Origin of the sequence: Allgaiera indica (assembly GCF_900106675.1) — a bacterium.
Taxonomy (GTDB): domain Bacteria; phylum Pseudomonadota; class Alphaproteobacteria; order Rhodobacterales; family Rhodobacteraceae; genus Acidimangrovimonas; species Acidimangrovimonas indica.
In genome coordinates this window covers 1-56,439 of record NZ_FNOB01000024.1, presented here as the reverse complement: position 1 = coordinate 56,439, position 56,439 = coordinate 1, and the positions used below count along the sequence as shown (strand labels likewise).

Here is a 56,439-nt window from a genome sequence, read left to right as displayed (position 1 = left end):
CTTGGTGTTCATGCCGCCCTTTGTCCGGCCAATCAGGCGTCCACGCCCCCCTTTTTCACGCCCATGCTGGTCGCTGTTCGGTGTGCCTTCAGGTAAGTGGCGTCGATCATCACAGTCTTCTTTTCGCCATGCTCGGCGGCCAGACCGGCCATCATCCGGGCGAAGATGCCCTTGTCACTCCACCGTTTCCAACGGTTGTACAGCGTCTTGTGCGGCCCATAGGCAGCAGGGGCATCGCGCCACCGTAAACCATTGCGATTGATAAAAATAATTCCACTCAACACGCGCCGATCATCAACGCGGGGTTTGCCGTGTGACTTGGGGAAGAAGGGCTCAAGACGCGCCATCTGCGCATCCGTCAGCCAGAAGAGATCAGACATGTTCACCGCTCGTTTTTCGAACTGTGAATCACGCGGCCAACCGGAAATCAATGGGTCCTGACCCTAGGAAGGCAGTGGCCCAAGAGCCGTCACCGGCGCTGCTGCGCGGGCTGATCTTCACCGAAACCGGCGTAGCCATGACCCCGCACCACACCAAGAAGGGTACGCGGCGTTATCGCTACTACGTCTCGATGGACGTGATCAAGAAACGACCCAAGGCCGAGCTGCGCGGACCGCAGCGGCTGCCGGGTGGCATGGTCGAGGATGCCGTTGTCGGCGAAATCCGTCGCCTGCTGCGAACCCCGGAGGTTGCCGCGCGAGTGTCGCGCACCCTCCGCAAGGATCGGCCGGACCTTGGCGAGGCGGACATCAGCGCATCGCTCTCCCAGTTTGACGAGATGTGGAACGCGCTGATCCCGGCCGAACAGGCGCGCGTGGTCCGGCTCTTGGTGGCGCGGGTCACCGCCAGCGAGGCCGGATTGGCGGTCGACCTCCGACATGAGGGCTTGGGCGCGATTGCAGCACTCATGGCCCCGTCCAATCCGGAGGTGGCGTGATGGCAGAGCAAGAAACCCTGCGCGTCCACATCCCGCTCACCTTGCGCAATCGCGGCGGCAGACCCCGCATCCTGCCGCCCAAGGAAATCGAGGTGGCCATGGATCGCGGCCAGGATGCCCGGCTACTGCGCGCCATCGGTCGCGCGTGGGCATGGCGGCACAGGCTGGAGCAAGGTGATGTGAACACCATTGCTGATCTTGCCAGAGAGGAAGGTATCTCTGACCGCTATGTCAGCCGCGTGATCCGACTGGCATGGCTATCGCCATCGGTGCTGGAACGGCTGGTGCTGCGGCGCGAGCCGACGGTGCTGTCGATCTTCGACCTCTGCGGCGTATCGGAACTGCCGTGGGCCGAGCAACCGGGTCGGGTGTTTGATTGAGGGTCAGTGAAAGCTGGCCTGAAAGCTCGTGGCGGTCAGCGACACGTGGGCGTCCAGCGGCGGGCGCAGTTCGAACGCCTTCGGTTCCCGTGAAAAGTGATAGAGCCGCATAAGGCACCAGTCCGCCCGCCGTTCGTCGGCAACAGCCAGCTCATTCCGCGAAATATGGAAAGGTGTGCGTTCCCAGCCGTTGGTCGTCTTCACTTCGATCAGACGGGGCCGACCATCCGGCGCATAGCTGGCGATATCATACCCCGCGCCATCGCCATCCTCCTCCGAGACCCATCGCACCTTTGACGCAAGATCAGAGCGCCCGGAGCCAGCCAGCACCGCTTTCTCATGCGCCAGCGCGCGTTCCTCTCCCGCCCGGCCAAGCGCGCGGTTGCGCTCGTCACGCTCCGCTACATCGAATTTGCGGGCGGTGGCGATGGTTTGCTCAAGTTCAGCCGGAGGCGGTTGGTTGCTGAGCGTCGGGGGCGGTCCAATCCAAAGTTGAGCCGCCTCGCGGAGGCCCATCGCGGGCCGGTCCGGAATGCGGGACAGCCAGCCGGGGTTGAGTTCCAACCAACGCGCCACCGCCTCTTCTAGTGTGCCCTGGTAGTTTTGCGCGGGCTTGTAGCCGGGGATCCAGTCCTCTCCGAGTGCCCGGAGAACCGCGCTGATGTTCTGGTGCTTGAACTCAATCGAACTGCGGTTGCGGTCGATCTGGGCCTGAAGATCGCGATTGTGCGCGGCCTTGTTATAGGACTGACCAGCGAAGTCCGCAGCCAGCATCGCGAAGTAATCCGCGACGATCAGGTCATTCTCTGCATCTGTCCAAGGCCCGTTCGACATGCGGCCAGGCTAGACGCGGGAAAATCATTTGTCATCAGCGGTTTCGGTTGGGGGAATGGGATGCAAACCTACCCTAGCAATCCGCCAATCTACGCTGGCATCCCGAGCAACGCGCCTACCGCGTGTTCTGGCTATGTTGCTATCGATGTCGTTCGGAACGCACGTTTAGGTTTTGGCGGGGTTCAGGGGCAGGGCATTGAAAGGTAACGAGAAAACGAGACCGAACCGAAACGGGTGAGGTTCGCCCAAACTGAGACTGAGGGTCATTCTGAGCCCAGCTTCGGCTAGGCGGCGCGTCTATGAGGTTCGGTCGGTTTCCGCAATCCCCTTTGATAACACGGAAAAATCCGTGCCCGTCAGGGCGGTGTCACTGGTTCGCAATGGGGGTAATGGCGGAGGAGCCAGTCTGGAGCTATCCCGTCTCTGCAAAATTCCCTGCAAACAGGGAAAATAACAGGGTAATTCCGCTGTTTTCGGGCATTTGACGGCAATATCGACGAAAATCCCCGAGAGTATTCAATGAGTTATTGGGAATTTCCCTACCGAAAAGAACAGGGAACTTTTTCGGGCTGAACAAGGTAATTTTCAAATCGAGCAGGGAACCTGGTCCCCGCCAGTATCTCGGTGGCAGCTTCCAGCCGATGCAGACTTCCGGTGCCACTTGAACCGCGCCGCGCAAAGAAGAATCTGGTATCGTTTAAAGGACTCTTAGCTTGATAAATGACCGTACCCGGACCTCTGCGACGCCGGCGAAGGATGCTTTTGTCCTGTCGCAGGTGGAGGTCGAATTCGGTGGCGGATCCAGAGTTTTCAGACCGAGCGCGCGATGGCCCACCCCTTGTCCGGGCGGCAGAGTATGTGCGCATGTCAACGGATCACCAGCGCTACTCGACCGAAAACCAGGCGGCGGCAATCCAAGCCTATGCCGCAAGGCGCGGCATGGAGATCGTCCGCACCTACGCCGATGAAGGAAAGAGCGGGCTGAGGATCGAAGGCCGGGACGCCCTGAAACAGTTGATTGAGACCGTCACTTCTGGAAGCGCGGATTTCGACGTCATCCTTGTCTACGACATTAGCCGTTGGGGCCGTTTTCAGGACGCAGATGAGAGTGCCTACTACGAATATATCTGCCGGCGCGCCGGGATTGACGTGCACTATTGCGCCGAACAATTCGAAAACGACGGCAGCCCTATGGCCACGATGTTCAAGGGCTTCAAACGCGCCATGGCTGGCGAATACAGCCGGGAACTGTCCAGCAAAGTCTTTGCCGGGCAATGTCGCCTGATCGAGAAAGGCTTCCGCCAGGGTGGCCCGGCAGGATTTGGTTTGCGCCGCCTACTTATCGATCAGAACGGCGTCCCCAAGGCAACGCTTGCCCAAGGCGAGCACAAGAGCCTGCAAACTGATCGAGTCATACTCGTGCCGGGCCCCGAGGATGAAGTAGCCATCGTCCGACAGATCTACCGCGCCTTTGTTTCCGACGGTCAGAACGAAGCGCAGATCGCCGAAAGGCTGAACGAAAGCGGCATTCTGACGGACCTTGGCCGGCCGTGGACGCGGGCCACCGTTCACCAAATTCTGATCAACGAAAAGTACATCGGCACCAACGTCTGGAACCGCATGTCCTTCAAGCTCAAGAAAAAGCGCGTCCGCAACGAACCCGACACTTGGATCCGGGCGCCAAACAGCTTTCCGGCAATCGTGGATCCCGCACTCTATGAAGCTGCCAACCAGATCATTTCCGCCCGTTCGGCCCGCATGTCTGATGAGGAAATGCTCGCTGCTCTACGTGCAGTTCTGGAGCACCAGGGTGCGCTTTCGGGCCTTATCATCGATGAAGCCGACGAAACCCCTTCGAGCAGCGCTTACAGCCACAGGTTCGGCAGTTTGCTCAGGGCCTATCGTCTCGTCGGCTTCCGGCCGCGACGTGACTACCGCTATATCGAGATCAACCGAGAACTCCGCCTTATCCATCCCGAGGTCATTGAAGAGGTCTTGAACGGGATCACCGCCGCGGGTGGCGCAGCATCACGCGACCCAAAGACAGATATCGTGACCGTCAATCGCGAGTTCACCCTGTCTTTGGTCATCGTCCGTTGTACTCGGACTCCAGCCGGCTCGCTGCGTTGGCGGGTTCGGTTCGATACCGGGCTTGTGCCAGACATCTCGGTCGTCATTCGAATGGACGAGCTCAACCGAAAGCCCTTCGATTACTTCCTTTTTCCACTCCTCGACATTGGCACCCGCAGACTTCGTCTCGCCGAAGAAAACGGCCTGGCCCTCGATGGATACAGGTTTGACACCCTTGATCCGCTCTACGCACTTGCCGAGCGCAAAACTCTCCGGGAGGTAGCATGACTGACCAGCCCCGCCCCCAGCATCTTCAAATGATCCCGATCGACCAGATCGAAGTTCTGAATCCCCGTGCCCGAAACAAGCGCCTGCATAGGGAAATCGTGGACAACATCGATGCCGTCGGGCTCAAGCGACCGGTGACCGTTCGCAGACACCCTGACGACCCCGAGTGCTACGACCTGGTTTGCGGCGAGGGCCGGCTGGAAGCCTTTCGACTGCTTGGGCAGGAGAAGATTCCGGCAGTCGTCATTGAGGCGGAGGAAGCGGACTGCATGGTGATGAGCCTGGTGGAGAACATCGCAAGGCGCCAGCATCGTCCGATCGATCTGATGCTCGAGATCGGCAACCTGCACCAGCGTGGCTACACCGATGTCGACATCGCCGAAAAGATCGGCTGCACACAGAGCTGGGTGAACATGATCGTCACCCTCCTCGAGCGCGGCGAGGAACGGCTTGTGGCGGCGGTCGAAACCGGCCTCATCCCTGTCAGCCTCGCCGTCGACATCGCCCGTGCGAAAGGCGACGACGTGCAGACTCTCCTGATGGACGCCTATGAGGCTGGCCAGATCAAGGGCAAAAAGCTCGGCAAGATCCGACGTCTGCTGGACCAGCGGCTCTCGCAGAAGAAGACTGTGCCGGATAGTGGCTTGGGTCGGCGAGGTGGAAGCCGCAAGCTCACCCAGGCCGATCTGATGAAGCTCTACCAGCGAGAAGCCGACAAGCAGCGCATCCTGGTCCGGAAATCCGATGTTACCCAGGCCCGGCTGATCTTCATCGTCGAAGCTCTACGGGATCTGCTTTCTCAGGGGGAGTTTCCGGAGCTTCTCCGCGATGAAGGCCTCATCGACATGCCCAGAGCTCTGGCCGACCGTCTGATGCCGGAGCCAGTCCGATGAGCGTCGATCGCCGTGGCATCAATGCCGTCAAACTTGCCTTCGAGCCCGACACCATCGACCTCGCAATCGAACAGCTTGTTCCTCTGAAGGTGCTGCGCCCGGGCGCCAAGGAGAGCAAGAAATACGCGCAGATCCGAGGCTCGATTAAGGCGATCGGGCTGGTGGAGGCTCCGGTCGTGGCGCGCAACCTTGATGACGCAGCGAAGTTTTTCCTGCTCGACGGCCACATGCGGATCGAGGCCCTGAAAGACCTCGGCATCCAGCGTGTCGAGTGCCTCGTCTCCACCGATGACGAAACCTACACCTACAACAAACGGATCAACCGGCTGGCGGCGGTGCAGGAGCACAGCATGATCAAGCGCGCGATCGCACGTGGTGTGCCAGAAGCAGCAATCGCCGAGGCACTCGGACTCAATATTGAAACGATCTTTCGGAGAACCCGGCTCCTCAATGGGATCTGCCCGGAAGCCGTGGAGGTGTTGAAGGACACGTCCGCGCCCATGGCGGTATTCGACATCCTGCGACGCATGGGTCCGATCCGGCAGGTGGAAGCGGCCGAGCTCATGGCGGGTCAGAACAACTACTCGGTTCAGTTCGCCAAGGCGCTTCTGGCGGCGACGCCGGACGCAGCACTTGCTGTTCCGCGCCGAAAGCCACCGAAGCGAGAGGGTCAGGTTTCGACCGAACAGATGGCGAAGATGGAGCGCGAACTGGCGAGTCTGCAGACCCAGGTGAAATCCTTCGAAGAGACCTACGGTGTCGACACGCTGCACCTCACGGTAGCGCGAGGCTATATCCGAAAACTGCTCGGCAATCCGAAGGTGGTGTCCTGGCTGGGGCAGCACCGCGGTGAATATCTTGGCGAATTCCGTTCGCTCACAGACTCCGAAGGTGAAGGCTCCGATCGAACGATCGGCTGAAGGCGATGGGGACCCGGACCCGACAAGCGCGGGGACCACAGGAGACGCCGCACGGTGGGGCGGATCGAGTGTGGTGATGGGGAGGACGGCGAACCCGTCGGGGCCCATCGAGCCGGCCCAGATGGCCGGCGGCGTGCTGGCATGCCTGCCGGCGCGTGGATGATAGACTGGGGAGGCCGCGAAGCGCGGCGTGGCCTCCCGCATTTTCCGCGGCGATAGGCGCAATGCTTGCGGGCCGCCGAAATCCAGCCAATTCAATTTGCGAGATCATCTACTCGGATCAGCACGCGCACACCGACTGATTTTTTTCGCGGTTAGGCAAGCAAGGCCTTCATTGCGTCAGCCTCGTTGACCAAGATCAGGCTTCGCAGTCGACCAAGCATGTCCTTACCGTTCGCCACATCAATGCTTGCCGTTTCGAGAATAGTGTCGTGGCCAGTGATACGGTTCCGAGCGAGAACGAGCTCTCGGCTACCCAGGCCCGAATGATGAGGATAAAGGAGGGTTAGACGTGGCGCGCCATAGAGCTGCGCATAGGCCATCATCTGATAGACGTCGCCCTGTGAAACCCCTTGCTTCGGATCATCGATCCGGGAGGATATCCGCTTCCACTTGGTGTCGATCACATGGACCACGGCACCCCCACGTCGGATCAGAATATCTGGTTTAGTCTGGAAAAGACCGCGCTCCGTCATTTCAGCCGACAAGCAGAAGATACGCCCGCCCTGCAGAGAGACAGTCATGTCCGTCCCAGCCAACGCGCGCGCAATCAGGCGTCCAACATACTCCTCGAACAATGTGTTCATCTCGAAGAGCAGTGCGGTGCCACGGCCAGCACCGCCTGTTGTTGTCTGATACCGGCCCTCCAAGAAAAGCCGCGCCATACTCAGCAGCTCCTGCCAGCGGCGATTGGTTCTGTCGATTACCACGTCATCCCATCGCAACGCTGCGGGATCGATGTCTGCGATGTCTGCGTAGACGAAAGCCAGTTCGCGAAGGCGCTGCTGATTTGTCGTACTCCGTGAGGTACGAGACAAAGACCTAACTGCAGCCTTCATGATCCGATTTAACGCCATGTCCTCCGAAAGGAGATCAAATCGGCATGCGAGACGAGACGCATTCACAGCATTGCGTGTAAATTGCCGAACGACGTCCAACGTGCCCCGCAGCGCGGGTAGATCGTCCTCGTGCTCGATGTAGCGACGTGGCATTCCTTTCCGGACGGCTTCGGTGAGCTTGTCGCAAAAGATACGGATCAAGATTTCGAGCAGGGTCTCCCGTTGCCAGGCCAAGTCTGTTACGGACCCGAGATCCAGCTTAAGATTCAAGGCAACGGCAAGCATGTGAATTAGCCGTTTCCGGATTGCCGCATTCCGGTTTTCGACTGACTCGTCGGGCGCGACTTCGATCTTGGGCAGGATCTCCAGGCTGCAGTCCCCGGCCGCCAAGATACCGACGACCCCCCGCGCCCGCAGGGCATGCCGGCCATGCTCTAGCACGCCGTTGCCACCTCTCCCCGAAAACGGCGACTGTTGTGCCAAGGCCGCCAGCCGATCCGCCAAATGTCCAGGAATCTGCCCGTCACCGTCACCATATGTGAGCTTGTCCCATTCACGGACGGTATAGGGTTTCATCAGGCTTCGAACTCCGAGAAGTCAAATTCAGCCTTCACGCTCCAGCGCAGCTTGTCGCCGTTCAGATCGTCCTCAGACATACCTTTCGGCGGCGGCAGACTGATGGCTTCAAGGAAGTGTCTCCTGGTCGTCGCCGGCCCGTCGCCCAATACCGCGGCCACCTTGGACCAATCGTCATAGAAGTACTCTGCCAAAAGCGGGATGACCTTGTGGCGCATCACGTCCTCGACGTCTGACCGTCTACGGCATCCCGTGAAGTATGCATGCCCGATCTGATGCTCTCGGTCGAACAGATACTCGATACGTTCATTGATCGTGAAAAGAAGCTTCCTGAGATTGATGCCGCCAACATTCTCTGAAAGCACTTTCGGATCGGGCATCAACTCTTGGAAACTGAAGCGACGGCGCAATGCGGTGTCGAGCAGAGCAATGGAACGGTCCGCTGCGTTCATCGTACCAATGATGTGCAGATTGGAAGGCACACCAAACGGCTTTTTCGAATATGGGAGCTGAACGCGCACTTCGTTCTGTGCCCCTAAACGCTTGTCCTGCTCCAGCAGGGTGATCAGCTCGCCGAAAACCTTGGAAATGTTGGCGCGGTTGATCTCGTCGATGATTAGAACGTATTGGTTGGACGATTTCTCAGGACCATTACTAGCCCGATTTTCAGCACTCACGTTATCAATTGGCATCCCACCATCCGGTCTAGACGTTGCACTTACCTGTGCCTTGGGAACAAGCCAGCCCTGCGCCGGATGACTTGCCCAGTTGGGCATATTGTGGCTTTCCCATCCCCCTGTCGGTTCAATTGCAGCCATCTTCCCCGCCTTCACAAGAGCGTCACGGTACTGGTTCAGTGCGAACCCATGCGGATACCTCTTAACCAACTGCTTCGCGACGTCTTGTGCCAGATGCCTGAACGTACCGGCGCGAACCGGTGGCAATTTTCCGATTGTGAAGAGATCTCCTTCTGGTTCCTCGTCCAAATCCAACTTATCCAGATCAACCAACGGCACTAGATCGCCGCCATCATCTGAAAAAGCCTGCTCATCGGAAGAGCCTGAGCCGTCGAGGAAGGGAAGCTCTGTGCCCTCGTACCCCGCAGGCGTCGTTGACTGCGCCTTCTTTCCAAAGGTAATTGCTTCCAACGTATCCCAGTCGATTTTGTCGGGCGCCAACTGATACATTGGCTGAAACGCACTAAAAGTCTGAGGGTAGAACGACGACCTATCTGCCCCTCTCTCGTCGCCCCAAATCCAATCAACTTTTCGGGTATGCTGTCGATCACCTACATGCGGATGAAATTCATAGTCACCAGAGATGCGTCCCAACGCGACAATACGGTTCTTCCCCACAGTGAGCAGGACATAACTTCCGACGTCGACTGCGCCTCTGAAATACCAAGTACCGCTTATGTCTGCCGATCGGCCGTCAGTTCCTGGATTGCTTTCCAACCAGAGTTGCTTGATCGCTTGGAAGTCCTCGAATTCTGGCGCTGACCAATCAATGCCCGCGCCAAAACCCCATGATATTTGATGCTGCTTCATGGCTGACGCGAGCTGATCCCGCCAGTCAGAGCCGATGAGGCTGAGTTTGAAGAGACCTTGGCTCCGGTCGAGATGTCGAGCGTGATCGTAATCTCCTTGGTCCAGACGTGCGCGTTCACTGATACGTTTGAAAATTCCGTCGTGAGGCTTCAAATCAAAGCCCCCTCCGGATCGGATTTCTTCAGGCGTGTTCGTCTCACCTTCTCCGGTACTCGGCCGAAGGCCTTCAACAAACTCTTCGTAAGAAAACGACTGATGGAAGGTCGTAAATTCGATCCTACCATCATTCACAAGACGTCGATACTCGGCCATCAGAACGTCTCGGTTGTTCTCAAGTTCTGCGGCAACGTCGTTACCCAAACAGAGCCGCACCGCCTCCCAAGCCGTCGCATAGGTCTTCCCGGTTCCGGGCGGGCCGTAGAGGATCAGGTTAGTAGCGGAGAACGCTTTGGTAGAGGTTGCTTCTGTCACGGTATTTGGCTCCGCTTTTGATCCAAGCTGGTAGGTAAATGTGGTCGAGCTACTGGGATTGGGTTCGGTGGACGTTGGGGCTGGGACCTTGGCCAAGTGCTGGAACTTGTCTCCGCCGAGCACCTGACAAATGTTTGGAAACGCGTCTCTGAGCCCCATGGCTTGGGCGAGATCGCCGGCGCGTATTGCCACACTGGATGCCCCGCGCTCGCGAGCCGGCTCGATAAAATAGTTCAGCGCACAGACTCGAATACGGTCCGCATCACGTAAAAGGTGCTCGGCTTCCTCGGGCGGTGTGGCCGGCTTGTCGTCTCGATCCACGACAATGAAGCCCGCATTGTGCATTCGTGCGGCCGCGTCGGCTTTCTGTCCCCAACCGCCATTCAGATCGGTCTTGTTCAGGATGTAGCCAACAAGTGGCTTGGTTGGGTAGACACGGTTTTGGCGCTCCCGCGTCGAACGCACCCAATAATCGCGAGGTTCTCCGAACGCGTTGAAAATGTCACCGTGCTCACCACTGACACGGTAACTGTCGTAGGCGTCCATTGCGGCTTCAACGGTGCCGCGGTTGAACAATTCATCCAAAGTTGCGTCGCCATCATCCTTGTAGTTGTGCACCACCCACAAAGCGCTCTGAACGTCGATCATGTCACGCGGCGCTAACCCACGTTGTTCGAAGGCTTTCCGAACTGCCCTCATGAACCTGAGTTCATCCAAGTAGGTATCGGCCATCGATTCATGCGCAGGAAAACGCGTCCCGATGGCCTCTCGCCACAGATCCTGCCTTACTGAATGCCTGATATAGACCCCTTCGTCAGGCCAAAGATGCAAGAACAGGAACTCTCCAATCTGACGAGCCGCGTCGTCAGAACCCTTTGGCACTGCGTCTCGCCAAGCCGACGCGAACGCTGCCAAAGCTGCGGGATGGCCATCTGTCGGCCCGAGCGCAGCTTGGGCAAGCGCGCCGAGGGCTGGATCCAATTGCGAGCGATCAGCATCGCTTCCTCGCGTCAATGGAAGATATGTGCGCCAATCGAGAAGGTTGCTGTCGGATGCGGCGGCCAAGATCGCCTGGGCAACCGCTTGATCGTCTGCGGCGCCCTCTAACGCTGCGCGTAAATTTGCCACGGTCTTCAGTTTATAGTCGCGTTCGCGATCGTCAAAATCCGGGTCGGGAGTGTCGAAACGATCAAGGTTTGGGAAAAACCTTCGCAAACTTGCAATCCAGCGCTCAACCGCTGCTGGATCGAGCACCAACTCCGCGCCGGATTTCACTAAGAGTTCTAGCAATCGCTTCAGATCCCCAGCGTCGTCAATGCGTAGCACAACGCAGTCAGCCTCACCAAAGGCCCATTCACGACTTAATGCTGAATGCCGCCCGCCATCTTTCATGCCCTTTTGGTATGGCCGCAACTCGCAGGAAAAGCCGGCTTGCTCCAGGTAAGATTGCCATTTCTGGGACAGAAAGACATTCCGCGCCGGACTCTGAATTTCCCACAAGAGGCGCTCCGACGGACCGAACTTGAAGGATACCATCTTCTTGGTAACGCCTTGTCCAGGGCGCAAATTCGATCCGCGTATTACTTCGAAAAGCGCGCGGCGAAGAGGTAGGGACTGCTCTCCTTCATTCTCTGCAATTCGCGCTTCGAATTCACTCCACATTCATTCTTCTCCAAGCTTTCGTAGCGCGCACAATGTGTTGACCAGCCGCATCTGCTCCACGCTCTCGCATTTAGCTTCGCGCAGACGCGGAGCCCCGAAAACCAGGGCCAAACCTTTTGCCCGCGACACGGCCACGTTGATGCGATTGAGCGAAAACAGAAACTCCATGCCACGCGATGTCTCCTCCGCAGAGGATGCCGTCATGGAGACGAGGCATACAGGTGCTTCCTGGCCCTGAAATTTGTCCACCGTGCCTACCCGGATCGCCTCAGGCAAGGCCTCGCGTAGCGCGTTAACCTGAGCGTTGTAGGGCGCGACGACGATGATATCAGACTGACGAATGGGGCGCGTCACGCCGTCCTTCTCCGTCCAAGCGCCAGTCAGTAGTTCCTCGACGGCAGCTTGGATCGCCTCGACTTCTTCCAATGCAACCTGTGCGTTCCCTTCATGTGCCACCGGCACCCAATAGGCGCCGGCTTCCGGAAAATTCGTGCCGGTCACCGCCTGGCGGGCAGTATCAGGGTGACTCTCGAGACGACCCTCATAGACCTGATCCGAAATGAAGCGATTAACCTGCGGATGCATGCGCCGTGTCGCGCCGAGGAAAATGCCGCGATCCGGCGGAATGGTGGCGTGATCACCCAACATCCATTCCAGGCAGGACAGGTTCGCAGGCGCCGGATGCGCGCCCTGGATCACCTGCGGCAACTGGCGCGGGTCGCCCACCAGCACGATGTTGCGCGCGGCCCGGCCCATGGCCGCCATGTTGGCCAGCCCCACCTGGCCTGCCTCGTCCACGAACAGCCAGTCGAAGGCTTGAGTGTTCTCTTCGCGGGAAAAGAAGAATGCCGTGCCGCCCACCACCTGACCACCTGACGCTGCTTCCGCGTTGTCATTGGTGCGGCGGATCGGGCAGTCCTGAGGATAACCATCCTCTTCGCCCGACACCTTGTGGATGAGGTCCAGGTCAATCGGAAGATCCACGTCCTCCAGTGCCTTCAGACACCCGATCAAGACGTTGCGAATGGCTTCATGGGAATTCGAGGCCACGCCCACCCGTTTTCCCTCTCGGACAAGCGACAGAATTGCACGCGCTGTGACATGGGTCTTGCCGGTCCCAGGAGGGCCCTGAATGGGCATCACAGTTTCATCCATTCGCCCGACTGCCGCGATGGTGCCTGCGACCACGTCACCCTCCGGCAGAATGGGGCCCGCGCCCGTCAGCCGCGGGGCCGAGCGGGAGAGAAGATCATCAACGGCGCGGTAGCTCCGAGGACCACATTGGTCATCGATCACGTCGCGCAGGGCGGACGCGATCACGTCGGCATTGATCGGCTTGTCAGGATGAAGTGTCAGGCGGTCCGCCAGGAGATCAGCCCGTGCGGCCCCAATCTTCAGCGTAATTGTTCGCCCCGTCCGGTCAAATGCCTCGATATTCACCGAGGTGAAGCCCTCGGGCGTCGGAATGCTGGCCTTCTTGCCGCCGCGCAATTTGCTTTCCTGTGTCGGAAAGCGGTAGCTGCGCTGCACTGAGCGCTTGATCGGCTCGGCGGGCCCCGTCGCAACGAGTCCACCCAAGGCATCGAGATCATCGATCAGATCCTCATCATCCTTGCCAAGACTGTCAAAGATCGCCCACCAGGCCGGTTTGGCCTCGCGCTTGTGAAACATCCCGAGGTCAAACAGCATCGACTGCCTATCCTCTGAGAGGTCTGACGCCGCAAGCTGTGATCGTAAAGCCCGGGCCTCGATATCCTCTTCACTTTCCTTCGCATCCGCAGGTTCAATGAGCTGCGGCCAAGGACCTTCGGGGCGGACTTCAACCAACCAGTCGCGGAGGCGTTCCGTCGAGACACAGTCGATGCGATTGTAGTCCTCGATCTCGTCGAGGATCTGCTGCTCGCCGGTTTCTCGCCAGTGTTCATAAGCCACGACCGAACCGCCAGCCGTCTTGACCTCACCCTGGCGTTCAAGCCCATAGAAGGCCTCCAGCGACTTGATCGAATAATTGGGCTCGGAGCAGATCAGGCTGCCGCGCACAACAGCATAGAGATCCACGAAGCGGCGCTCCCGAAGCATCCGGTCCAGAAACGCCTCACCGATCCCGTATTTCGCGGTCAGGCGGCGCAGGGCGGTGATTTCGTAGGGGGCGTAGTGATAGATCCGCGCCTGCGGGAAACTTGCGAGCCGGTCCCGGAAGAAGTCGAGCAGTTCCGACAGGGCCCGCGCCTCTGCCTTGTGGTCATGCGCCCAAAAGGCACGAAAGCCTCCATCGAACCAGACGCCATGCAGGTATTCGAGCCCGCCTTCGTAATGGGGGTCCCCCTCGATGTCATAAAAGAGGTCACCAAGCTGCGGCGCCGGCAGCAGATCAAATCCCTTCCCGAATTGGGGCGGACGCAGCTCATAGTGGGGTGCCCCTACCTTCCGGGCATTTTGGAGCCGAGCCTGCGTGCGCAGTTTTTCCAGGGTCTCATTCGCCATGCCGCGAATTGGGCCTGCATGCGTCGCCAGCCCCGCCATCGTGGAGATCCCGGCGGCTTCCAGCTTCTTGACCTGCCCCTTGGCGATGTTCGCCACGTTGAAGAGACTGTCCTCGGCATCCCAGACACTGCTGCAGTGATCCGCCCACCGACACAGAGCGCAATCGGAACAAGGTATAGGCCGCGTCGTCGCGGGTTCAGCCACAAAGGCCTCAAGTCTAGCGCGAGCGGCCCGCGCGTAATGGGCATAGTCCGCCAGCCGCAGGGTCGCCCTCTCGCCTGTCCCCAACTCGACATGGGCAAATTCGGGTGCCACGCCTTGTATCTCGGTCAGAAGGTCGGAGTAGAGCACCAGTTGCAGCACATGTTTCGGGTGAGGCTGGCGCTTGAGCTTGGTATCGGCCACCTCATAGCTGAACGGACCCAGAGCCGAGGGGCGCTCGACCCGCTCCAGAAAGTCTGACCATCCGCCCCAGTTGCCCGCAAGAAACGCGCCCTGGAACACCACCTCGGCCCCTGTCGCAAGTGCGGCGCGAGTTTCTTCTGCGTTGATAGCCAGATCACCCCGATCGATCTCGATGACATGCCGACCGGATGCCTTCAGCTTCGCCAAATGCGCCGCCTCATGTGCATCCCCCTGCTTCTGCAGCAGGGCAGCATCTTCGGTGTCTTGACCGGGCTCAGGCCCTTCGCCACGCACGCTCAACCGATCAAGCCAGGTTGCGTGAGCGCAGCCCATGAACCGCATCAGATCCGTCGCTGAGAATAGGATATTGCCGCCTAATGCCCGCATGGGTTCCTACAATTAAAAAGGAGCGCAACTCAAAGCGGAATCGTCTCCGAGTTGCACCTTGTTCAATAACCCAGATGGGTGTCAACAACTGTCACGCACAACACTGCGCGGCAACGGAATACGACGAAGCATTACCCCGATTTCTTCGTGATGCTAGGTGCTTAGAGATCACGCCTCTAGCTTGCACGCACGATCCGCAGGCTTTTCGGCGCGATCAACGAAGGGGCCTTGCCTTTCGCCCCCATCCGAAGTGAGAACCCGCGCTCGATCAGCGCCACCGCCTCGTCCAGCGTCTTCACATAGGTCGCATGTTCCGCATGGTGCCTGTGCTTGCCATGCGCCGGATCGGCAAGTTGATAGCCCTTGCTGGTGACGACCGGTTCCTCCACGCCGCCGCTCCGGGAGGAGATCCGTTCAATCCTGATGACACTTCCGCTCATGTTGCTGTTCCTTCTGCCAAGTTGGTGCGCCCCGCCGAACCCAAGGAACTCGTGCTGAAATCACCTGCTAAGGGAATCACTCGACAGGGCGCAGGAACCTTCCTAGCCTGCGAGGGTGTCAAACTCTGACAGGCTCGCTCGGTGCGCTTATGTCTTTCGCGAAAGCCCAGGATCTGATCCGCCTCGCTCAAATGGCAGCGGCGCGGCGGTATGGCATAAGCCTTGAAGACATTTGCGCCGAGTTCGACGTTTCGCACCGAACAGCACAGCGCATGACCGACGCTCTTGAAGAGACGTTCGGCAACGTCACTGCGGAAGACGGTGAGGATAGAAAACGTCGCTGGCGCCTCTCCGATCCGCACCTCGATCGGCTTCAGCTGCGCCAAGAGACCGGGATCGAGGCGCTGGAGATCGCGGCGCGCGGCGCCGAGGCCGATGGACGTCTTCGACACGCGCAAGCTCTCACCGATCTTCGTGACGGGCTACTCGCCAGGCTGTCCTCACGCAGCGCAGCCCGGGTCGAAGCCGATGCCGAAGCGGTTCTGACGGCAATGGGCCAAGTGACACGACCCGGTCCACGCGTCAGCGTTTCCCCTGACATTCTCGACGCGATCATCGAGGCGTTGCGCGGCCCCTTCCGCCTGCGCGTTCTTTACAATGCAGACACGACGTCGCGCATCCTCGAACCTCATGGCGTCCTCCTGGGCCATCGCACCTATCTTGCTGCCCGTGATCCCGCCAAGGCCGATGAGGTTCGGAACTTCCGGATCGATCTCATTCGCGAGGCAACAACGCTCGACGAAAGCTTTGCGCTGAAGGAAGGGTTCACCATTGCGGACTATGCCGCGCAGTCCTTCGGCGTCTGGCAAGACCCGGAACAATATGGAGAGGTCATTTGGCGTTTTGCGCCCGAGGCGGCGCAGCGAGCGGCGGGCTTCAGATTTCACCCAAATCAGATTCTCGAGCCGCAAACAGATGGCAGTTTGGTCATCCGCTTTCACGCCGCCGGTTGGCTCGAGATGACCTGGCATCTCTACCAATGGGGTGACAAGGTCGAGGTTATCGCGCCCAATGCACTGCGCGCCATGGTTGAAGGCTATCGCCGTTCCGACTTCGGTGCGATGCCATGAGAGAGATTTCCAGCGGAGGAGCTCGATGAACGACAGCCTGAGTTTCAGCAACCTGAAAAACAAGCAGCGCGCTATTCGCGCTGGGTTCCCTGAAACGATGGGCTTGCGCGTCCACCGAGCGATTAGCTGGGTCGGAAGGTCAGAAGCCTGCGACGGGGATGAAGATGCACGGTTCTTGTTTCTCTGGATCGCCTTCAATGCGGCCTATGCCGACGAGCGTGAATTCCAAAGCATCGCTCCTGGCGAGCGCGCGGCGTTTCTCGATTTCTTCGGCAAACTCGTCGCGCTGGATCATGAGAAGCGGATCTACAAGGCTCTGTGGCAGCGGTTCACTGGTCCCGTAAGGCTGCTTATGGAAAATCGCTACGTCTTCAATCCGTTCTGGCAATACCACAACGGCATCGACGGCTACGAGGATTGGGAAGCGCGCTTCAAAGCATCAGCCAAGTCCTTCACTCAGGCGTTTCAGGCTGGAGACACGGCTCGCGTGCTGAGCTTCGTCTTCGACCGCCTGTATGTGCTGCGCAATCAACTCGTGCATGGCGGCTCGACCTGGAACAGTGGAGTGAACCGAACGCAGGTCCGTGACGGCGCGGCCATCCTGGCCTTTCTGCTACCCGTATTCGTCGATTTGATGATGGAGAATCCTGAACAGGAGTGGGGAAAGCCCTTCTATCCAGTCGTGCAGTAGGATCTTCTGGTGGCCGTCATTTTCGCGATGCCAATAATACTCAACCCTTTGCCCCAACAGTGACAAAAAGCTCTTCAATCATAAAATTCGTACCTCCCCTTGGATCGCATACGGGCTTGTTGACCTGGCTACTTTGGCTTGGCGATGATCCGCGATCGCCTCACAATGGAAAACCCATTTGGATTACCGCTCGTAATGCATGAACCCTCCATGAAATTCCTTGAGCGGTGCGTTTCGGTCGACCTTGAAGTGGACCCGCGAACCGCTCGGATCTTTGCGTTTGCGGGGGTTCGGCGCGGAGAAACACCTCCGATCCTGTCCCGCAAAGGCGATTTGGAGGATGCACTGGATCGGTTGGAAGCGGCGCTAGCCGACGCTGATCATCTGATCGGACACAACATCCTGCGCCATGATCTTCCTCATCTCGCGGCTGTACGCCCTCGTCTGGCGAAACTGGTCACCGCCCCGATCGACACCCTGTGGCTGAACCCGCTGGCCTTTCCGCGCAATCCCTACCACCACCTCGTCAAACACTATCAGGATGGCCGCCTCCAGGCGGGGCATGTGAACAACCCAGAACTCGATGCGCGTCTGGTGTTTCAGGTGCTGGAAAACCAACTCCAAGCCTTCCGCGAACTCAATTCCGCGGAACCCGATGCGCTGGTGGCCTATCATTATCTTGCAACACGACAGGAGGCGTCGGCCGGATTTGATGCCGTGTTCGACCACATCCGAGCGGCCCCTGTTGCCTCGGCAGGGGATGCGGAAAGCGCGATCCGGCGTCTTCTATCTGGACGAGCCTGCGAACGGCGCACTGAACAGACTTTGGGGCGGCTAACGAGTCCGCAATTGGGTTGGCCGATGGCCTATGCTCTGTCCTGGATTTCGGTGGCCGGCGGGGAGTCCGTCATGCCGCCCTGGGTGCGCATGCAGTTTCGTGAAGCATCGCTGATCGTACGCCATCTGCGCGACACCGCCTGCGACAGCCCGGATTGCGCTTGGTGCCGCGAGAAGAATGATCCCAACCGCGCGCTCTCTCGCTGGTTTGGATTTGACGCATTCCGGCCCCAGCCGGTGGATGACATGGGTCGGCCTTTGCAGGAGCGGATCGTCGACGAGGCGATGCATGGGCAAAGCATCCTTGGCATTCTCCCTACCGGCACTGGGAAGTCGGTCTGCTACCAGATCCCGGCCCTGTCAAAATTCGACAAAACCGGAGCGCTGACAGTAGTTATCTCGCCTCTCGTGGCGCTGATGGCTGATCAGGTGCAGGGGATGGCTCGAGCAGGGATTTCCTCTGCGGTCACGGTCAATGGCATGCTCTCACTACCCGAACGGCAGGATGCGCTGGACAGGGTTCGCATGGGCGAAGCCGCGATGCTGCTGATCTCGCCAGAACAGTTACGCAGTGTCTCGGTCCGTTCGGTCCTGGCTCAGCGCGAGGTCGGGTTCTGGGTGCTGGACGAGGCACACTGTATCTCAAAATGGGGGCACGACTTCCGGCCGGACTATCGCTATGTCGGGCGCTTCATAAAGGAGTTCTCGGGCGACGAGCCTCCGGCGCCTGTCTTGTGCCTGACCGCCACCGCCAAGCCCGAAGTTGTCCGCGACATCCGGGAACATTTCAAGTCGCGGCTCGGGGTCGAACTCCTGCTGCTCGATGGCGGCGCGGTCCGCACCAACCTCACCTTCGAGGTGCGCGAAACCCAGCGCGGGACCAAGCTTGCCGACATCCTCGACGTGATCGAAGCAAAACTGCCGCGCGAAGGTGCCTCTGGCGCCGTGGTCTATTGCGCGACACGCAGTGCGACGGAACGGGTCGCGGAGTTTCTCAAGCAGCAGGGGCTTGCGGCTGAACACTTCCACGCCGGCCTGAAACCCGATGAGAAGCGCGACATCCAGGAGCGCTTCCGCATTGGTGAGCTTCGGGTGATCGCTGCCACCAACGCTTTCGGCATGGGGATCGACAAGCCCGATATCCGGCTGGTTGTTCATGGTGACATTCCCGGCTCGCTCGAGAACTACCTCCAGGAGGCAGGCCGCGCAGGCCGCGATCGGGAACATGCCAACTGCGTCCTGCTCTTCGCAGGCGACGACGTCGAGCGCCAGTTCTCACTCTCGGCGCGCTCGAGGCTGGCGCGGCATGAGATCGGCGCGATCCTGAAGGCACTGCGCAGGCTCGACGGCAAGACCTCAAAAAACGGCGAAGTCATCGCGACCTCGGGCGAAATCGTACGCGCCGAAAGAGATTTGGAATTCGAGCGCGATAGCGCCACTGACGACACCCGCGTCAAGACAGCTGTTTCCTGGCTCGAAGAGGCAAAGCTGCTTAGCCGCGAGGAGAACCGGGTACAGGTCTTTCCGTCATCTCTGCGCGTCCAGCGGCTGGAAGAGGCCGAGACAATCCTCTCCGCGGCCAGCATCACTGGCACCCGACGCCGGCAGCTTTTGGACATCGTGCGCCACTTGATGAATGCACAGCCCGATCAAGGCATTTCCACCGACGAATTGACCGGCGTCAGCGGGTTAACCGGTGGCGGCCTAAACAAGGCACTGGCTGACCTCGAGGCGCTCGGCATCGCCCGCAACGACGTTGCGGTGACAATCTTCGTCCATGTCGGTGTCGAGGGTCAGTCCTCGCAGCGCTTGGGGCAATCGTCCCGCCTGGAAGCCGAACTGATTGCTCTGATGCGCGAGGCTGCCCCCGATGCAGAAGGCGGTGAGGCGTCGCCCTTGCATCTGGCCGAGGCTTGTCAGGCCCTGCGCGACCGGGAGCATGCCACGGCCCGCCCCGACATCGTCGAGAAGTTCCTGCGTGGCATTGCCGGGGACGGACGTGATCAGGACGGCGGGCGCGGCAACGTCCGACTGCGCAAAGTCTCGCGCAACACGCTCATGGTCGCGCTACAGCGGTCGTGGCCGGTGCTGGAACAGACTGCGGCGATCCGCAGGCAAGCCGCGGAGCTTCTTCTCAGCCATCTCACCGGCAAGGTGCCGAAAGGCACGCGCGGCAAAGACCTTCAGGTTGAAACAACGATGGGGGATCTCCTCGCCTCGCTCAATGGCGATGCCTTCCTGCGAGGTGCTGTGCAGGACATGAACAAGCTCATGGAACGCGCCCTGCTTTGGCTTCACGAGCAGGAGGTGATGACGCTCGGTAAGGGGCTGACGGTATTCCGTCCGGCAATGACAGTGCATCTACGCCCAGGTGGCGGCGGGTTCACTCAAAAGGACTTCACACCACTCGAAGAGCATTACGGCGAGCAGACGATTCAAACCCATGTGATGGCCGCCTATGCCGAAGCGGGCCTGGGCGCGATGGACCAGGCTCTACGGCTCTCCGAGGACTACTTCGTTCTCGATCGTGATGCCTTCCTGCGGCGTTGGTTGCCGGGGCGCGGCGCCGAGATCCGACGACAAACGACCGGAACCTCCTGGAAGGCGATCGTCGATGCGCTCGACAACCCGGTACAGCAGAAGATCGTCTCGGACGACCGGGAACAAACCAACGTGCTGGTGCTCGCAGGCCCCGGTTCAGGCAAAACGCGGGTTCTGGTCCACCGCATCGCCTTTCTTGTCCGGGCGCGGCGCGAGGATCCGCGTGGCATCCTGGTCCTTGCCTACAACCGACACGCGGCCGCCGAAATACGCGCGCGCCTTCGCCACCTGATCGGCGATGACGCCTGGCGCGTCACGGTTTCCACCTGCCATGCGCTGGCGATGCGATTGGTCGGTGCCAGCTTTGTCGGTGCATCAGGCGATGCCCATGATTTCGACGGCATTGTACTGGAAGCTGTACGGCAACTGAATGGTGAGGGTCTCTCGAAGCCCGAGGCCGAAGCGCAGCGCGACGCACTGATCCAGGGCTATCGATGGATCCTAGTCGACGAGTATCAGGACATCGGCCCCGAGGAATACGCGTTGATCGCCGCGGTCGCGGGGCGCTCGTTGGAGGATCCGGACCTGCAGCTGAGCCTCTTTGCTGTTGGCGACGATGACCAGAATATTTACGCTTTCGCCGGCGCCTCAATCCGCTTCATCCGCCAGTTCGAGGCAGACTACAAAGCCCGGCCCGAATTCCTGACCGAAAACTACCGCTCGAGCCGCCACATCATCGATGCCGCCAATTCTGTGATTGCACCGGCCGCAGAGCGGATGAAGACTGGCCACGACATCACCATCAATCGAAGCCGTGCGAAAGCTCCGCCGGGCGGTGCGATGACTGCGCTCGACCCGGTCGCTGCCGGGCGCGTGCAACTTCTGCAGTGCCCGCAGGGTGATGCTGTCCAAGCCTTTGCAGCCGTGGACGAGCTTATGCGACTCTCCCGGCTTGACCCGGACTGGAACTGGTCACGTGTGGCAATCATCTCGCGCGACTGGCGCCGGCTTGGGCCGGTACGTGCTTACGCCGAGGCGCAAGGTATTCCGGTTGAGATGGCAAACGAGAGCCTGCCAAACATCTGGCGTCTTCGCGAAATGCAGACGTTCGTGGCCCAGCTCCGGCGCGACCCGGCGCGCCTCCTTGGAATTCCGGATTTGTTGGAGGTCTTAAACGGGCTGGCAAGGAACCGGTGGACCGATTTGATCGCCGAAGGCATTGCGGCACTCGCGCGCGAGATCGCCGACAAACCCATGCCGGTGCCAGATCTGGTCGAGTGGTTCGCTGAATGGTCTCGAGATACGCGTGGCGAGCAGCGCGGGTTGCTACTACTCACAGCCCACAGGGCCAAGGGCCTGGAGTTCGACGACGTCATGATCTTGGACGGCGGCTGGGAGAAGCCCTCGCGCGGCGAGGATGCTGATGCCCCGCGGCGTCTCTTCTATGTTGCGATGACGCGCGCGCGCCGGAGCTTGGCGGTGATAGCTGCTGGCACGCACCCGTTCCTCATCCCGCAGCACGAGGCAGTGCTACAGCGGCAGGTCGCGCCTGACCGTGAGGCGCTGATGGGGCGCCCGCCCCACTACGTGATGCCGGATCTGAAACTGGTGGACCTATCCTGGGCTGGCCGGCTCAAAGAGGGTCATCCGGCACTCGCGGCCATCGAGACAGCTCGGGTTGGAGATCCGGTGACCCTGGCCTCGGACGGAGCGACCTGGATCATCCGCAACGCGAAGGGGCAGACACTCGGCCGCATGGCTCGTGCCTATGCGGCCCCCGAAGGCTTAGACTTTCTCCGCGGCGAGATCGGCGCCATCGTGCGCTGGAGCAAGAGCGACAACAAGGAAGAGTTCCGCAGCAGCATTCGACGCGATGAATGGGAAGCAATCCTACCTGAATTGGTCTTCGGCTGAACGGCTTCTTCCCGGCGGAAACGCACCCGCTTCAAACCCTAGGGATCGGCGCTAGTCTGCAATGCTGTGGATTTGCACGGCCTCCCCGCAGACCTCACGGGCAATATCGACGACATGCTGATGATGGGTGAGATAGATCGCCTGTCCACGCCTACCGACCCGCTCCATGACGCGGCACGCTGAGCGAGTTCGTTCCTCGTCAAAGGTCTCGAAAATGTCGTCGCAGAAGAACGGCAATGACGCGCCTTGATCGGCGAGTTGCTCATAGGCCGCAGCGCGCAAGGCGAGGTAAAGCTGAAAGCGGGTGCCTTTGGACATGTCCTGCGCCTGCTTCGCCATCCCACCGGCGTCCAGCGCCAACAGGGTTTCCGAGGCTCCGTCGATCTGGGTCTGGAGCTTTGAATAGGCACCGTTCGTCAGCTCTGCAAAAGCGGTCTCCGTGGCCTGCATCATTGCGCTGCGATGTGCGTCGCGATACCGGCGGATTGCTGTTTCAGCGAGGCGGTGGCCCAGACTTAGTTCGAGATGTCGGAGTGCCGCTTCCTGCATTTCGAGTTCCAGCGTCGCCTTTTTCTCGACCAGTAGCGCAACATCCGCATCCCCCCCAATGGCACGTAGATCGCGTTCGGCGGTGGTCCGCGCCTCGATGGCGCTCTTGTAGAGGCCCTCAACACTTTCCAAGTCGGCGCTGACCTCGTCCAGCTGAGCGCCCAAACCGGCTTGGGTCACCCCTTCCAGAACAGAACGCACCTCCTCGAGGCTCTGGAGATCGAGGAGCGACAGCAGTTCTCGTTCTAGGCCCGCGCGTTTGCCCCGATCCGCGATGACACCGGCAGCGGTGCTGACAGCCTTCCGCAGGGCTTCCAACGAGCCGGTATCAACGCCATCCGGAAACAGCACCGCCATTCCCGTGACGGCAAGATCGATGCCTTCCAGAACTTCCCTGGCGTCGACCAGCGCCTGCTCTAGACCTTTGATCCGTTCGTTCAGCTCGCGCGACATGTCTTCGGCGCTAGTCGCCGCCTCCAATAGCCCCTTCAGCGCGTCATAATCCGCAAGGGGCGCATCCGTGGCACCCGCGCCAACCTGTTCGAGCAATTTCCGCACACTCTCGGCGAACCGGGTCTGATCCTCTTCCATGGCCGACACCTGACGCACTAGCGCCACGCGCTCCTTGTCGTGCTCACGCAAATCATGGAGCGGCTGCAGAGAAGCCTCCAGAGGCTTGGCGTTCAAGTCTGCCGGCAGGGCACCTGCGAGCTGCGCCAGCCAATCACGGCGCCCGGCTGAGGCATCTTCTTCCAGACCTGCAAGCCTACCGGTCCGCTTCGTCCGGTCGCGCTTCAGCTGGTCCAGGCCTGATTTGGCGGCATGTAGCTTTTCTTGATGAGTGCGCTGCGCCGCAAGGATGGATTTCGCGTCGGCAACAAGAGCCTCGAAGTCGGGCGCGTCGCGGCGCGAGAGAGGTGCCAGTGCCGCGCTCAGCCTCTCTGCCCTTTCGAAGGTCTCACGATGGTCACCTTGAAGACGGCACAGTTCGGCCCCGGCCTGCACCGCAGTTTCAAGTTTCCTTAGCCACCCAACGAACGCCTCCGGTGAGATCGGTTCGCTGATGCCGGCCTGTTTCGCGGCGGCCGACAGACTTTCCAACGCCGCCTTTTGTTTCCCAGCCAGCGCTTTGACCTGCTTATCAGCCAAATTTACACGGGCCTCCAAGGCTGCAACATCCTGTTCGAATTGTCGCAATGTGCCGAGGTCTGCGGCCCGCGAGAGACGCAGATCCATGGCGCTGTCCACACGCGCCATCGCACCCTCGAAGTCCACTGCAGTCTCCTCCGTCAGGCTGATCCGATGCGCCTTCCACAGGTCATCGCGGCCGGCCCTGAGGTGCCCCGCCTCCTCGTCGTCGATCAGCCCGTCCATCGCTTTGATCCGGGCGATCCGCGCCTCACGCTCCGAGAGTTCTCCCTCGGCCTTCTCAAGCTCCTGGCCCGCAGCCTCATGTCGACGGGTGAAGTCTTGCACCTCGGCCAGAAGCGCTTCGGCTTCCTCCAGGACCAGAGGGCAGCTGGGAAGGTCAGCAAAGCTCTGCCCCTTGATGGTGAGTGCGTCCAAAGCGCCGCGGGCATGTCGACGCGCCGTCTTCACGGCCTCGGATGCTGCAGCATGGCGCCCGGAGAGCGCGTCGACATCAAAACGCTCAAAGACGTCCTCCAGATCGGCCGCGGAAGCCCCCTCGGCGCCAAGCGTGTCGAGCTGTCCCTTGGCCGCCTCGATCCTTTCGTCCAGCTCAGCCACCTCATCACGCTCACGCTTGACCGAACTTTCGGCCTCGCGCACCCGCTCGCGTGCCTGTTCAAGTTCGGATAGTGCGGCAGACGATAGAACCATGGCTTTGGGATCGACGCCTGCGGGCGCCTCAAGATCTCGGGCTGCAACTTGCATGTCGTCGAGAACCTCAGCAAGCGCCGTGCGGCGCCGATCCAGGTCGAGGTCGGCGGTTGCATACCGGCTCCTTAGGGCATCCAGTTCGGCGAGTTCCCGAGACAGAGCAAGATGTTCAGGATGAAGTTCAATCGCCGCCAACTCCCCCTGCAATTCGCAGAGTTCTTCACCGAGGTTCTTGGCGTCGTTCTGGGCCTTGGCTTGAGCAGTCAGCATCCGGACCAACTCTTCGGGGTCGATGTCTAGCTGCGCTGGCCAGCTGCTAAAGGGCGCCAGCTTTTCGTCGAGCTCATCGATCTCAGAGAACAAAGGCAGAGCTTTTCCCCTGGCATCCAACTGGGCCTTGGCCGCAAAGAGCGCCTTGCGGCGCTCGGAGACGTGGGCTTCATCAGCTAGAGCGTCGTCGGCCGCCTTTTTAAGCCCACGATATTGCGCGGCCGACACGTCGAGGTCCCGGATCTGCCTCTCGACCTCGGCATGTTCTTTTTTCAGAGTCGCGAGACGGGTTGTGCTCGCCCGCTTGCGATAGAGGCTGTCGGCCTCTTCCCGGACACGATCGAGCACCTCGGAAAGCTCGCTGATCCCGGCCGCCGCAGAAAACAGTAGGCGCCCAATATCACCCTTGGCCTTGGTGATCTCTTCACCGCCCTTTTCGATGGTCAGATCGTCCAGACACAGGAGGTTGCGGTAGTCATCCTCGGAAAGGCCGCTGAGATGGGCTTGCAGCGCGTTGTTGGGCAGCTCCTGGCCATGGGCGTCGCGAAGCGACGGATCGCGGGTTGGCAGCCGCGTGAAGGCCGTCTCTGTGCAGTCGATATCCAGCAGACCGGACACCCGAAGGTTTTTGCGCTGATGCAGGAAGTCATACGGCTCCCGGTGGGGGAACCCGTAGAGAAGCCGGAGATAGCCTTCCATCGTCGTGGTCTTGCCGGCTTCGTTCGGCCCGTAGATCACGTGAAAATCCGGAGTACCGGCATCGCGTCTGGGCCCGAAATCGAAGCGTTTGCCGCTGAAACCGCCAAAGAGTTCCAGGTCGAGCTGTCGAAGCCGCATCATTCCGAAGCTCCCTTCATCAAGGCAAAGAGATGCTCGGACCCGGCCTCGGCAAGCATCTTGGTCAGGGCAGAGAGCGCCGCCTCGTCCGATAGCAGCGCCGCGCGCCGGGCCGCTGGAAGCTGCGATAGCACTTCGTCGACTTCCGCCAGCGCCTGCGCCGCGAACCCGTCTTCTGAGACGATCTGCGCCATAAGGCCGCCGAGCTCTTCGGCGGCACTGGTATCGGCCGCTGTGCCGGGCGCCTCAAGCGCGAAGCTGAGTTTCTCAATCCAAAGACGTCCGGTTTCTTCGGCGATTTGCGAGACAGTTTCGCCCCAGATGTCCCGGTCACGCAGGATCTGCCAATGCCGAACCGTCCGCCCCTTGAGTGTCAACCGCAGAATGGCATCGTCATCGGGCCTCAAGCCTTCGATCGGGGCATGGAGACTGCTGCGGATCCGCTGGCGGATCTCATCATCATTCTCGGCCCCGGAAACATCGATGCTGTGACCAAAGAATGAAACGACGGAGGTGGGCACCTCTTCGACGGCAATGCCCCCTTTATCGATCGACAAGAGCGTGGCGGTTTTGGGGCCCGCCTCGCCAATATCTCGGCCCTGCGGAATCCCTGGCATGACGACCCAGGGCGCCTCGCTGTGCACCTGCCGTTTATGTACATGGCCCAGGGCCCAATAGTCGAAGCCCAGCGTGGCAAGATCGGCCACGGAACAGGGGGCGTAGTTGTCGTGCCCGGCTGCACCGGCCAAGGACGTGTGCAACATCGCAATGTTGACGGCACCCGAAACGGGTGCGCCGAACTTACCGAGAAGGCTGTCCGGAGCGTGTTTCCCGTTGAAGCTCACGCCGTGGATCCAAACATCCGCGCCTGCCAGCTGCACCTTGCCGCCCCGCCCGTCAAAGACGTGGACATTGTAGGGGAGAGCGACTTCGCCGGTGATCGGGTTTTCGGCGTCGTGATTGCCCTTGATATAGAAAACCGGAATCCCGGCCGCCCGAAGTCTTTCGAGCTGCCCTGTGAGAAAGGCCGCCGTCTTCGCGCTGCGCTGCGCCCCGTCGTAAAGGTCCCCGGTGATCAGCAGGGCGGCAACGCCCTCAGCAAGCGCCGTGTCGACGATCCGAATGAAGGCTGACCGCGTTGCGGACTGGATGCTTGCGCGCAAGGTTTCATCGCGCAGCGCCAGGGACGTCAGCGGGGAGTCTAGATGAACGTCGGCCGTGTGCAAAATCTTGATCAACCATCTTCTCCCATTAATGCCAACATACAAGTCGCGCGCGATAGCGGCTTGGCGCTCACCCTCTGCGATTTCTTTGCACCGCGCAGCACGAATCTACCCTTAGCCATAAGACCAAGTTTATGCGCAAAGGGTGTCAAATTTTGGCATGGTTGCCAGAGCGCGAGGATCAGGGAGATTGGGTTTCGAGTCTATGCTAAGCGGCATCCAGCTCCGCGCCCAATGCTGATGCGCGCGGCCAATAGACCGCACCGGTCCGCCTAGACCAAGCGGCCTTAGCCCGCGCGAACTGCTGAATGAACAAGCCCCTCATGCCGGCGCGCAACATCAAGATCAAGCCCATCAGCGACCGCGTAGTAGCCACCCTGGCGGCAGGTGGGCCTTGGATAGAGCGGGGTGTACGGCCGCGGCCTGTCCGCGGCCTTTCGGGACCCGCTAAGCACTCCCGGCTTAATCGTCGTCGAGTGGCCGATTGCGCAGCCCCTCGGTCGGCAGGCCAAGTTTTTCGAGTTGGGCGATGAGACGTTCTCGCTGTTCGCGCTTGGCTGCGGCCTTGGCTTCGAAGGCAGGCTGGACCTCCAACATGATGGTGATGGCCTTGATGAGGGCCGGCACCTCCCCCTTCAAACCTTTTCGGCAGAGCGCCAAATAAGCCGCTTCCAGCCCGGCGAGGGACACCGATCTTCCGTCAGGGGTCCGCGCGTTCACGGGCTCTGACAGGATCGCTGCGGCATCCTGGAGATGGTCCGCGCGGCTCTTGGGGCGGCCTTTCGGGTTGCCTGACTGGCCCTTCTGCCACCGGTTAGCTTCTGGCGGCTTGCCATAGCCGATGTCGTGGTCGTCAGGCATCACCGCCTCCATTCTCGATTACCTTCACGCCCAACTTGCGAAGCGCTTCCACAATCTTTCGCTTCCGCTCCGCTGAGTCGGCGAGATCGTGTGTATTTTCGCCAGCTTCGACCAGGATCCGGCGCTGGAGATCCAGGGCGCGGCGATCACCAGCCAGTGCCAGCTCCCGCAGCCGACGGATCAGCGCCTCGCGGATCGGCATCTGTTGTTCGCTGCCCTGAAGCTTGACTTTCCGGTTCAGCACCCGATCCAAGTGGCTCCAGAGATCGGCTTGCTTGCGCGGGCGACCGCGGGGATTGCCGGACTTGCCCTTCTTGAAGCGATGTTGCGCCGGCGGGTTGGCATACCCCGCCGGCTGCTTGGTGTTCTCGGTCATTCTGCGGCCTCCTGCGCAGGCGCCGCAGCTTCTGCTGCTCGGGCCTCGGCCACTTCCTCGAAGGTCGCGCCAGTGGCTTCCAGCGCTGGCTCCACGCCCGTCAGGGCCGCATAACGGCGGCAGATCACGTCGCAGTAGATCGGATCGAGTTCCACCAGCCGCGCTACGCGCCCGGTGCGCTCGGCCGCGATCAGCGTCGTGCCGGAGCCCCCGAAGCCGTCGAGCACGATCTCGCCGCGCTTCGTCACGTCGCGGATAGCGTCGGCCACCAGCGCCACCGGCTTCACCGTCGGATGCAGCGCCAAGTCAGCCTGGTTGGCCCCGAAGCTGTTCACGCCCGGATAGTCCCAGACGTTGGTGCGATAACGGCCGGATTCGCCGAGACCGAAGGTATTGGTGTGAGGCGCAGTGCCCACTTTCCAGACATAGATCAGCTCATGACGGGAGCGATAGAAGGTGCCCATGCCGCCGTTGGTCTTGGCCCAAACGACGAGGTTCTTCAGCTCGCTGTAGACCTTGGTGCCGGCCGCCTGCAGCTCAGCCATGTGGCGCCAGTCCATGCAGGTGAAGTGGATCGCCCCATCGTGGCTGACCGCAGCCATGGCGCCGAGAGAGACTTCCAAGAAGGCCGTGAACGTGCCTGCGTCCATTTCGCCGGACGCCATGGCGAATTCGCGGTGCTTGACGCCACCAGAGCCGCAGACATGGCCGTCGATCTTCACGTTGTAGGGCGGATCCGTGAAGACCGCGCGGGCGCGCTCTTCCCCCATCAGCGCGGCGTAGGTCTCGGCCGCGCGCGCATCGCCGCAGACGAGGCGGTGCTTGCCCAGGATCCAGACATCGCCCGGCCGCGTCACCGCCGGCCCCGGCGCGGGCGCGTCATCCGCCGGGTCCGCGCCGTCGTCAGCCTCTTCATCATCGAGCAGCAAGTCGAGCTCGGCCGTGTCGAAGCCAGTGATTTCCAAGTCGAAGTCGAGCTCCAGTTCGGCCAGCGCCTGGAACTCGATCTTCAGGATCTCGCGATCCCAGCCGGCCAGTTCGGCCAGGCGGTTGTCAGCAATGACATAGGCGCGGCGCTCCGCCGCCGTCAGATGGCCGAGCGCGATGGTCGGGACCTCGGTGATACCGAGCTGCTTGGCCGCGGCCACACGGCCGTGGCCTGCGACGATGCCGCCCTCGTCGTCGATCAGCACCGGGTTGGTGAAGCCGAACTGACGCATCGATGCTGCAATCTGGGCGATCTGCTTGTCGCTGTGGGTGCGGGCGTTGCCCGCGTAGGGAGCGAGGTCGCTGATGTTGCGATAGGCGATCTTCAGCCGGGTGCTTTCCGGCAGGGGTTTGAGGTTTGCCATATTAAGGCCTTTCGAGTTTCACGCTGCCGGCTCGCCGTGACGGGAACTAAGTGGCCGGTGCGGGCGAACCGGTTAGCGCTGTTTCAGGAAGAGGCCGGACCTCGAGGTCCTCTGCGAAGGGCCGGTCCCCCGGCACAAGATCGGCAGGCCCCCCACCGATCACTTCACATTGCGCGTTTTAGGCTCTTCTCACAGAGCGCTGAGACGGGTCAGGCGGCGCTGGAACCTTCGGCGTTAGCATACTTGTCTTGCGCGGCTTGCCAGAGTGCGAAGACTTCCAGGATGTGCTGCATCTCACGCTTGAACGCCGTCTCGCCGAGCCCGGAGATGTCGAAGAAGCGCCGCGCAGAGAAGATGTAGATCTCCCATTCGTCGGACGTCAGTTCGCGGGAATTGAGCGCCGGAATGTCGTCGAGCCTCATCACGTTTGCTGCCGCAACAAGACCATGCCCCGTGAAGATGCCAGCCTTATCGTCCACGAGAATAGGCGTGCAGACTCCGACGGCGATGAGGCCTTCGACAATGCGAGCGACGTATTTCTCCGTAAGCTTCTTTTGCGGCAGACCCGTGCTGGTGAGGCCGCGGGGATCTACGCGGAAGAGTTTGTCGCGCAATTCCGACGCCACGAGAGACGTTTCCAGATCCACTTTATTCTGTGCCACCTTATTATCCTCCATAGAAAGGCACGCCGCGCAAATGGGCGCGACTACTTGCGCCGCTGCGTATTTGCGCCGCGGCAATCCAGTCCGATAGTGGAGGCTAAGCCCGAGGGCCCCACGCGAAGGGTCGAAGTCTTTCGACACAAGACCGGTAAGCCTCTCAGCCCGATCACTGCGCGCGTCCGCTTCAATGAAGCACACAATATTTAGGATTGCACATTCAATCGCGCAAGAACTTTTTTCTCTAATGATTGCAAAAAATACCTAAGCGTTTAAACGCACTAGCCTGGATTTTGGCGATTATGTTTGCGCTCAATATCGGCCTTAAAGGAAAACTCAGTACAAGATATGGGGCGGCGCATTAATTGGGCTGCTCGTCGAGGAGTGCCCCCACCGGAACCCCCAGAGCCACAGCCAGCTTGTCGACCACCGTGATGGTCGGATTCCGCGCGCCACGCTCAAGATCACTGACATAGGTCCGGTGAAGCCCTGCCTGATGCGCAAACTCCTCCTGCGACCAGCCTTTCGACTGGCGCAGGCGGCGCATGTTCTGGCTCAGGCGGGCGCGTATTTCCATGCCGCCCAAAGGCGAGCCATGTCGCCGATCCGTCTACAGACGATCGGTGACATTCGTGCTTGACGCTCCGCGCCCCGCAAGCATTGCTAATGTCACTGATTGGCGACAAATTGGGTTTGCGAGAATGGTAGAGACTGCGACGGCAAAGGAAGTAACTGCGAATGTATCGCGCGAGCGCCGCAACCCAGTCGTTATGCTTGCCGACCATGTTGAGGAAATCGGCTTGGTGCCTGTCGGGGTCTCCGAAGAATACCGATATGCCTCGCTGCCACTTTGTGTGATCGACGCAGTGTTCTCGATCAGCGTGAAATACACGTCCACGCAAGCCACCGTGGCGCGCTTCTGCGACAAGTCTGCCTGGCCACAGTTCGCGGCCTCTCGCGACGAACGCGGCGCCGGGTCTCACAGCTTGTCGGACCTGCTAGACCTTTATGACGGGGTGACGTCGGAAACCGCTGCCGAAACGCTCTTTGGCAACCGTCAACGCACCTCGACGACTTCAGGAATATTGAAAGCGGAAGCGGTCAAGCTGTTTGCAGAAGCTCTGCTCCGATGTGAGATCGAAAGATTTACAGACATCACGCCAAACCGACTGGAGCTTGCCGAGGCTATCATCCTCGGCCTGCCCGGCCAAGGCAGCGGAATTGCCTTCGACTATTTCAGGATGCTGGCGGGCGACGACGACATCATCAAGCCCGATCGCATGATCCAGCGGTTCGTCGCTCGCGCCCTCGGAATGGCTACCGAACCAGGACCTCGCCAGGCCGCGATCCTGGTTCGACTTGCCGCACGGGAACTGACCCGGCGCGGGCATCACTGGACACCGCTCAACCTCGATCATGCGATCTGGCAGCACCAGAGGGGACAGCGCGCGGTCGCCGGAACGGCATAGGCGAGCTCCGCCGGCGGGGGAAATGACTGGACTCTGACCCCAAGGGAAGCGGTGTTTATCCGCCAGAGGTTTGGAGCCGAAACCGTGCAGGACATCGAGATATAGGAGATTTTCGCACGGCTGACCGCGCAATTCGAGGACTGCGCGGCTTTGGCGGTGGAGGGCCAGCGTTTCGGACTCAGCCGAGAGGAAGCGAGGGAGCTGCTCCGCGAGATCCTGGAAATAGCAAAGGTTGCCGAGCAGTCTCTGTCCCAAGTCGAACAGTATCTGGATAGCTAGCGCCGATCAGAAGGCGATGGTGTATGATGGGTTTGCCCATTGCGGCCGTTTGACGGCCTCAATATCAAAGCCCGCTTCGCGCCCCTAATCTGTCATTGAACAAGAAGGCGGGCAATCTCGATAGCGGTCGTTCGTCCCTCACGTTCGACAAGGCCGCAAATGGCCACTATTGTGGAAGTGCGCAGCGCGCAACTCATACACCCTAACGAAAATCGTTCGGCTGCCGCCTAGTGCTACCGCGCACCGCTCGATGAATTGGTCTTCGACCATTTCGAAGCTGCGGCCCTGCCGCCCTTATTTCGCGCTTTCTCGCTGTTGTTCGGCCAGCAGGCTCTACGGCGCGTCCGACCCCTGGCCAATAGTTGACGGTTCTAGAGAGTGGTCGCATCCAGTCCGTTGGCCTTGCGGCGCTTCAGCGACGCGAGGATGTTGTCGAGGCGGCGCAGTAGATCGTCATAGGTGATGATGTCGATCATGTTGGCGTATTTGCGCTTGATCACTTCCAGGTCCCCAGACTGTCCTTCGTTGAACACCTGATGGCCATTATCCTTCCGATCCCGCCCGAGGATGCACATCGCCTTAGGGTTGGTGATGCGGATTCTGAGATTGGGCGGAAGCAACTTCCTGAATTTCAAGGTGATCTTCTCTTCGGCCGCCGGGCCGCCCTTGCTAAGGTGGAACAAATATTTCTCGGCCTGCATGATCGTCCCGGACAGTGTGCCAGTAGGCACATAGTTGCCGCGGTAGGGCGTCTTCCTAAGCAGGATGCCGGCTTCTGGCTTCTTGATTTCGATCACGTCAATATTGCCGTTCACGTCGACGAGCGCGATGTCGATCTCGCGGTGGCGGACCTTGCCAGGCGTCGTGTAGCGATCGTCGATCGGCACCTTTTCGATCACCGCGACATACTTCGGGAAGATCAGCGGCAGGATGGAGAGCAGTGCCTTCTGCCACTGATCCTCGCTCTTTTCCCCGGCCTTAAGCCACGCCTTGAGCGTGTCCCGGACAAATTGGAACTTCTCGATCTCGGTGGTGAGCAACTCCTTGGCGTGTAGCGGCGTGTCGCTACGCCGCGATTTGCGTTTGCTCAGATAGGCCTCGTACTGCTCCCGAAAGTCGCGCTCAGGCTCGATATATTCGCCGATGATATTGGTGACCCGCGCCTCGGCGTAGCGGTCCATCTCATAGGTGTTGGGGAAGCGCGCGATCAGGTCTTCGAACACCTCGATAGGAATGGCATCCTCGCGCTTCCCGCCAATGATGATCTCCTCCGCTTCCGGAATCAGCTTCGCAATCCGCTTGAAGATCGAGATGTTTCGCTCAGCAACGAACAGCTTGCGCCGCCACTCGACCCCGCTCTTGGCGATGAGCACGTCCTGCTCAATGTCGAGCTTGCGGCCGGAGATGAAATAGTAACCCGAACTGGCGACGGCGAGGCGGAAGCGATAGGTGAACAGGAAATCGTTCTCGACCTCTTCTTGCGTTGGCTTCACGAGCAGATCGTCGGGCCTGAAGGTGAACGCCGAGCTGATCTCGACTTCGCCCTTCTTAAGTTCATCCATGATCCAAGCATTGCCCTGAAGCGTCGCGCGATATTCGAGCACGACGCCGCTGCGGCTAACCCTGTATTCGGCCATTTTCACCCCTTGTTCCTCGCTGGGGTTAGAGAATGGCTGCGAAAGCTCAGAACTGCAATGTGCCCCCAACGAGGGCCGCCCCGAGCAGTGGATTCGTAACGCGACAGATAAGCGCCCCCATTCAAGTCATTCAGCTGGCCGATCCGCGAGCCTGAAAGTCGCCGATTTGTAAGCTTGCCGAACTAAGCGGTTGGAATTGTGATCGGGGGCTTACAGGACCTGATCCTCAAGATAGCGTGCCGCGACGTGACCATAGCTGATCGCCACACCGTTCGCGTCAACCCTCCGCCACAGCGCGATCTCTGCTGCCTGATTGGTGGCATCAATCGTACCATCATTGATACGGTCCTCAATCTCAGCAACGATAAGGAAGCGTTCATAACAAAGGCTCTGCTCGCCAAGATTGAGCTTGTCGATCATGATCTTTGCGTGGTCATCTCCGATAGCCGCCGGCCAAATTTCACCATTTCCATCATATTCGAACTTTTTTTCGCATAGGGGGTCTGTGGGCTCAACATGCCCAACGGGATCCCAGTTTTCCTTATAATCTCCGCAAATGCGCGGCATATTTCGTAAGCCGGTGGGGCCACAGCTGGCAAAGAGGTTTTTCCAATCGAAGCGGCGATTTTCATGCACCGACTGAGGCCGGAAGTGCTCGATATGAGAGCTGCCAAAGTCAGTCGTGATCCGCTTTCCACAATAGACGCAGACATTATGCTGCTCGGCGAGCAAGGCAGCGAGTATGACTTGTTTGTCCGGATTTTGAAGCGAGCTCCAAGACAAAGGAGGTTCCTGGATATACTTCGCCAAAATCCCAGGCGCGGCCCCCTTCGTGCTCCCCTTCAAGAGCCGGCCGCTTTCTGCCGCTGGAGTCGAGACCGCGCAATCGATACCTCGGGAGCCGATCCCTCCATTTGTTCTGCCAATTTCTCCAATTGAAATTCAGCCTCGTTGAGATCGTCCTCTCGAAGAGCCTTTTCGAAAGCTGCAAGTGACTTCTTTGCGCCAGCGCTGCGCTCGTCCGTCCCGAACACACTTAGAAGAAGGTAATTACTGTCGCGTCCCTTACTAGCAGAAACTTGGTGCACTCGGTTGCCTTCGGGTGCGAATTCAAGAACCCTAATGTGGTACGCCTCGACGTCGCCAATCACTTGGGGCGAGTGCGTCGTGACGATGAATTGGCAGTGCGGGAATGCTTTCAGCATCCAAGGGAGAATTTTCCGTTGCCATATTGGGTGCAGGTGAAGCTCGACCTCGTCGATGAGGACAAGAGCGCGCATTTGCTGCGGTTTTGGCCGATCTCCGGCCAGCATCGCAAGGCGTCGCGCCAGATCGCCGGCCATAGCGAGGAACACCCGTTCGCCGGTTGAGAGTTGGTCGACTCGGAGTTCAACACCCTGCTTCGTAACCATCAGCCCCCGAGGTGGGATGGATCGATAGCTCAAATTCGCAAGCCCTGTTGCCTCGCGGATCGCATTTCGAACAGATGCCAGTTGGGGATCCTCGTAGTCGCGGTTTCCACGCTGAGCTCTTAGCTCCTCGGTCTCGCGCTCCTCGAACCAATAAACGAATCCACGAAAATCAAGGCCGCGTTCGCTGCGGCTCTCCACAAAAGCATCCCGAGCGGTGTGCTTGGCCTTCGATCGCTTGCGTTGCGGAACTTCGGCCAGTGCGCGGCGCTGATTATAATAGATTGGCAGCGCTGCATCGCTAAGATAGTTGGCCTCGCCGAGCGCCTGATCGGCAATCGCGTAGACGAACTCGTTAAGGCCTGCCAGTTCACTTCCGGTCGGCCGGAGAACACGTTGCTTCGGGCCTTGCTTCCGCAGCGCCCAGCGTACCTCTTTGCCTTCGTCGTCGACGGCAACGCGGATCAGTGTTTCGCCGGACCCCAGCCTCGCATCGCTGTCGCTCAGTCGTCTCGCGCTCGTACGCGCATCGAGCAGGCGCGCCGAATATTGATCTAGGAGCACCCAAAGAGCATCGAGCACGCTGCTCTTGCCGGCACCATTGGCGCCAACAATGACCGTGAGCTGCGGATCAAACTCGATGCGCTCATCGCGGAAGCCACGAAACTCTTTCAGGTCGAGATATCGTAGGATCATGGTTTTGTATCTCGGTTGGGCATGTCCAAATCTATAGATGATGCGCCTGTAAACGCCATGCCTCATTTGCAGGCTGAAAGACCTCAGTGAACTGAATGTGCTTCGGCAACTCCGCGAGCGGGTCGTGGCAGGTGAGACGGGCAGCGACGGTGGCGAACGTCCTGTGTGGATGGCTCCTGCATAGCAAGACATTTCTGAGATGATCTGTGCGCTGGTCAGAAGCAGTCGTGTGTCCGGCCTGTTTGCGCGGTTTTTGACCGCTGGCCCTGATGGGTTCCGCAAACCAGGTCCCATTCGGCTTAACGGGCAATGGCGCCCGGGACATTCGGCGGGGTGTCCTGGTTGTTGCGGCTGACTGTGGCACCATCATCTCGCAGGTCTTGCTATCTCGTGTTTCTCAAGTGGTCTTAGGCAGTTCTTGGCGAATAGGGCTCGTTTCTCGTCAAAACGGCCCAAACGATCCGGGCTGTCTTGTTCGCCATCGCCACCGTCGCCACACGCGCGGGTTTGCGCTCCAGAAGAGCTGTCAGCCATTTGCTGGCCCGTTCCGGGTGAGACCGCGTCTGGCGGACGAGCGACGTCATGCCGACGACGAGGAGTTGGCGCAGATATTGGTCACCCATCTTGGTAATCCGGCCCAATCGCTCCTTCCCGCCGCTCGACTTGTTAACCGGCGTCAGCCCGAGCCAGGCGGCGAACTCGCGGCCATTTCTGAACTGATGACCGTCGCCGACGCTCGCGGCAATCGCTGACGCCGTCACAGCGCCGACCCCCGGGATAGTCTGCAAAAGCCGGACCCGCGCATCGCGCCGGGCCTCCACCCGTAGCCGCACCTCATACCAGCGAACCTGTCCGTGGAGAGCACCCAGCTGTTGGCACAGGTTCTCGATCACGTCCTTCGCGACTGAGGGAAGCTCAAGTTCCGCACCCTCCGTCACGCCTCGGGCAAAGGTGATCACCCGCGCCAAGCCCCGAGCGATATAGACCCCGAACTCCGCAAGCAGGCTGCGCAGCGCGTTGATCAACTGGGTGCGTTGGCGAACGATGAGATCCCGCGCACGGTGCAGCGACAGCAGTGCCTGTTGATCGGTAGACTTGATCTCCACGAACCGCATCGTCGGACGGGTGACCGCCTCGCAGATCGCCTCCGCGTCAACGAAGCGGGCGATTGAACACCACCTTCCCGTCCGATGTGATCCCGTGAACCTGGAAGACGTTCTTGGCCAGATCGAGGCCGACTGCTGTAACCTGCATTGGGTGGCTCCTCTCTCAGCAGTCGATGACACCTGCATCATGGCGCATTGCGACGCCGGTTGGAGCAGGAGCCATCCACCCCATCGGCTTGAGCACCTCCGCTGCCCGCAGTCTGCCGGCCCGCTTTCGGCCCGAACCGATCATTCGTCCTTGACGCAGCTAGGGTCTCCATTCCGCCGTTCCGCCCGCCTGCAATTTCCCGCTCGACTTCGTCGGCCCCGCAAGCGGTAGTCAGGTCATGCCGACACGGCGGGTTCGTTCGGCGTCACTGCCCGGAACTCCGGGCTCTGCCTGGTAGGAAGGCCGGGATGGATCCGGCCCCAACCAGGAGGCCAACCATGGCGAAGAAACCCACGACCACAGCCGACACAACCGAAGTCACTAGCGAAACGATCGAAACGGAAGCTTCGGCCAGCAAAGCGAGCAAGAAGGACCGGCTGATCAGCATGCTGAGGCGCGATGGCGGCACCACGATTACTGCGATCAGCTCGGCGCTCGGTTGGCAACCGCATACGACCCGCGCGGCGATCACCGGGCTGCGCAAAGCAGGATACGGGGTCGAAACGGCGAAGCCTGCAGATGGCGCCTCTGGGCTGATATATCGGATTGTCCTCAACTCTGGTCCCGATGCGAACGCCAGCAGCAGCACGGAGGCCAACCAATGAATCCGGCCGATCGGCTGGTTGCAGTAGAGGACCTACCCGAGGCTCTTGCTGCAGTCGAAACCGCAGATCGCGCTGCCCTGCTCGACCTCTGGCGCGAGGTAATCGGAGCACCTCCCCCGAAGAATCTCTCGCTACCGTTCTTGCGCCGCGCGCTCACCTTTGAACTGCAGTGCCAGGTTCTCGGAGGCCCCAAGATCCGAACGCTGGAGGATCTGGATCGCATCGCCGCCGGCAGCGCATCCCGGGCGTCCGTTGGCACAAAACTGCGCCCTGGCGCGAAACTGGTCCGGGAATGGCAGGGTCGCACCTGGACTGTCGAGGTGATCGACGGCGGATTCCTGATGGCCGGGGAGCGATATGTCTCGCTCTCCGCCATCGCCCGGAAGATTACGGGGGCCCGCTGGTCGGGCCCCCGATTCTTCGGACTGGTAGGGGAGCGCGTGCAGGATGCAACGCCCGCGAAGCCGTCTCATTGCGGAAGAGCGGCTTGAGATGGCCCGCCGGATCCGTTGCGCCATCTACACCCGGAAATCCTCCGACGAAGGACTCGATCAGGACTTCAACTCGCTTGATGCCCAGAACGAAGCCTGTGCGGCCTATGTGACGAGCCAGAAGGCGGAGGGTTGGATGCTCGTCCCAACCCGCTACGACGACGGCGGGGTGTCCGGGGGGACCTTGGATCGGCCGGCGCTCCAGCGCCTGCTCGCGGATATTGAGGCAGGAATCGTTGATCAGATTGTCGTCTACAAGATCGACCGATTGACCCGATCGCTGTCCGACTTCGCGAAGATTGTCGATCGCCTCGATTCCACCGGCGCCTCCTTCGTCTCAGTCACGCAGTCCTTCAACACCGCCACCAGCATGGGACGGCTGACGCTGAACATGCTCCTCAGCTTCGCGCAGTTCGAGCGCGAGGTGACGGCCGAGCGGATCCGCGACAAGATCGCCGCCTCGAAGAAAAAGGGACTCTGGATGGGGGGCACGGTGCCCTTCGGCTACCAGCCTGACGGCCGCAGCCTGAAGATCGATGAGACCGAAGCACCGATCATCCGTCACATCCACGACCTCTATCACGATCTTGGCTCAGTCCGCACTGCCGCAGAGCGTGCGGAAGAGCTTGGCTACCGAACGCGACCGCGGTCGTTCGCTACGGGCGCCTCGACCGGCGGAACCCCCTTCAGCCGCGGGCACATCTATCAGATCCTGACCAACCCGCTCTACGCCGGCCGCATCCGGCACCGGGATAAAATCTACGACGGGCAGCATCCCGCAATCATCGACCCCACGGCATGGGATGAAATGCAAGAACGCCTTGCCACAGAGGCCGCCCGAACACGCGGTCGGTCGAACGCGGCGGAACGCTCGACCTTGGTTGGCAAACTCTTCGATGAGACCGGAGATCGGTTGACTCCGAGTCATTCCCGAAAGAACGGCAAGCGTCTGCGCTACTACATTTCGCGCAGGCTGGTCACTGACCGGCGTGAGAAACACGCTGATGCGTGGCGGTTGCCGGCCCGCGACCTTGAGAACGGCATTGCTCGAATCCTCCGCGATCACCTGCGCAAGGCCAGCGTGATCACCGATCTGGTGCGGGATCTCAAAGCATCAGAGCTTCCCGAACTGCGGGAGAAACTTCTTCAGATCGCGGATGACTGCGATCCGAACGGAAGTGCCGATGTCTGGGCCCCACTGCTACGCCGCGCTGATCTGGCACCAGGCAGGATCCTGCTGCGGCTCGACCGGAAGGTAATGGCGGATCGGCTGAATGTCCCGCCGGATCGTATCGAAAGCCCCGCCCGCCGGGTTCCCGCGTCCTTCCAAATGCAGCGCCGCGGTGTCGAAGCACGCATCGTCCTCGGCGCGGCCATGCCACAGATCGATCCGGTGTTGGCAAAGAACATCCTGACGGCACAGCGATGGTATGCGGCCATCAAGGCTGGTTCCTCTTTCGGCGACCTCGCCGCTCAGGAAAAAATCACCTCGGCCCGCATTCAACAGATGATCGGCCTTGCCTTCCTCGCCCCAAGTGTTCTCGATCAAGTGACAGCGGGTAGCCAGCCTCTTTCCTTCACCTCCGAGTGGTTTAAGCGAACGCAGCTACCTTCAGGGTGGGATGAGCAGAAGCGAATTGTTAAGGGCCTTTGACTATCTCGGACAGCAGGAAAGCCTCATAAATCATGCATTTGGATTGCACGCGGCCACCTCCCCCGATAGGCTGAAACAGGCCCAGAAAGTGGGCACGCATTGTTGTCGTGCGCGACAGCTGCGCCGGGAGATACTAGTGGACGCCGACAAGTCGAAACCTCGTTTTTGCTAAGTCTCGGAGAGGCTTGGGTCAGACACGCACCCAACCGCCAGGGCGCCACGGGGTCGACATATCGTGCCCCTGAGTCGAGAGAATATTTGCGTGATCAATCGGACGAATTCCGAAAAGTAAGGTTTCCAATGAAAGCGTTTGAATTCGATCACCAACTGATCAAAGCTTACGAGCAATTTTCCCGTTCGTTCAGCGTAATTCGCGCATCTGATCTGAAGAAAGGAATCGACGCACAATACGACGCCGGAAAATTCTGGCCGGATGCGCTCTTGTCACTGAATCCGCGCTTCCTAGCTGGGCCGACCGTCGACGAACTCGTCGAGTCGAAAGATCTCGACGAAGGCACGGGACGAGTCTTCCGGTTCGGTGAAACTCCGCTTCGTTTTCACAGGCACCAAGCCGAAGCGATCGCGAAGGCGAAGCAAGGCAAGAGCTTTGTTGTCACTACCGGCACAGGTTCGGGGAAATCACTGTGCTTCTTCGTGCCGGTTGTCGATGCAATTATCCGAGCGCGGCGCGCAGGAAAGCCGCGGCGCACAACGGCAATCATCGTCTACCCCATGAACGCTCTGGCAAATAGCCAGATGAAGGAGATCGACAAGTTCATCGCCGGTTCCGGTTTGCCCGATGAGCTCAAGCCAGTGGTCAAGCGCTACACTGGTCAGGAAAGCCGTGAAGAACGCGAGCGTATCGCTGCCAATCCGCCCGATATTCTCCTGACGAACTACATGATGGCAGAATTGCTTCTGACGCGTCAGGACGACTTGGACTCGCAAGTCGTCTCGAACGCTTCCGGTCTCGAGTTCATCATCCTCGACGAACTCCACACCTATCGCGGACGCCAAGGGGCCGATGTGGCAGTCCTCGTTCGGCGCCTGCGGGACAGGTGCTCGCCTGACAAGGTGCCAATCTGCATCGGGACCTCGGCAACGATGGCCTCCGAGGGATCGGACGAGAGCCGCGCACTTGCTGTCGCGAAGGTAGCGTCGCGTCTGTTTGGCACCGACATTGGCCCGGACGCGGTCATCGACGAGTCATTGCAGCGCGCGACGGATGACGCCCTGAAGACCGAGCATGTCCTTGGCGCTTTGAAGACGGTCCTGACGCAGCCTTTGCCGGACGCACTCGCTGACGAAACACTGAAGCGCCATCCACTCTCGGTGTGGGCCGAACTCGAACTCGGATTGGACGATGGGCTTGAGCTTCGCAGGAAGAGGCCGATCCCTTTCGAAGAAGCCGTTGAAAAGCTTTCTCTTGCCAGTGCGGTCGATGCCGCAACCTGCCGAGACTATCTCGAAAAATTCCTGACCCGGGTAAGCCTGCCGGAGTATGAGCGTGGCGGCACAAAGGACGGTGCTTTCCTCGCTTTCAAGCTCCACCGTTTCATTTCCGGCGCCGGTGAAGTCTTTACGACGCTCGCAGCTAGGCCGCGTCGGATTCTTCTTGAAGGGCAGCTCGAGGATCCCGAAGCCCCTGGCAACCGCCTTTACCCCACGCGGTTCTGCCGAAACTGCGGCCAAGAATACCATGTCGTGACCAAGGTCGACGATGACGGGAGTTTGCGCTTTCTTCCCCGGAGCATCGACGATACGCCGCTCGATACCGAGGAAGACGAGGTCGCGGGGTATCTCTGTCCGGTGACGCCTGGCGATACAGATTTTCAGTTCACAGGCGAGCTTGAGGGTTACCCCGAAAGCTGGCGAGAAGAGAAGAACGGCATCGAACGGCTGAGAGGGTATCGCAAGAAGCGTATGCCGGTGTCCTACGTGGTCGGTGCTGATGGTCGCCACGGTGCGGGTGGAAATGATTTCTGGTTCATCCCGGGTAAGTTCGCCTTCTGCCTATGCTGTCATGACGAACCGACGCAGGGGATGCGTGAACGCAGCAAGTTGGCGGGGCTCTCCGGCGAAGGGCGGAGCTCAGCAACAACCTTGCTCGTAGCCAGCGCCCTGGAGTGGATGAACAAACCTGGCAGCGGCGTACCAGAGACGAAGCGGAAGCTTCTAGGGTTCACGGACAACCGTCAGGATGCAGCCCTGCAGTCCGGCCATTTCAATGACTTCCTGTTTGTAAGCCTGTTGCGCGGAGCCATCCTTCGCGCGGTCATTTCTGCTGGCTCAGGTGGGCTCGCAGAAGACGAGTTCGGCCTGCAGGTGGTGAAGGCGCTCGGCTTCACTGCCGCCAACAAAGAGGCGCGCCAGCATTGGCTGCTGGATTCGAATGCTGGTGCCATCATTCGTGAAGATGCCCAGCGGTCGCTTGCAAAGGTTCTCGCCCATCGTGTCTGGACGGACCTGCGTCGCGGTTGGCGCTTCACCAACCCCAGCTTGTCTGTCCTGAACCTGATCGACGTGAATTTCCTCGGTCTCGAGGAAATCTCCGAAGATCGCGAGCGCTTCATGGCCATCCACCCAGCGCTGGGTGTCCTCGGCCTCGAGCAGCGGCAGGCAATTCTCAAGGCGATTTTGTCCGCGATGCTCGAGGGCCTGGCTGTTCAGACCGAAGCCTTGGACCTGACTGTCCTTGATGGCGTGGCACAGAAATCCCGAATGCTGCTTCGGGCTCCTTGGGCAATTGACCAAAAGGAAAATCCACGTGCGCGGTCCTCGCTTGTCCTGCGCGGGGGCAGCAAGAACGTCGTCACACTGCGTGAAGAACAAACGCTTCTTCGGGCTGGTCCCAATTCAAGGATCGCGCGGCTCGTGAACCGGAAATCTGTTCTCGGCACGAAACTGAACAAGGATGAGTACTACGAGTTCATGGAGGGGATGCTTGCCTTCCTTAGCGACGAAGGGCTGCTTGTGCCTGTCGAACTCGATAGCGATGTGACGGGCTGGCGCCTGTCACCATCTGCGGTACGGCTTGTGCCTGGACCGGCCCTCGCTGATGAAGCCCACCGCGGCAACCGATACTTCCACGACCTTTACACCGCGATTGCCAGTGACCTTGGCGTTGGGCGTAGTTCCTACTGGGGTCTGGAGGGGCGCGAACATACGGCCCAAGTTTCGCAGAAGCAGCGAGAATGGCGTGAATGGCGGTTCCGGTTCGAACAGGATGATGTGGACCATCTCGCGACCTCGGAGTACCGCACGGAAATTCGAGCAACCGGCGAGTCAGATCGGTTCCTGCCCACGCTGTTCTGCTCTCCGACCATGGAACTCGGCGTTGATATTTCCGCCTTGAACGCCGTCTACCTGCGCAACGTACCACCTACGCCGGCGAATTACGCGCAGCGCGCCGGTCGTGCCGGTCGATCGGGTCAGGCCGCGGTTGTCGTGACCTACTGCGCCTCGGGGTCTCCGCATGACCAGTATTTCTTCGAGCGGCGAAACGATATGGTGGCCGGCGTTGTGCGCCCGCCGGCACTCGACATCACGAATGAAGAGCTGGTCCGATCGCACCTGCATGCAGTGTGGCTTGCGGAAGCGAAACTGGCGCTTTCTCCCGACATCCCGGAGATTCTGGACCTTCACGGGGCTAAATTCCCGCTGAAGGAAGACGTTCTGGCGGTCATCTCGAAACCCGCTCTGGTTTCGCAGGCACGGGGACCGATGGCGCGTGTCTTAAAGCAGATTCTGGCGTCCGACGGAGGGCAAACCCCGATCTGGATGGAAGATCCAGACGAGTTCATTCTTCACACGGCCATGAATGCGCCAAAGGAATTCGACCGCGCCTTTGACCGTTGGCGGGAGCTATATAACTCTGCCAGGACACAATTGGCCGAGGCCAACAAGCGTTCGGAGATTACGGGGCTCTCGGGAGCCGACCGGCGTAAGATCAAGGCCGCACAAATGCAGGCCCAGGATCAGATCGCCATCCTCGAACAAGGCAAGGCCTCGAATGGCTCTGACTTCTATTCGTATCGGTATCTGGCAACTGAGGGCTTCCTGCCCGGGTACAACTTCCCGCGCCTGCCGCTCTACGCGTTTGTTCCTGGCGAAGGTAAGACGGGGTCATTCCTGTCCAGAGCCCGCTTCCTGGCCATTTCCGAATTCGGCCCGCGCAGTCTGATCTATCATGAGGGCCGCGCCTACCGGGTCATGAAAGCCAAACTGCCGCCCGAGGTGCGTCAGGGCGACGGATCGGAATTGGCAACCAAGGACATCTACATCTGCTCAAACTGCGGCGCATCGCATGAGGGCGAGGTCGAGCGCTGTCATGGGTGTAACAATCACATGGCGGGAGAGGTCCCCATCAAGAAGACACTGCGCATCGACAACGTCGAGGCCGCACCGACCGAGCGGATCACCGCGAATGATGAAGAGCGCGTTCGGCAGGGCTTTGACATCCAGACCGTCTTCTCCTGGCCGAAGAAGGATGGGCAGGTCCAAGTGACCAACGCAAAATTGGTCTGTGGCGAGACTTCACTCTTGGCCCTGCAATACGCCAACAGCGCGGAAATCAGCCGCCTGAACAAGGGTTTGAAGCGCCGAAAGGACCAGACTGTCTTCGGTTTCCACATCGATCCGAGGTCCGGCTACTGGGCGAAATCCGACGACGAAGACAGCGACACGGACGTCCCGCCCGACGTGGTCAAGCCGGTTCGCATTGTCCCGATTGTCCGCGACAGAAAGAATGCCCTGTTGTTCCGCTTCGAAAAGCCAGAGCAGTACGAGCCCGAGACTATCACGACGGTTCAGCATGCGTTGCTGCGCGGAATTGAAGTGGTTTTCCAGCTGGAAGAAGGCGAAATCCTCGGTGAACCGCTGCCCGCGAGGGACAACCGTCGCGCAATCCTTGCCTACGAGGCAACGGAAGGCGGCGCCGGCGTGCTCACGCGCCTGATCGATGACGGAAAGGTAATCAACGAGGTGGCGAAGACCGCTCTGGGTCTGATGCACTTCGAGAATGTGGATGCTGCGATTGCTGCGGGTGATGCGGATCTGTTGCAGGAGAAGAAAGACGGAAGCTGTGTTCGCGGATGCTATCGTTGCCTGCTGTCCTACTTCAACCAACCGGACCATGAGCTGATCGACCGCTCGAGCCCGGAAGTTGCGGAATTCCTGATCGATCTTGCACGCGGCGAGGTTTCCCTTGCTGCGAAGCCGACCGCCGGAACCGTGCCATCACCTTGGCTGGAGGTATTCAGCGCAGCAGGCATTCCCCAAGTCGATACGATGCCCGCGAGGTTTGGTGGGCGCGAATTTGAGTTCGTTTGGCGCGCATTCGCGGTTGCCGCGACGACCGCTGACCTGACTGCAGAAGCTGAGGCAGACGCGATGAACAAGGGCTGGGTCGTTTTTGGATTGCCTTCGGCTCCGTCGGAAGGACTGCCGGATAGCTTCAGCAAGAATTTTAAAGGTTGATATGACTGTGAATTTTACTCCTGGAGATCTCGTCAGAGCGCGCGGCCGTGAATGGGTTGCCTTGCCGACACCAGGCGAGGGCCTGCTCGCCCTGCGTCCTCTCTCGGGCAATGAAAACGACATCGTGGTTCTTGCTCCGGATCTCGAGCTTACACCGGTAGAAGCTGCTCGCTTCGACCTGCCTGACGATGCACGCACGACAGTGCAGTCCAAGGCGGCCCTTCTTGCCGACGCGTTGCGACTGACCCTCCGCCGGGGGGCCGGTCCGTTCCGATCCGCCGCACAGCTTGCTTTTGAGCCTCGGACGTACCAGCTGGTCCCGCTTCTCATGGCCCTTCGGCTTCAGGTCCCGCGTCTGTTGATTGCCGACGACGTTGGCATCGGCAAGACCATCGAAGCGGGTCTGATCCTGCGCGAACTGATGGATCGCGGCGAGGTCGATGCGTTTTCGGTTCTCTGCCCTCCGCACCTCGTGGACCAGTGGATCACCGAACTGAAGGATCGTTTCGGGATCGATGCCGTTGCCGTCACCTCCGGGACTGCGGCACGTCTGGAGCGCAACCTCCCATTGGCGCAAACCCTTTTCGATTCCTACCCCTTCACGGTGGTCAGCCTTGACTACATTAAAGCCGAGAAACGCCGGGATGGGTTCGCCAGGGCCTGCCCGGATTTCGTTATCGTGGACGAAGCACACGCCTGCGTCGGGACGCACAAGGGAAAGCAGCAACGCTTCGACCTGCTCCAAGGCCTTGCACGCGATCCCGCGCGTCGGTTGATCCTGCTGACAGCCACGCCACACTCCGGGGACGAAGACGCGTTCGCTCGGCTTCTGTCGCTGATCGACGCGGAATTCGGGAACGTCAACTTCGACAACCAGAAATACCGCGAGCGCCTTGTCAGGCACTTTGTTCAGCGGCAGCGCGTCGACCTGGTCGAGGGCGACTGGGATGAGAACCGATCCTTCCCCAAGCACGAAACGACCGAATACTCGTATCGACTGAACGACGAGCATCGAGCCTTCCAAGAGGCCGTGCTTGATTACTGCTTCTCGGTCGTGTCTCGGGCCGGAGACGCGCAAAAGGATCGCCGCCTTGCCTTCTGGGGCACTCTGGCGCTGATGCGCTGTGTCGGATCGTCACCCGCAGCCGCAATGAGCGCGCTGCGAAACCGGGCTTCCAACGAAGACGACCGCCTCGAGCCGCAGATTTACGACGAAGATGGCGACGACGAAGACGCCGTGGACATCGAGCCAAACACCGTCTTCTCAAATGATCCCGCTCTCCAAGGGCTACTCGACAAGGCCAGCGAACTTCTGACGGCCGAAGATCCCAAACTGAACGCCCTCTTCAAGGCCCTCAAACCCTTGATCAAAGACGGCGCTAACCCCGTCGTCTTCTGCCGCTACCTCGCCACTGCCGAACATGTAAAGGAGGGGCTTCGTAAGGCCTTCCCCAAACTGAATGTGCAGGCCGTGACAGGTGAATTGACGCCGGACGAACGTCGTGATCGCGTCGCCGAAATGGCGGCGGAAGAAAGCGCCGCCACAGATCAGCGCATCCTTGTCGCCACGGACTGCCTGTCTGAGGGGATCAACCTTCAACAGCTGTTCGACACCGTGATCCACTACGACCTTTCCTGGAACCCTACACGCCATCAACAGCGCGAAGGTCGCGTAGATCGTTTCGGGCAACCCGCCGAACTCGTTCGCTCGATCATGATGTTTTCGCCTGACAGCGCCATCGACGGTGCCGTGTTGGACGTCATTCTCCGCAAGGCTGAAGAAATCCGCAAGGCGACGGGCGTGACTGTGCCTCTCCCCGACGAGCGGGGACCGGTCACCGATGCGCTGATGGCTGCAATGATGCTCCGCCGTGGCGGTGGCAACCACAAGCAGCTGACGCTGGACCTGCAAATCGGCGACGGCATCCAGGTGATGGAGACCCGCTGGCACGATGCAAGCGAGAATGAAAAACGCTCACGCGCCAGGTTTGCACAAAACGCCATGAAGCCGAGTGAAGTCGCTCCTGAATGGGACAAGGTGAAGTCCCTGCTTGGATCGCCCGCGGAAACGCTCGAATTTCTCGAGCGCGCGATGTCTCGGTTCGGGGTACCCCTCGAGAAGAAGAAATCGCTGCAGTTCGCCCACGTTCATGCCCTGCAGGATAGCCTCAAGGAAAAGCTGGAACAGCGTGGGCTGAAGGGCTCTCTGCAACTGTCCACTCAGGAACCGGTGCCCTCAGGGGCTTCGCTTCTGACCAGAACCCATCCGCTGACATCTTCCTTGGCCGAAAGCCTGCTTGAGGCCTCTCTTGACACCGAAGCATTGCCGGATCTGGGCATCGGTCGAGTTGGGGCCTGGCCGAGTGCCGCCGTCACTCAGATGACCCGCGTGGCTCTATTGCGTATCCGCTACAAGCTCACGGTTCATGCACGGCGTGAGCGCCTTCTGCTGGCAGAAGAAGCCGCCCTTGTTGCCCTCGACAGCAATACGGTGATCGCGTCTGGCAGTGAGGCGCGCGCGCTGCTTGCCTCTCCCGCGACTGCTGATCTCGCGCCTGTAGCCCGCGATCGGATGATCAATGCGGCGAAGGTGGCCCTTCCTGACTTGCTGGGCGGCCCGATCGCCGATTTCGTGCAAAAGCGTGCCGCGGAGCTGGTTGAAGACCACGCCCGTCTTCGTGCTGCCGCCGGTTCCGCGTCGCGTGTCCGTGTGGAGCCGATCATTCCCCCAGACGTCATCGGCCTCTTCGTTCTTGTTCCGGGGGAAGTGTAATCATGGCCCGCAAACCAATTACCGATATGTCCGCGTGGCCGTCGCTGAGCCTCGAAGGCAACCTGATCGCGCCTGCGATGATCGCAAAGATCGATCAGCGCCAGGCACCCGAGCAATCCGCCGAGGAATACGGGGTTCGCAAAGGCCTACAGATCCGCGAGGAAATCGCTACCGCCTTCCGCGTAGGCCAATCGCATTTCGACGCCTTTGCGAAGATCGAGCACCCCTCGGCCGCAGCAACCTCGCGTTTCATCGCCGATTTCTTCAAGGAAACCTTCGGGTACACCGATCTCGCGGTGGCAGCAGCACCGATCGCCCTCACGGCGTCCGACCGTGTGCCCGCTGTCGTGGTCCCGCCGTCCGAGCTGCTTGATCGCCGCAGCCCGACGCTCTCGACGGACAGGTCGCGCTCTCCGGCCTTCGCCCTTCAGGACCACCTGAATGATCGGGACGAGGCCCTCTGGGGCATCGTGACCAACGGGATGCAATTGCGCCTCATGCGGGACAATGCCTCTCTGACCCGCCCGGCCTATATCGAGGCCGATCTGGCGCAGATGTTCATCAACGAGGACATCGCGTCCTTCGCGGCGCTCTGGCTCCTGATCCACCGCACTCGCTTCGGCGCGGCAGACACCCCCGCCGCCGATTGCCCCCTCGAGCGCTGGCGCGACGCAGGCTCCAAGGAAGGCGAAGCCGCGCGTGATCGACTGGCTGGTCAGGTCCAGCTGGCCCTCAAGCTCCTTGGCTCGGGCTTCCTCGAGGCCAACCCCGACCTCGCCGCGAAACTACACTCCGGCGAAGTGAACCTGACCGAATGGTTCAACGAGCTCCTGCGGCTCGTCTACCGCCTGATCTTCCTCATGGTGGCCGAGGACCGGAACCTTCTTCACCCTGAAAAAGCCAAGCCCGAGGCCCGCGCCCTCTACGCTCAGGGCTATTCGCTCCAGTCGCTGCGCAAGCAATGCTACCGCGCCGCCACCTGGGACAAGCACCATGACCGCTACGAGGGGGTAAAGATCGTCTTCCGCGCCCTCACGCATGGCCATCCCGCCCTTGCGCTGCCTGCCCTCGGCGGCCTCTTTGCCGAGGACAGGCTACCCCACCTCGAAACCGCCCGCCTGCGCAACCGCGCCTTCATGGAGGCGCTCTATCGCCTGTCCTGGCTTGCCGACAAGAACGGCATGGTCCCGGTCAACTGGCGCGCGATGGAGACCGAGGAACTGGGCTCGGTCTACGAATCCCTCCTTGAACTGCAGCCCCAGCTGGGTGACGACGGCAAGACGCTGGTCTTCGCCTCCGAGGCCGCCGAGCAGAAGGGCAACCAGCGCAAGACCACCGGCTCCTACTACACGCCCGATAGCCTCGTGCAGGCGCTGCTCGACACCGCGCTCGACCCCGTGCTCGACAAGACCGAGGCCGAGGCTGACGACCCCGCCAAGGCGCTGCTGAAGCTCTCGGTCATCGACCCCGCCTGTGGCTCAGGGCACTTCCTGTTGGCCGCCGCCCGCCGCATCGCCACGCGGCTCGCGCGCATCCGCGCCGAAGGCACGCCCTCGCTCGCCGACTTCCGCCATGCGCTGCGCGATGTCGCGCGCTGCTGCATCCACGGGGTGGACCGCAACCCCATGGCGGTGGAGCTGACCAAGGTCGCGCTGTGGATCGAGACGGTGGACCCCGGCCTGCCGCTGGGTTTCTTCGACGCGCAGATCCGCTGCGGCGATGCGCTGCTGGGGGTGTTCGACCTGAAGGTGCTTCAGGACGGCATCCCCGATGCCGCCTACAAGCCGCTGACCGGCGATGACAAGGATATCGCAAGCATCTACCGCAAAATCAACGCGGCCGCACAGAAGGGCCAAGGCGGGTTTGATTTCGGCGAAGGGCTGAACAAGCTCCCTGAAACGAAGCCGATGGCCGTGGATTTCTCGGGGTTCCGCGACCTTCCCGAAGATACGCTGGAAGACATCAGCGCAAAGGCCACGCGGTTCAAAGAACTTCGCAAGAAGCAGGAATTCGTCCGCGCTCGCGCTGCATGTGACCTCTTCATCGCGGCATTTCTTCTGCCCAAGACAGGCGCAGCGCCGACGGGCCCATCAGAGCGCACAGTACCGACCACCGAAGAGATCTGGATGGCCCTCAATCAGGGTAAAATCCGGAATGCAATGCTCGATGCTCCGAAGGCTGCTCGTGAGGCCCGAGCCCTCCACTGGCCCCTGGAATTTCCTGATATCATGCAGCGTGGAGGCTTTGACGTCGTCCTCGGCAACCCACCATGGGAGCGCGTCAAGCTTCAGGAGCAAGAGTTCTTTGCCCTTCGCGACGCCGAAATCGCCACGGCGAAGAACGCAGCAGCCCGTAAGAGACTCATCGACCAGCTGGACGAGACGAATCCGCGCCTTGCGAAGGAATGGCAGGATGCGTTGCGGACGGCCGCAACCGAAAGCCATTTCATGCGAGAATCCGGCCGCTTCCCTCGTGGCGGTGTCGGTGACGTGAATACCTACGCGGTATTCACCGATCATTTCTGGCAGCTCACGAAGGCCACCGGGTACGCGGGTCTCATTATCCCCACCGGCCTTGTCACCGGTTTTACTTACCGCGCTTTCCTTGGAGAGCTGCTAAGTACCAAGTCTCTCGTCGCGTTCTATGGTTTCGAGAACGAGGATCTGATCTTCCCGCATATTACCAACAAGGTCAAATTTGGTCTGCTAACGATGGCTGGACGTTCTGTCGGCATCGAACAGCCGTGGTTCACGGCACATATCCGGCAGCCTTCGGAAATCGCCGATCCGGAAAAGCGCTACGCGCTGACTGTTGACGAGATCAGGGCCATCAATCCGAACACCCTGAACCTCCCGGCCTTCCGCTGGTCGCGCGACGCCAAAGTCACTGCGGCGATCCACATGGCGGCGCCGATCCTGATCGAGAAGGATGGGAACACAGTCACGGCGAACCCTTGGCGGGTATCAATGACAACGCTCTTTCACATGTCGGGCGATTCAGAACATTTTTTGGATCACAACGATGTTGAGAGCCAAATCAAGGCTCGCGAAAACACTCTCGCGACGCTCAAAGATGGTCGGAGGGTTTTCCCTCTCTACGAAGGGAAGATGTATTGGAACTTCGACCACAGATACGGAACGTATGAGGGGCAAACTGAAAAGCAAGCCAATAAGGGGGTTTTGCCTCGCGTCACGAGCGAGCTTCACGACGATCCCGAATATAGGATTGAGCCCCGGTATTGGGTCGAGGAGGACTTAACTAATTCTCGATTGGCAGATGAAGCTGGAAGATCTTGGTTCTTTTCATGGCGCGACGTCGGTATCTCAGAGCGCACGTTGATCGGAACAATCATTCCGAAAACGGCGGCCGGACATGTCGCTCCTATTATGTTCTCCAAACTTGAGCAGACGGAATTTGCGTTATTGTGCGCAGTACTCAGTACGCTCGTAGTTGATTATGCCATTCGGCAAAAGACGATGCGCCTCAGCTTCTTTGTGTTGGAGCAGGCTCCGGTCTTGGCGCCTGGCTTCTTTGATCATGAGTTGCCATGGCTCGGTGCGTCTCCCGCCAACTGGTTGTCCCCGCGTGTCCTTGAGCTCTGCTATACAAATGTGGAACTAACGGCTTTCGCGCGAGACCTAGGATTTACGGGTGCTCCATTCACATGGTCTGAAGATCGACGTCCGGCTCTACAAGCCGAAATCGATTCGGCCATGCTGCACTTTTACGGATTGAATCGCGAACAGTCGGAATGGGTGCTCAACTCCTTCACGGTGCTCCGGAAGTACGAGGAGCGGGATCACGACGAGTTCCGCACCAAACGGCTCGTCTTGGCCGCCTATGACGCCATGGCTGAAGCAAAGGCGGTCGGCACCGCATACGTCTCCCCGCTTTCGCCGCCGCCCGCCGACCCAAGCCTGTGCCACGACGCTGCTGCCTCGCAGACTATACCCGCCCGCCGCCCCATCGAACTTCCTCCGCTCGGCCAGTTCCCGGATGCCGTGTGGGCGTGGCCTCAGGGCTTCGACGAGCGAGACAGGGTACGGGCACAGCTTCGGGCGATGGTGGGTATTCTGCCAGGGCTTTCGGATGCCCGTCGCGTCCGTCTGGCCGCGCTCGCCTGCCTTCAGCCAAGTCTGCTGGATGGGTTCCTGACAGAAGCGGATCGCCTAGAGTGGCAACGTCTTATGCCGCACTCGACAGGCGTGACCCAGCTTGTGCCGCCAACGAACGCGGCCTGGGGCGCAGCCTTCAATCAACTTGTTTCCTCTGCGGTGTTGGATGTTTCATCCGACGGCACACAATGGAGCGCGGGTTCGAGGCTTGAGCGATCGACCCTGAATGCAAGCGATCCTGCCGTCGGCCGCGCAATCTTCGCCTGGTCGAGGCTGGAAGGTGTGGATCTGGATCACGGGCTCGAGCAGGTGTCGGCCGTAATCCTTCCCTTCATCAGGGAGGGTAGCCTTGCAGCCTGATCTGTTTCAGCCTTCTGAAATTGAATTCAACTTGCCCGAAGGGCAGCAAGGGCCCCGCCTGTGGGTTCGACGGCTGGCGCTGTGGCGTGATCCTCAGACCCTGCTGCGCGACATCGAGCTTCGGCGCGGGGTCAACATCATCTGGTCGCCCGACCTGTCGATGAACGGAACCGGTGCCACCCCTCATGGCAGCGGCAAGACGACATTCTGCCGTTTGATCCGGTATTGCTTGGGCGAGCGCACCTTCGCCAACGACGAACAGCGCCCCCTCATGCAGCAAAAATTGCCGAATGGCTTTGTTGGCGCCGAAGTCATCATTGATGGCGAGTGTTGGGTGGTCACCCGTCCGATTGGCATGAACCTGCGGTCCCGCGCTACCCGCGCAGAGCGCATCGAGGAGACATTTGACCAGCTTCTGGTCGGCACTGAACCTCCAACGATAGCGCCGGTGATCTCCGACAGATTTTGTGCCCGGTATCGAGATCAGGTTCCGGACAACTTGAAGGCAGAACAAGTATGGGACGTCCTGCTGGCTTGGCTCACCCGCGATCAGGAATGCCGTCTGGACGATGTCTTCGACTGGCGCTCCAAGCGGTCCGGTTCGGGATCACCTGCACAGGAACTTTCTCTTGAGACAAGGCTGACTGTCGTGCGTCTGGCTATTGGGGCGCTCTCCGCGGAGGAGGTTCAAGCCACGAAAGAGGCCAGAGCGCGCGCACGCGAGCGCGACAGTCTGCGTGAAAAGCTTGGCCATCTCGACTGGTTCCAAAGTCAAAAATTCGACGAACTTTGTGAACGGCTTTCTTACTCCAAAGACCGTGATCCGACGGAAGAGATCGTCCGCAAGGAGTTGATCGACAAGGCGAATGAAGAACTGGCAAAGGCCTTAGGCACCGAGCACTCCAAGGGTGGTCGCCCCAGCCACGCTCTGCGCGGCAAGCGAAAACTTCTGCAGTCCGAACGAAACAAAACAAGCGACGAAAGGGCGGAGAAGAAGGCCTTATTGAACAGCCTTCCGAGTCAGATTTCTGCTGCTCGTGCCGAACAAGGAACCGAGCAAGCGAGACTTGAAACTGGCGTTATTGTCCGTTGCGCAATTTGTCATGTCAGCATCGATGAGGTGAAGGCCAATGGATGCGGGGTGTCTCTGGAACGGTGCAACCTTGACGAGGTGAAAGGCCGGATTGAACGGACCGAGAAACATATCGCTGAGCTAGATCGTCAAAGACTGGCGCTGCCCGGAGAAATTGAAAAACTCGATCAGGAAATCACGCGTTTGGATGGTGAAATTTCCAAAACTGATGATTCTTTCGCGCAACTCGAGCAGCAAGCCTCAGACGCCAACAAGGCTATTAGTCACGCGCAGGACTCGGTGAGAGAAGCTAGCTGGTTCGACCGCCAGTTAAGTGGTCGCGCCCGAATAGTTCAACGCTTGGCCGTCGTTGACAACATGCTGGAAGGCTAGCGACAAAAGATGGGCCTTGAGCGCGAGCGCGCCGCGGCAGCGATAGGTGATCTGGAAACACTCTTTCGACAACTTGTCGCGACTCTGATGCCCAATGGCTGCACTGGGAAAGTGAAGCTCGACGGTAACGGTCTGCATCCCGAGATATTGCTGGATCGTGGCGCGGGCCTTTCAACGGCGGCAGTAGAGTCGTTCAAGATCGTTGCTTTTGACCTTGCCGCCATGATCCTCTCGGTGAACGGAAAGGCGGACCTACCATCGTTCCTTATCCACGACAGTCCGCGTGAAGCAGACCTCGACGCTGGCATCTACTCAAATCTCTTTGATTTCGCGCTGGGCCTGGAAGAGAAGACGAGCCCCCCACCATTCCAGTATATTGTGACGACAACTACCGCCCCTTCGCAAATCACAGCAGATCATCACTCGGTACGGCTGAAACTTTCATCAACCCCACCTGGTGCCAGGTTGTTTGCGATGGACTTTTGATGATCGAGACCCCCCAATCCTTCGTTACCCGCCAGGAATGCGACAAGGTTGCGTTCCAGAATGGATTCCGTCGGCTACATGGCGAAGTCGACGGGTGGAGACACTATGGCTCGACAACGGCGCAGGGCTCAGTCTGGCTCGCGCATGATGCCTCTGATCGATGGCTCCTCGCCATCGACCATGGAGGCGTGATCGAAGAATCCGACCTCCCCGACGCGGCCATCGATGGGCCTGGGCTAGCCCGTTACATCTTCTCGACGTTGGGTCAGCTCTATGCCTCAATGCAGCGCGTGTACCAATTGGCCGTCAGCCTCCCCGACGCACCGCTCGCTCAATTCCTAGGCAAGGTAAAGGATCTGCCTACAACCACCGAGGCCGAACGGCTCGTTATACAGCGCATCGGTCAGAATGTGTTTCGGTCGGGGCTGATAGACTACTGGCAGGGCCGCTGCCCGCTGACGGGGATCGCGGATACTCCTCTGCTTCGCGCCTCTCACATCGTTCCCTGGAAGGATTGCACCACCGACGCCGAGCGTCTCGATGTGCACAACGGATTGCTGCTTTCAGCCCTCTGGGACGCTGCGTTTGACCGTGGACTCGTCAGTTTCGACGACCTAGGTCAACCGCTCTTCTCTCCTGCTCTTGGTGAAACGGCCCGCGATGAACTACGCTGGCAGCAGCCGATCAATTTGACCGATCAGCATCGAGAGCGCCTAGCGTGGCACCGCAATACTCTATTGAAAAAGACGCTACCTCCATGACGATCGCCACAGAACGCATCTCGAGTCCTCCGACATCAGCTTCGACTCCACCGAAAGTCAAGTCCAACGCCTGAAGCCGCGGCCGAAAACCGTATCGAGCCAAATGCCAAACAGAGACTCGGGCCGTTTTGGGCGGCTATTTCGCCTGAAATTTCAAGTCTCTAGGGAGCTGAACGCCTCGCATGTCGCGGGAACCGCGCCACAATACGTGAGGCGAAAAATAGTTTAATATCAATGGGTTATGTGGTGGCGGAGCGCTCTGGATTCGAACCAGAGATATGTTCCTTTCTCTAACCCCCGGAAAACACGGCACAATTTCAGCGTAGACATTAGGGTAGACGGTTGATTTTGCACTATTTTTCAGATTTTCAGCTTTATTGTGCTAGCCCGTCGGATGAACGCTACCCCCCTTTGAGTGCCGCTTGCTTGGCCAGATGCCGCGCCTTCACATCTCGCGCAAGCGGATCCGGTCCTCCGGGACAAGCCAACCGAGGAACTCCCCCGAGAGATCAGAGTGACCCCAGAAGTGCAGCCTTCTCAGAGCCGTTGCGCCTTTGCCGTCCCGGGACAGGACATCGGCACCGCAGTCGATGAGTTCTTTCAGCAGCCAGCGGTTGCCGATTTCTGCGGCATAGAGGAATGGCGTGAGAGCCGCGCGCGCCAAGTCGCTGTTGATCTTGTCTGGTCTGGCGTTCACATCGGCACCGGCTTTGAGCAAATGTCTGACGATTAGGCGCGTATTGGTTTGGTCGCCCATATCTGCATGTGCTTCTGTCACCAGCGGGCGAATGATGTCCTGTAAGGGCTCCACCGCTTCAAGGAGCGCCGATGCCTGGTCTTTCAGAAACGGCGATGCGGCCGGCCGCAACGCCGTTGGGATGCTGTGCAGGTTATGTTCGATCACATCTGGAGTGAGCATGACCTGCCCCTATTTTCAGGGCCACTCGTAAGTCGAGTTTGTTCTGCATTTGTGTGCCATCATTCGGCGGCGTGAGCAATGGGCGCAGGCGCGG

The 56,439-nt window shown here is 60.0% G+C and carries 34 protein-coding genes and 2 pseudogenes; 18 read left to right on the top strand and 18 right to left on the bottom strand.

What is annotated here, in order from left to right:
• A pseudogene (locus tag BLV97_RS17160) lies at positions 1-380 on the bottom strand (IS5 family transposase); the annotation flags it as partial.
• Positions 381-454: 74 nt separating this feature from the next.
• On the opposite strand from BLV97_RS17160, the gene BLV97_RS17155 reads away from it, so the two are divergent.
• Entirely contained in the window at positions 455-937 is a 483-nt protein-coding gene (locus tag BLV97_RS17155) for a recombinase zinc ribbon domain-containing protein (protein WP_176992667.1), read from the top strand.
• Positions 937-1,317, top strand: coding sequence for a hypothetical protein (locus tag BLV97_RS17150; RefSeq protein WP_035838524.1), 381 nt, complete (start codon positions 937-939; stop codon positions 1,315-1,317). The genes BLV97_RS17155 and BLV97_RS17150 overlap by 1 nt, the downstream gene beginning before the upstream one ends.
• Positions 1,318-1,320: 3 nt before the next feature.
• Here the strand turns inward: BLV97_RS17150 and BLV97_RS17145 are convergent, their stop codons facing one another.
• Complete coding sequence (locus tag BLV97_RS17145; protein ID WP_035838522.1) at positions 1,321-2,151, bottom strand: protein NO VEIN domain-containing protein; 831 nt, start codon at positions 2,149-2,151, stop codon at positions 1,321-1,323.
• Between the two features lie 756 nt (positions 2,152-2,907).
• On the opposite strand from BLV97_RS17145, the gene BLV97_RS17140 reads away from it, so the two are divergent.
• Genes BLV97_RS17140 through BLV97_RS17130 form a run of 3 tightly spaced genes read left to right on the top strand, consistent with a single transcriptional unit; the run spans position 2,908 to position 6,322 of the window.
• Positions 2,908-4,509, top strand: coding sequence for a recombinase family protein (locus tag BLV97_RS17140; protein WP_280138209.1), 1,602 nt, complete (start codon positions 2,908-2,910; stop codon positions 4,507-4,509).
• Positions 4,506-5,402 carry a plasmid partitioning protein RepB C-terminal domain-containing protein gene (locus BLV97_RS17135; protein WP_210184807.1) on the top strand — a complete coding sequence of 299 codons (897 nt, stop codon included), beginning with the start codon at positions 4,506-4,508 and terminating at the stop codon, positions 5,400-5,402. The genes BLV97_RS17140 and BLV97_RS17135 overlap by 4 nt, the downstream gene beginning before the upstream one ends.
• The gene (locus BLV97_RS17130) at positions 5,399-6,322 is read left to right on the top strand and encodes a plasmid partitioning protein RepB C-terminal domain-containing protein (RefSeq protein ID WP_035838517.1); all 924 of its coding nucleotides are present in this window, start codon (positions 5,399-5,401) and stop codon (positions 6,320-6,322) included. The genes BLV97_RS17135 and BLV97_RS17130 overlap by 4 nt, the downstream gene beginning before the upstream one ends.
• A gap of 314 nt (positions 6,323-6,636) precedes the next feature.
• Here the strand turns inward: BLV97_RS17130 and BLV97_RS17125 are convergent, their stop codons facing one another.
• The 4 genes from BLV97_RS17125 to BLV97_RS17105 form a co-directional block, all read right to left on the bottom strand.
• Positions 6,637-7,956, bottom strand: a complete 1,320-nt coding sequence (locus BLV97_RS17125) for an McrC family protein (RefSeq protein ID WP_035838515.1) — start codon at positions 7,954-7,956, stop codon at positions 6,637-6,639.
• Positions 7,956-11,636, bottom strand: coding sequence for an AAA family ATPase (locus BLV97_RS21670; protein WP_244521057.1), 3,681 nt, complete (start codon positions 11,634-11,636; stop codon positions 7,956-7,958). Before BLV97_RS21670 ends, BLV97_RS17125 begins: the two co-directional genes overlap by 1 nt.
• Positions 11,637-14,912, bottom strand: coding sequence for a TM0106 family RecB-like putative nuclease (locus tag BLV97_RS17110; protein ID WP_035838510.1), 3,276 nt, complete (start codon positions 14,910-14,912; stop codon positions 11,637-11,639).
• 176 nt (positions 14,913-15,088) lie between these two features.
• The gene (locus BLV97_RS17105) at positions 15,089-15,352 is read right to left on the bottom strand and encodes a hypothetical protein (protein WP_035838508.1); all 264 of its coding nucleotides are present in this window, start codon (positions 15,350-15,352) and stop codon (positions 15,089-15,091) included.
• Between the two features lie 149 nt (positions 15,353-15,501).
• Here BLV97_RS17105 and BLV97_RS17100 point away from each other — a divergent pair, with 149 nt between their 5' ends.
• From BLV97_RS17100 to BLV97_RS17090, 3 genes are all read left to right on the top strand, one after another.
• Positions 15,502-16,482 (top strand): helix-turn-helix transcriptional regulator, encoded by a 981-nt coding sequence (locus BLV97_RS17100; RefSeq protein ID WP_092164166.1) that lies wholly within the window; start codon positions 15,502-15,504, stop codon positions 16,480-16,482.
• 25 nt (positions 16,483-16,507) lie between these two features.
• The gene (locus tag BLV97_RS17095; RefSeq protein ID WP_035838500.1) at positions 16,508-17,173 is read left to right on the top strand and encodes a HEPN domain-containing protein; all 666 of its coding nucleotides are present in this window, start codon (positions 16,508-16,510) and stop codon (positions 17,171-17,173) included.
• A gap of 210 nt (positions 17,174-17,383) precedes the next feature.
• Positions 17,384-22,465: a RecQ family ATP-dependent DNA helicase gene (locus tag BLV97_RS17090; RefSeq protein ID WP_244521056.1), complete on the top strand. Its 5,082-nt coding sequence runs from the start codon at positions 17,384-17,386 to the stop codon at positions 22,463-22,465.
• A 51-nt stretch (positions 22,466-22,516) separates the two neighbouring features.
• On the opposite strand, the gene BLV97_RS17085 is transcribed toward BLV97_RS17090, so the two are convergent.
• The 7 genes from BLV97_RS17085 to BLV97_RS17055 all read right to left on the bottom strand — a co-directional run bounded on the left by BLV97_RS17085 (position 22,517) and on the right by BLV97_RS17055 (position 30,981).
• Positions 22,517-25,966 carry an ATP-binding protein gene (locus BLV97_RS17085; protein ID WP_092164165.1) on the bottom strand — a complete coding sequence of 1,150 codons (3,450 nt, stop codon included), beginning with the start codon at positions 25,964-25,966 and terminating at the stop codon, positions 22,517-22,519.
• Positions 25,963-27,201 (bottom strand): metallophosphoesterase family protein, encoded by a 1,239-nt coding sequence (locus tag BLV97_RS17080; RefSeq protein WP_092164164.1) that lies wholly within the window; start codon positions 27,199-27,201, stop codon positions 25,963-25,965. The genes BLV97_RS17085 and BLV97_RS17080 overlap by 4 nt, the downstream gene beginning before the upstream one ends.
• 447 nt (positions 27,202-27,648) lie before the next feature.
• Positions 27,649-28,047, bottom strand: a complete 399-nt coding sequence (locus tag BLV97_RS17075; protein WP_176992666.1) for a DUF5681 domain-containing protein — start codon at positions 28,045-28,047, stop codon at positions 27,649-27,651.
• Positions 28,040-28,423, bottom strand: a complete 384-nt coding sequence (locus BLV97_RS17070) for a DUF5681 domain-containing protein (protein ID WP_051645852.1) — start codon at positions 28,421-28,423, stop codon at positions 28,040-28,042. Before BLV97_RS17070 ends, BLV97_RS17075 begins: the two co-directional genes overlap by 8 nt.
• Positions 28,420-29,775, bottom strand: coding sequence for a site-specific DNA-methyltransferase (locus BLV97_RS17065; RefSeq protein WP_081824906.1), 1,356 nt, complete (start codon positions 29,773-29,775; stop codon positions 28,420-28,422). The genes BLV97_RS17070 and BLV97_RS17065 overlap by 4 nt, the downstream gene beginning before the upstream one ends.
• A 209-nt stretch (positions 29,776-29,984) precedes the next feature.
• The gene (locus tag BLV97_RS17060; RefSeq protein WP_143037571.1) at positions 29,985-30,437 is read right to left on the bottom strand and encodes a ParB N-terminal domain-containing protein; all 453 of its coding nucleotides are present in this window, start codon (positions 30,435-30,437) and stop codon (positions 29,985-29,987) included.
• Positions 30,438-30,795: 358 nt separating this feature from the next.
• Positions 30,796-30,981, bottom strand: a complete 186-nt coding sequence (locus BLV97_RS17055; protein ID WP_244521055.1) for a helix-turn-helix domain-containing protein — start codon at positions 30,979-30,981, stop codon at positions 30,796-30,798.
• A 154-nt stretch (positions 30,982-31,135) separates the two neighbouring features.
• On the opposite strand from BLV97_RS17055, the gene BLV97_RS17050 reads away from it, so the two are divergent.
• Positions 31,136-31,903 (top strand): hypothetical protein, encoded by a 768-nt coding sequence (locus BLV97_RS17050; RefSeq protein ID WP_051645851.1) that lies wholly within the window; start codon positions 31,136-31,138, stop codon positions 31,901-31,903.
• 650 nt (positions 31,904-32,553) lie between these two features.
• Here the strand turns inward: BLV97_RS17050 and BLV97_RS17045 are convergent.
• The 4 genes and pseudogenes from BLV97_RS17045 to BLV97_RS17030 form a co-directional block, all read right to left on the bottom strand.
• Positions 32,554-33,819, bottom strand: a complete 1,266-nt coding sequence (locus tag BLV97_RS17045) for a Shedu immune nuclease family protein (RefSeq protein ID WP_092164163.1) — start codon at positions 33,817-33,819, stop codon at positions 32,554-32,556.
• 210 nt (positions 33,820-34,029) lie between these two features.
• Complete coding sequence (locus BLV97_RS17040) at positions 34,030-34,602, bottom strand: retron system putative HNH endonuclease (protein ID WP_160169144.1); 573 nt, start codon at positions 34,600-34,602, stop codon at positions 34,030-34,032.
• A 59-nt stretch (positions 34,603-34,661) separates the two neighbouring features.
• Positions 34,662-35,924, bottom strand: coding sequence for an AAA family ATPase (locus BLV97_RS17035; protein WP_160169143.1), 1,263 nt, complete (start codon positions 35,922-35,924; stop codon positions 34,662-34,664).
• A gap of 407 nt (positions 35,925-36,331) precedes the next feature.
• Positions 36,332-37,178: pseudogene (locus BLV97_RS17030) on the bottom strand (IS110 family RNA-guided transposase).
• Between the two features lie 338 nt (positions 37,179-37,516).
• Between BLV97_RS17030 and BLV97_RS17025 the strand changes: the two are divergent.
• The 9 genes from BLV97_RS17025 to BLV97_RS16990 all read left to right on the top strand — a co-directional run bounded on the left by BLV97_RS17025 (position 37,517) and on the right by BLV97_RS16990 (position 55,426).
• Positions 37,517-37,843, top strand: a complete 327-nt coding sequence (locus BLV97_RS17025; protein WP_051645850.1) for a DUF3489 domain-containing protein — start codon at positions 37,517-37,519, stop codon at positions 37,841-37,843.
• Entirely contained in the window at positions 37,840-38,334 is a 495-nt protein-coding gene (locus BLV97_RS17020) for a DUF2924 domain-containing protein (protein ID WP_092164162.1), read from the top strand. The genes BLV97_RS17025 and BLV97_RS17020 overlap by 4 nt, the downstream gene beginning before the upstream one ends.
• A 1-nt stretch (position 38,335) precedes the next feature.
• Positions 38,336-39,988 carry a recombinase family protein gene (locus tag BLV97_RS17015; RefSeq protein ID WP_035838470.1) on the top strand — a complete coding sequence of 551 codons (1,653 nt, stop codon included), beginning with the start codon at positions 38,336-38,338 and terminating at the stop codon, positions 39,986-39,988.
• A gap of 300 nt (positions 39,989-40,288) precedes the next feature.
• The gene (locus BLV97_RS17010) at positions 40,289-45,466 is read left to right on the top strand and encodes a DEAD/DEAH box helicase (RefSeq protein ID WP_035838468.1); all 5,178 of its coding nucleotides are present in this window, start codon (positions 40,289-40,291) and stop codon (positions 45,464-45,466) included.
• Between the two features lies 1 nt (position 45,467).
• On the top strand, positions 45,468-48,239 hold the full coding sequence (locus tag BLV97_RS17005; protein WP_035838467.1) for a DEAD/DEAH box helicase: 2,772 nt from the start codon (positions 45,468-45,470) through the stop codon (positions 48,237-48,239).
• A gap of 2 nt (positions 48,240-48,241) precedes the next feature.
• Complete coding sequence (locus BLV97_RS17000; RefSeq protein WP_035838464.1) at positions 48,242-52,714, top strand: Eco57I restriction-modification methylase domain-containing protein; 4,473 nt, start codon at positions 48,242-48,244, stop codon at positions 52,712-52,714.
• Positions 52,704-54,179, top strand: coding sequence for a coiled-coil domain-containing protein (locus BLV97_RS16995; RefSeq protein ID WP_210184805.1), 1,476 nt, complete (start codon positions 52,704-52,706; stop codon positions 54,177-54,179). Before BLV97_RS17000 ends, BLV97_RS16995 begins: the two co-directional genes overlap by 11 nt.
• A 9-nt stretch (positions 54,180-54,188) precedes the next feature.
• Positions 54,189-54,665, top strand: coding sequence for a DUF2326 domain-containing protein (locus tag BLV97_RS21455; protein ID WP_210184804.1), 477 nt, complete (start codon positions 54,189-54,191; stop codon positions 54,663-54,665).
• Positions 54,665-55,426 (top strand): HNH endonuclease, encoded by a 762-nt coding sequence (locus BLV97_RS16990; RefSeq protein WP_035838458.1) that lies wholly within the window; start codon positions 54,665-54,667, stop codon positions 55,424-55,426. The genes BLV97_RS21455 and BLV97_RS16990 overlap by 1 nt, the downstream gene beginning before the upstream one ends.
• Before the next feature lie 445 nt (positions 55,427-55,871).
• Here the strand turns inward: BLV97_RS16990 and BLV97_RS16985 are convergent, their stop codons facing one another.
• Positions 55,872-56,345, bottom strand: coding sequence for an ankyrin repeat domain-containing protein (locus BLV97_RS16985; protein WP_051645849.1), 474 nt, complete (start codon positions 56,343-56,345; stop codon positions 55,872-55,874).
• Between the last annotated feature and the right edge of the window lie 94 nt (positions 56,346-56,439).

Bases quoted from the DNA above. Each gene is read 5' to 3' on its own strand.
- BLV97_RS17095 (WP_035838500.1), top strand. From the start codon at position 16,508: ATGAACGACAGCCTGAGTTTCAGCAACCTGAAAAACAAGCAGCGCGCT.
- BLV97_RS17150 (WP_035838524.1), top strand. From the start codon at position 937: ATGGCAGAGCAAGAAACCCTGCGCGTCCACATCCCGCTCACCTTGCGC.
- BLV97_RS17075 (WP_176992666.1), bottom strand. From the start codon at position 28,047: ATGCCTGACGACCACGACATCGGCTATGGCAAGCCGCCAGAAGCTAAC.
- BLV97_RS17100 (WP_092164166.1), top strand. From the start codon at position 15,502: ATGTCTTTCGCGAAAGCCCAGGATCTGATCCGCCTCGCTCAAATGGCA.
- BLV97_RS17125 (WP_035838515.1), bottom strand. From the start codon at position 7,956: ATGAAACCCTATACCGTCCGTGAATGGGACAAGCTCACATATGGTGAC.
- BLV97_RS17020 (WP_092164162.1), top strand. From the start codon at position 37,840: ATGAATCCGGCCGATCGGCTGGTTGCAGTAGAGGACCTACCCGAGGCT.
- BLV97_RS17035 (WP_160169143.1), bottom strand. From the start codon at position 35,924: ATGATCCTACGATATCTCGACCTGAAAGAGTTTCGTGGCTTCCGCGAT.
- BLV97_RS17110 (WP_035838510.1), bottom strand. From the start codon at position 14,912: ATGCGGGCATTAGGCGGCAATATCCTATTCTCAGCGACGGATCTGATG.
- BLV97_RS21455 (WP_210184804.1), top strand. From the start codon at position 54,189: ATGGGCCTTGAGCGCGAGCGCGCCGCGGCAGCGATAGGTGATCTGGAA.
- BLV97_RS17005 (WP_035838467.1), top strand. From the start codon at position 45,468: ATGACTGTGAATTTTACTCCTGGAGATCTCGTCAGAGCGCGCGGCCGT.
- BLV97_RS17090 (WP_244521056.1), top strand. From the start codon at position 17,384: ATGAAATTCCTTGAGCGGTGCGTTTCGGTCGACCTTGAAGTGGACCCG.
- BLV97_RS17135 (WP_210184807.1), top strand. From the start codon at position 4,506: ATGACTGACCAGCCCCGCCCCCAGCATCTTCAAATGATCCCGATCGAC.
- BLV97_RS17015 (WP_035838470.1), top strand. From the start codon at position 38,336: ATGGCCCGCCGGATCCGTTGCGCCATCTACACCCGGAAATCCTCCGAC.
- BLV97_RS17070 (WP_051645852.1), bottom strand. From the start codon at position 28,423: ATGACCGAGAACACCAAGCAGCCGGCGGGGTATGCCAACCCGCCGGCG.
- BLV97_RS16990 (WP_035838458.1), top strand. From the start codon at position 54,665: ATGATCGAGACCCCCCAATCCTTCGTTACCCGCCAGGAATGCGACAAG.
- BLV97_RS17085 (WP_092164165.1), bottom strand. From the start codon at position 25,966: ATGATGCGGCTTCGACAGCTCGACCTGGAACTCTTTGGCGGTTTCAGC.
- BLV97_RS17130 (WP_035838517.1), top strand. From the start codon at position 5,399: ATGAGCGTCGATCGCCGTGGCATCAATGCCGTCAAACTTGCCTTCGAG.
- BLV97_RS17105 (WP_035838508.1), bottom strand. From the start codon at position 15,352: ATGAGCGGAAGTGTCATCAGGATTGAACGGATCTCCTCCCGGAGCGGC.
- BLV97_RS17045 (WP_092164163.1), bottom strand. From the start codon at position 33,819: ATGGCCGAATACAGGGTTAGCCGCAGCGGCGTCGTGCTCGAATATCGC.
- BLV97_RS17065 (WP_081824906.1), bottom strand. From the start codon at position 29,775: ATGGCAAACCTCAAACCCCTGCCGGAAAGCACCCGGCTGAAGATCGCC.
- BLV97_RS17140 (WP_280138209.1), top strand. From the start codon at position 2,908: ATGCTTTTGTCCTGTCGCAGGTGGAGGTCGAATTCGGTGGCGGATCCA.
- BLV97_RS17025 (WP_051645850.1), top strand. From the start codon at position 37,517: ATGGCGAAGAAACCCACGACCACAGCCGACACAACCGAAGTCACTAGC.
- BLV97_RS16985 (WP_051645849.1), bottom strand. From the start codon at position 56,345: ATGCTCACTCCAGATGTGATCGAACATAACCTGCACAGCATCCCAACG.
- BLV97_RS17050 (WP_051645851.1), top strand. From the start codon at position 31,136: ATGGTAGAGACTGCGACGGCAAAGGAAGTAACTGCGAATGTATCGCGC.
- BLV97_RS21670 (WP_244521057.1), bottom strand. From the start codon at position 11,636: ATGTGGAGTGAATTCGAAGCGCGAATTGCAGAGAATGAAGGAGAGCAG.
- BLV97_RS17055 (WP_244521055.1), bottom strand. From the start codon at position 30,981: ATGCGCCGCCTGCGCCAGTCGAAAGGCTGGTCGCAGGAGGAGTTTGCG.
- BLV97_RS17010 (WP_035838468.1), top strand. From the start codon at position 40,289: ATGAAAGCGTTTGAATTCGATCACCAACTGATCAAAGCTTACGAGCAA.
- BLV97_RS17000 (WP_035838464.1), top strand. From the start codon at position 48,242: ATGGCCCGCAAACCAATTACCGATATGTCCGCGTGGCCGTCGCTGAGC.
- BLV97_RS17145 (WP_035838522.1), bottom strand. From the start codon at position 2,151: ATGTCGAACGGGCCTTGGACAGATGCAGAGAATGACCTGATCGTCGCG.